General features: G+C 73.6%; 56 protein-coding genes (2 of these 56 cut by a window edge). 24 read left to right on the top strand and 32 right to left on the bottom strand.

Annotated elements, in window-relative coordinates; genetic code table 11:
• Nucleotides 1-277 carry the start of a patatin-like phospholipase family protein gene (locus O7611_RS23470; protein ID WP_194800530.1) on the bottom strand. It extends 557 nt beyond the left edge of the window, so 277 of the gene's 834 nt are visible here — the first part of the coding sequence; it begins with the start codon at nucleotides 275-277; the stop codon falls past the left edge of the window.
• A gap of 179 nt (nucleotides 278-456) precedes the next feature.
• Between O7611_RS23470 and O7611_RS23475 the strand changes: the two genes are divergently transcribed.
• Complete coding sequence (locus tag O7611_RS23475; RefSeq protein WP_269697597.1) at nucleotides 457-1914, top strand: serine/threonine-protein kinase; 1458 nt, start codon at nucleotides 457-459, stop codon at nucleotides 1912-1914.
• Between the two features lie 4 nt (nucleotides 1915-1918).
• On the opposite strand, the gene O7611_RS23480 is transcribed toward O7611_RS23475, so the two are convergent.
• The 9 genes from O7611_RS23480 to O7611_RS23520 form a co-directional block, all read right to left on the bottom strand.
• Nucleotides 1919-3031 (bottom strand): glycosyltransferase family 4 protein, encoded by a 1113-nt coding sequence (locus O7611_RS23480; protein WP_442929393.1) that lies wholly within the window; start codon nucleotides 3029-3031, stop codon nucleotides 1919-1921.
• Between the two features lie 82 nt (nucleotides 3032-3113).
• Entirely contained in the window at nucleotides 3114-3785 is a 672-nt protein-coding gene (locus O7611_RS23485; protein ID WP_194800527.1) for a BON domain-containing protein, read from the bottom strand.
• Between the two features lie 135 nt (nucleotides 3786-3920).
• Nucleotides 3921-5429, bottom strand: coding sequence for a S1C family serine protease (locus O7611_RS23490; RefSeq protein ID WP_269697598.1), 1509 nt, complete (start codon nucleotides 5427-5429; stop codon nucleotides 3921-3923).
• 62 nt (nucleotides 5430-5491) lie between these two features.
• Nucleotides 5492-7048: a sensor histidine kinase gene (locus tag O7611_RS23495; protein WP_194800525.1), complete on the bottom strand. Its 1557-nt coding sequence runs from the start codon at nucleotides 7046-7048 to the stop codon at nucleotides 5492-5494.
• On the bottom strand, nucleotides 7045-7746 hold the full coding sequence (locus tag O7611_RS23500) for a response regulator transcription factor (RefSeq protein WP_043328553.1): 702 nt from the start codon (nucleotides 7744-7746) through the stop codon (nucleotides 7045-7047). The genes O7611_RS23495 and O7611_RS23500 overlap by 4 nt, the downstream gene beginning before the upstream one ends.
• Nucleotides 7747-7810: 64 nt before the next feature.
• Nucleotides 7811-8431, bottom strand: a complete 621-nt coding sequence (locus O7611_RS23505) for a PadR family transcriptional regulator (protein ID WP_194800524.1) — start codon at nucleotides 8429-8431, stop codon at nucleotides 7811-7813.
• The gene (locus O7611_RS23510; RefSeq protein ID WP_269697599.1) at nucleotides 8428-9258 is read right to left on the bottom strand and encodes a DUF4097 family beta strand repeat-containing protein; all 831 of its coding nucleotides are present in this window, start codon (nucleotides 9256-9258) and stop codon (nucleotides 8428-8430) included. The genes O7611_RS23505 and O7611_RS23510 overlap by 4 nt, the downstream gene beginning before the upstream one ends.
• 131 nt (nucleotides 9259-9389) lie before the next feature.
• Nucleotides 9390-10265, bottom strand: coding sequence for a lysophospholipid acyltransferase family protein (locus O7611_RS23515; RefSeq protein ID WP_269697600.1), 876 nt, complete (start codon nucleotides 10263-10265; stop codon nucleotides 9390-9392).
• On the bottom strand, nucleotides 10262-11038 hold the full coding sequence (locus O7611_RS23520; protein WP_269697601.1) for a GNAT family N-acetyltransferase: 777 nt from the start codon (nucleotides 11036-11038) through the stop codon (nucleotides 10262-10264). The genes O7611_RS23515 and O7611_RS23520 overlap by 4 nt, the downstream gene beginning before the upstream one ends.
• A gap of 172 nt (nucleotides 11039-11210) precedes the next feature.
• Between O7611_RS23520 and O7611_RS23525 the strand changes: the two genes are divergently transcribed.
• The 5 genes from O7611_RS23525 (at nucleotide 11211) to O7611_RS23545 (ending at nucleotide 18018) form a co-directional block, all read left to right on the top strand.
• Entirely contained in the window at nucleotides 11211-11867 is a 657-nt protein-coding gene (locus tag O7611_RS23525) for a hypothetical protein (RefSeq protein WP_269698157.1), read from the top strand.
• Nucleotides 11868-12004: 137 nt separating this feature from the next.
• Nucleotides 12005-12946 carry an ABC transporter ATP-binding protein gene (locus O7611_RS23530; protein WP_370584921.1) on the top strand — a complete coding sequence of 314 codons (942 nt, stop codon included), beginning with the start codon at nucleotides 12005-12007 and terminating at the stop codon, nucleotides 12944-12946.
• The gene (locus O7611_RS23535; RefSeq protein ID WP_194800520.1) at nucleotides 12943-13770 is read left to right on the top strand and encodes an ABC transporter permease; all 828 of its coding nucleotides are present in this window, start codon (nucleotides 12943-12945) and stop codon (nucleotides 13768-13770) included. The genes O7611_RS23530 and O7611_RS23535 overlap by 4 nt, the downstream gene beginning before the upstream one ends.
• Nucleotides 13771-14028: 258 nt before the next feature.
• Complete coding sequence (locus O7611_RS23540) at nucleotides 14029-17772, top strand: multifunctional oxoglutarate decarboxylase/oxoglutarate dehydrogenase thiamine pyrophosphate-binding subunit/dihydrolipoyllysine-residue succinyltransferase subunit (RefSeq protein ID WP_194800519.1); 3744 nt, start codon at nucleotides 14029-14031, stop codon at nucleotides 17770-17772.
• 66 nt (nucleotides 17773-17838) lie between these two features.
• Nucleotides 17839-18018 carry a DUF6104 family protein gene (locus O7611_RS23545; protein ID WP_194800518.1) on the top strand — a complete coding sequence of 60 codons (180 nt, stop codon included), beginning with the start codon at nucleotides 17839-17841 and terminating at the stop codon, nucleotides 18016-18018.
• A 6-nt stretch (nucleotides 18019-18024) separates the two neighbouring features.
• On the opposite strand, the gene O7611_RS23550 is transcribed toward O7611_RS23545, so the two are convergent.
• Together O7611_RS23550 and O7611_RS23555 are read right to left on the bottom strand one after the other, a co-directional pair.
• Entirely contained in the window at nucleotides 18025-20262 is a 2238-nt protein-coding gene (locus O7611_RS23550) for a bifunctional polysaccharide deacetylase/glycosyltransferase family 2 protein (RefSeq protein ID WP_269697602.1), read from the bottom strand.
• Nucleotides 20255-20791, bottom strand: a complete 537-nt coding sequence (locus tag O7611_RS23555; RefSeq protein ID WP_269697603.1) for a hypothetical protein — start codon at nucleotides 20789-20791, stop codon at nucleotides 20255-20257. Before O7611_RS23555 ends, O7611_RS23550 begins: the two co-directional genes overlap by 8 nt.
• Nucleotides 20792-20893: 102 nt before the next feature.
• On the opposite strand from O7611_RS23555, the gene pta reads away from it, so the two are divergent.
• Entirely contained in the window at nucleotides 20894-22960 is a 2067-nt protein-coding gene (gene pta, locus O7611_RS23560) for a phosphate acetyltransferase (protein WP_194800515.1), read from the top strand.
• Nucleotides 22957-24069: an acetate/propionate family kinase gene (locus O7611_RS23565; RefSeq protein WP_269697604.1), complete on the top strand. Its 1113-nt coding sequence runs from the start codon at nucleotides 22957-22959 to the stop codon at nucleotides 24067-24069. Before pta ends, O7611_RS23565 begins: the two co-directional genes overlap by 4 nt.
• 54 nt (nucleotides 24070-24123) lie before the next feature.
• Here O7611_RS23565 and O7611_RS23570 read toward each other — a convergent pair whose 3' ends face one another.
• Nucleotides 24124-24297 carry a hypothetical protein gene (locus O7611_RS23570; protein WP_269697605.1) on the bottom strand — a complete coding sequence of 58 codons (174 nt, stop codon included), beginning with the start codon at nucleotides 24295-24297 and terminating at the stop codon, nucleotides 24124-24126.
• 181 nt (nucleotides 24298-24478) lie between these two features.
• Between O7611_RS23570 and O7611_RS23575 the strand changes: the two genes are divergently transcribed.
• The 3 genes from O7611_RS23575 (at nucleotide 24479) to O7611_RS23585 (ending at nucleotide 27152) form a co-directional block, all read left to right on the top strand.
• Nucleotides 24479-25477: an alpha/beta hydrolase family protein gene (locus O7611_RS23575; RefSeq protein ID WP_269697606.1), complete on the top strand. Its 999-nt coding sequence runs from the start codon at nucleotides 24479-24481 to the stop codon at nucleotides 25475-25477.
• Between the two features lie 135 nt (nucleotides 25478-25612).
• Nucleotides 25613-26146, top strand: coding sequence for a nucleotidyltransferase domain-containing protein (locus O7611_RS23580; RefSeq protein ID WP_194800511.1), 534 nt, complete (start codon nucleotides 25613-25615; stop codon nucleotides 26144-26146).
• 40 nt (nucleotides 26147-26186) lie between these two features.
• A complete protein-coding gene (locus tag O7611_RS23585; protein WP_194800510.1) occupies nucleotides 26187-27152 on the top strand; it encodes an alpha/beta hydrolase family protein in 966 nt (321 codons plus the stop codon).
• 4 nt (nucleotides 27153-27156) lie between these two features.
• On the opposite strand, the gene O7611_RS23590 is transcribed toward O7611_RS23585, so the two are convergent.
• The 3 genes from O7611_RS23590 to O7611_RS23600 all read right to left on the bottom strand — a co-directional run bounded on the left by O7611_RS23590 (nucleotide 27157) and on the right by O7611_RS23600 (nucleotide 29867).
• Nucleotides 27157-28119: a zinc-binding dehydrogenase gene (locus tag O7611_RS23590; protein WP_194800509.1), complete on the bottom strand. Its 963-nt coding sequence runs from the start codon at nucleotides 28117-28119 to the stop codon at nucleotides 27157-27159.
• 76 nt (nucleotides 28120-28195) lie between these two features.
• The gene (locus tag O7611_RS23595; protein ID WP_120573292.1) at nucleotides 28196-29371 is read right to left on the bottom strand and encodes an NAD(P)-dependent malic enzyme; all 1176 of its coding nucleotides are present in this window, start codon (nucleotides 29369-29371) and stop codon (nucleotides 28196-28198) included.
• 157 nt (nucleotides 29372-29528) lie between these two features.
• Entirely contained in the window at nucleotides 29529-29867 is a 339-nt protein-coding gene (locus O7611_RS23600; RefSeq protein WP_194800508.1) for a S24 family peptidase, read from the bottom strand.
• A gap of 78 nt (nucleotides 29868-29945) precedes the next feature.
• On the opposite strand from O7611_RS23600, the gene sodN reads away from it, so the two are divergent.
• The 3 genes from sodN to O7611_RS23615 are packed head-to-tail and all read left to right on the top strand — an operon-like array spanning nucleotide 29946 to nucleotide 31311.
• The gene (sodN, locus tag O7611_RS23605; RefSeq protein WP_013288353.1) at nucleotides 29946-30350 is read left to right on the top strand and encodes a superoxide dismutase, Ni; all 405 of its coding nucleotides are present in this window, start codon (nucleotides 29946-29948) and stop codon (nucleotides 30348-30350) included.
• Entirely contained in the window at nucleotides 30347-30871 is a 525-nt protein-coding gene (locus O7611_RS23610) for a GNAT family N-acetyltransferase (protein ID WP_194800507.1), read from the top strand. Before sodN ends, O7611_RS23610 begins: the two co-directional genes overlap by 4 nt.
• Nucleotides 30872-30903: 32 nt before the next feature.
• Nucleotides 30904-31311: an ATP-binding protein gene (locus O7611_RS23615; protein WP_013288355.1), complete on the top strand. Its 408-nt coding sequence runs from the start codon at nucleotides 30904-30906 to the stop codon at nucleotides 31309-31311.
• A 54-nt stretch (nucleotides 31312-31365) separates the two neighbouring features.
• Here O7611_RS23615 and O7611_RS23620 read toward each other — a convergent pair whose 3' ends face one another.
• Nucleotides 31366-31767, bottom strand: coding sequence for a hypothetical protein (locus tag O7611_RS23620; protein WP_269697607.1), 402 nt, complete (start codon nucleotides 31765-31767; stop codon nucleotides 31366-31368).
• A 43-nt stretch (nucleotides 31768-31810) separates the two neighbouring features.
• On the opposite strand from O7611_RS23620, the gene O7611_RS23625 reads away from it, so the two are divergent.
• On the top strand, nucleotides 31811-32761 hold the full coding sequence (locus O7611_RS23625; protein WP_194800505.1) for a diacylglycerol/lipid kinase family protein: 951 nt from the start codon (nucleotides 31811-31813) through the stop codon (nucleotides 32759-32761).
• Nucleotides 32762-33208: 447 nt separating this feature from the next.
• Nucleotides 33209-33466: a WhiB family transcriptional regulator gene (locus tag O7611_RS23630; RefSeq protein ID WP_013288358.1), complete on the top strand. Its 258-nt coding sequence runs from the start codon at nucleotides 33209-33211 to the stop codon at nucleotides 33464-33466.
• A gap of 63 nt (nucleotides 33467-33529) precedes the next feature.
• Here O7611_RS23630 and O7611_RS23635 read toward each other — a convergent pair whose 3' ends face one another.
• The 4 genes from O7611_RS23635 to O7611_RS23650 are packed head-to-tail and all read right to left on the bottom strand — an operon-like array spanning nucleotide 33530 to nucleotide 36871.
• On the bottom strand, nucleotides 33530-34279 hold the full coding sequence (locus O7611_RS23635) for a sirohydrochlorin chelatase (RefSeq protein ID WP_194800504.1): 750 nt from the start codon (nucleotides 34277-34279) through the stop codon (nucleotides 33530-33532).
• A complete protein-coding gene (locus O7611_RS23640) occupies nucleotides 34261-35010 on the bottom strand; it encodes a phosphoadenylyl-sulfate reductase (protein ID WP_194800503.1) in 750 nt (249 codons plus the stop codon). The genes O7611_RS23635 and O7611_RS23640 overlap by 19 nt, the downstream gene beginning before the upstream one ends.
• Nucleotides 35007-35165: a hypothetical protein gene (locus O7611_RS23645; protein WP_194800502.1), complete on the bottom strand. Its 159-nt coding sequence runs from the start codon at nucleotides 35163-35165 to the stop codon at nucleotides 35007-35009. Before O7611_RS23645 ends, O7611_RS23640 begins: the two co-directional genes overlap by 4 nt.
• A complete protein-coding gene (locus O7611_RS23650) occupies nucleotides 35162-36871 on the bottom strand; it encodes a nitrite/sulfite reductase (RefSeq protein ID WP_269697608.1) in 1710 nt (569 codons plus the stop codon). Before O7611_RS23650 ends, O7611_RS23645 begins: the two co-directional genes overlap by 4 nt.
• Nucleotides 36872-37382: 511 nt before the next feature.
• On the opposite strand from O7611_RS23650, the gene O7611_RS23655 reads away from it, so the two are divergent.
• The gene (locus tag O7611_RS23655) at nucleotides 37383-39254 is read left to right on the top strand and encodes a glycosyltransferase family 39 protein (protein WP_269697609.1); all 1872 of its coding nucleotides are present in this window, start codon (nucleotides 37383-37385) and stop codon (nucleotides 39252-39254) included.
• Here the strand turns inward: O7611_RS23655 and O7611_RS23660 are convergent.
• A complete protein-coding gene (locus O7611_RS23660; RefSeq protein WP_269697610.1) occupies nucleotides 39229-40806 on the bottom strand; it encodes a PAS domain-containing sensor histidine kinase in 1578 nt (525 codons plus the stop codon). The two genes, O7611_RS23655 and O7611_RS23660, sit on opposite strands and share 26 nt — an antisense overlap.
• A gap of 25 nt (nucleotides 40807-40831) precedes the next feature.
• Nucleotides 40832-41860 carry an SIS domain-containing protein gene (locus tag O7611_RS23665; protein ID WP_194800719.1) on the bottom strand — a complete coding sequence of 343 codons (1029 nt, stop codon included), beginning with the start codon at nucleotides 41858-41860 and terminating at the stop codon, nucleotides 40832-40834.
• A 187-nt stretch (nucleotides 41861-42047) separates the two neighbouring features.
• Here O7611_RS23665 and O7611_RS23670 point away from each other — a divergent pair, with 187 nt between their 5' ends.
• Nucleotides 42048-43649 carry a tetratricopeptide repeat protein gene (locus O7611_RS23670; RefSeq protein ID WP_269697611.1) on the top strand — a complete coding sequence of 534 codons (1602 nt, stop codon included), beginning with the start codon at nucleotides 42048-42050 and terminating at the stop codon, nucleotides 43647-43649.
• Between the two features lie 498 nt (nucleotides 43650-44147).
• On the opposite strand, the gene O7611_RS23675 is transcribed toward O7611_RS23670, so the two are convergent.
• On the bottom strand, nucleotides 44148-45737 hold the full coding sequence (locus O7611_RS23675) for an MDR family MFS transporter (RefSeq protein WP_194800498.1): 1590 nt from the start codon (nucleotides 45735-45737) through the stop codon (nucleotides 44148-44150).
• Nucleotides 45738-45856: 119 nt separating this feature from the next.
• Here O7611_RS23675 and O7611_RS23680 point away from each other — a divergent pair, with 119 nt between their 5' ends.
• On the top strand, nucleotides 45857-46441 hold the full coding sequence (locus O7611_RS23680) for a TetR/AcrR family transcriptional regulator (protein WP_194800497.1): 585 nt from the start codon (nucleotides 45857-45859) through the stop codon (nucleotides 46439-46441).
• A 6-nt stretch (nucleotides 46442-46447) separates the two neighbouring features.
• Here O7611_RS23680 and O7611_RS23685 read toward each other — a convergent pair whose 3' ends face one another.
• Entirely contained in the window at nucleotides 46448-46960 is a 513-nt protein-coding gene (locus O7611_RS23685; RefSeq protein ID WP_194800496.1) for a GNAT family N-acetyltransferase, read from the bottom strand.
• On the bottom strand, nucleotides 46957-47172 hold the full coding sequence (locus tag O7611_RS23690) for a biotin/lipoyl-binding carrier protein (RefSeq protein WP_135241895.1): 216 nt from the start codon (nucleotides 47170-47172) through the stop codon (nucleotides 46957-46959). The genes O7611_RS23685 and O7611_RS23690 overlap by 4 nt, the downstream gene beginning before the upstream one ends.
• 238 nt (nucleotides 47173-47410) lie before the next feature.
• Here O7611_RS23690 and O7611_RS32020 point away from each other — a divergent pair, with 238 nt between their 5' ends.
• Nucleotides 47411-47485, top strand: coding sequence for a 50S ribosomal protein bL37 (locus tag O7611_RS32020; protein WP_369752275.1), 75 nt, complete (start codon nucleotides 47411-47413; stop codon nucleotides 47483-47485).
• A gap of 81 nt (nucleotides 47486-47566) precedes the next feature.
• On the opposite strand, the gene rsrA is transcribed toward O7611_RS32020, so the two are convergent.
• The 5 genes from rsrA to O7611_RS23715 all read right to left on the bottom strand — a co-directional run bounded on the left by rsrA (nucleotide 47567) and on the right by O7611_RS23715 (nucleotide 50921).
• Nucleotides 47567-47854 carry a mycothiol system anti-sigma-R factor gene (gene rsrA / locus O7611_RS23695; RefSeq protein ID WP_135241896.1) on the bottom strand — a complete coding sequence of 96 codons (288 nt, stop codon included), beginning with the start codon at nucleotides 47852-47854 and terminating at the stop codon, nucleotides 47567-47569.
• A 2-nt stretch (nucleotides 47855-47856) separates the two neighbouring features.
• On the bottom strand, nucleotides 47857-48666 hold the full coding sequence (locus O7611_RS23700) for a sigma-70 family RNA polymerase sigma factor (RefSeq protein WP_194800495.1): 810 nt from the start codon (nucleotides 48664-48666) through the stop codon (nucleotides 47857-47859).
• Nucleotides 48667-48894: 228 nt separating this feature from the next.
• Nucleotides 48895-49506: an alpha/beta hydrolase family protein gene (locus tag O7611_RS23705; RefSeq protein WP_194800494.1), complete on the bottom strand. Its 612-nt coding sequence runs from the start codon at nucleotides 49504-49506 to the stop codon at nucleotides 48895-48897.
• Between the two features lie 100 nt (nucleotides 49507-49606).
• Nucleotides 49607-49999: a WhiB family transcriptional regulator gene (locus O7611_RS23710; protein WP_013288375.1), complete on the bottom strand. Its 393-nt coding sequence runs from the start codon at nucleotides 49997-49999 to the stop codon at nucleotides 49607-49609.
• Nucleotides 50000-50213: 214 nt separating this feature from the next.
• On the bottom strand, nucleotides 50214-50921 hold the full coding sequence (locus tag O7611_RS23715) for an SOS response-associated peptidase (RefSeq protein ID WP_194800493.1): 708 nt from the start codon (nucleotides 50919-50921) through the stop codon (nucleotides 50214-50216).
• A 102-nt stretch (nucleotides 50922-51023) separates the two neighbouring features.
• Here O7611_RS23715 and aroA point away from each other — a divergent pair, with 102 nt between their 5' ends.
• The 4 genes from aroA to O7611_RS23735 all read left to right on the top strand — a co-directional run bounded on the left by aroA (nucleotide 51024) and on the right by O7611_RS23735 (nucleotide 55328).
• Nucleotides 51024-52325: a 3-phosphoshikimate 1-carboxyvinyltransferase gene (gene aroA, locus O7611_RS23720; protein WP_194800492.1), complete on the top strand. Its 1302-nt coding sequence runs from the start codon at nucleotides 51024-51026 to the stop codon at nucleotides 52323-52325.
• Between the two features lie 162 nt (nucleotides 52326-52487).
• Nucleotides 52488-53423, top strand: coding sequence for a ribosome small subunit-dependent GTPase A (gene rsgA / locus O7611_RS23725; RefSeq protein ID WP_269697612.1), 936 nt, complete (start codon nucleotides 52488-52490; stop codon nucleotides 53421-53423).
• Nucleotides 53424-53483: 60 nt separating this feature from the next.
• The gene (hisN, locus tag O7611_RS23730) at nucleotides 53484-54302 is read left to right on the top strand and encodes a histidinol-phosphatase (RefSeq protein WP_194800491.1); all 819 of its coding nucleotides are present in this window, start codon (nucleotides 53484-53486) and stop codon (nucleotides 54300-54302) included.
• A gap of 60 nt (nucleotides 54303-54362) precedes the next feature.
• Nucleotides 54363-55328, top strand: coding sequence for a hypothetical protein (locus O7611_RS23735; protein WP_194800718.1), 966 nt, complete (start codon nucleotides 54363-54365; stop codon nucleotides 55326-55328).
• On the opposite strand, the gene O7611_RS23740 is transcribed toward O7611_RS23735, so the two are convergent.
• Nucleotides 55211-56388, bottom strand: partial view of a glycosyltransferase gene (locus O7611_RS23740; RefSeq protein WP_194800490.1) — the 3' portion only. Its footprint extends 91 nt past the window's final position; the window shows 1178 of its 1269 coding nt (coding positions 92-1269); its start codon lies beyond the right edge, outside the window — the gene reads right to left on this strand; it ends in the stop codon at nucleotides 55211-55213. The two genes, O7611_RS23735 and O7611_RS23740, sit on opposite strands and share 118 nt — an antisense overlap.

Raw genomic sequence — 56388 nt, forward strand, 5'->3', positions numbered from 1 at the left:
GCAGGTGGGTACGGGCCGCGAACCGGCGCAGCTGCCGGGCGACCGAGTCGCCGTACACCTCGCTGGCCTCGGGCGAGGCCCAGAGCCGGACCAGCCGGTCGGTGACCGCCTCGGTCGGGTCGGCGGCGACCAGGGCGCCGTTGACTGCGCCGATCGACGTACCCAGCACCATGTCGGGTCTGATCCGGGCGCGGAACAGGGCGCGCAGCATGCCCACCTCGACCGCGCCGAGCACTCCCCCGCCGCCGAGCACGAACGCCACCGGACCTGCTGCCATGCCGTTCATCCTGGCACGCGGCCCACACCCGGCCGCCCGGCCGCCCCGCCCGTGACCGGACCGTCACGCGGCACCGTCCGAGTTGTGACGCAGCGCGATCGTCAACCGGACGACTGTTGACAGGTCAGACACATTCCCGCAACCTGATAGCGCTCCCGAGCCCAGGCAGGTGCGAGCTGATGGCGACACTCCAGGCCGGCCGTCTGCTGGCCCGGCGGTACCGGCTCATCGACCGGATCGGTGCCGGTGGCATGTCGGTGATCTGGCGTGCCCGCGACGAGGTGCTCGACCGGATCGTGGCGGTCAAGGTGCTCGCTCCCTCCCTCGCCGCCGACGCCCGGTTCCGCGACATGGTGCGCGAGGAGGCCCGCTCCGCCGCCCAGCTCGACCACCCGCACGTCACCGCCGTGCACGACTACGGCGAGACGGTGGCCCCGGACGGCTCGATCACCTCTTTCGTGGTGATGGAGCTGCTCAGCGGCGAGGAGCTGGAACACCGGCTCACCGAGGGGCCGCTGCCCTGGCCGGAGGCGGTGGAGACGGGCGCGCAGGTGGCCGAGGCGCTGGCCGCGGCACACCGGCTCGGCATCGTGCACCGCGACGTGACCCCGGCCAACGTGATGATGACCGGCACCGGCGCGAAGGTGCTCGACTTCGGCATCGCCACCCGGATCGGCGCGCCGGACGACGACGAGGACGGCGGCACGTTCGGCACCCCGGCGTACGTGGCGCCGGAACGGCTCGACGGCGCGCCCGCCCAGCCGGCCACCGACGTCTACTCGCTGGGCGTGCTGCTGTTCGAGACGCTGACCGGGCACCCGCCGTACCCGGCGGAGACCTGGGAGCAACTGAGCGCGGCCCTCGCGGACTGTCCGGAGCCCACACTGGACGACGTACCGGGACTGCCCGGTCCGGTCGCTGACATCTGCCTGCGCTGCCTGGCCCGCGACCCGCGCCGGCGGCCCACCGCGCACCGGGTCGCCGCCGTGCTGCGCGACCAGTTGCTGCCCGCCGACCCACAGGCCGCCACCATGCTGGCGCCGACCATGACGCTGCCCGCGCTGACCTCGCGGCCGCCGGCCGGCCCGGAACCGGCCGGGCCGCCCGCCCCGGGCCCGGCCCCCGCCGCGCAGCCGGCGCCGAGCCGGCGCCGCACCCTCACGCTGGCCGCCGTCGGCGTCACTGTGGTCGCCGCCGCAGCGCTGCTGGCGCCCGCGCTGACGCCGGACCGGACCACCGGCCCGCGGGTGCTGCCGACCGCCGGGCCGGTGCAGCCGTCGCCCGCCGACCCGCCGGTGGCCGAGGAACCGGCCACCACGCCGCCGGCCGCGCCGACGTCAGTGCCGCCGAGCGAGGGCGCCCGCCCGCCGGCCGCCGGTCAGGCCGACGCCGCCGAACGGGTGGACGGGCTGATCGAGGCCGGGCTGACCGAGGGCCAGATCCGCGAGGACGTCGGGGTGGACCTGCGCAACCTGCTGCGCAACGCGGTCGCCGCGAACGGCGAGGGCGAGGTGACCGCCGCCGTGGACCGGCTCCGCGGCAAGATCGACGAGCGTCGCCGGGAGGGCAGCATCAGCCCCGGGTACGCGCGGCGACTCGACGCCGCGGCGGCGGAACTCGTGGCCGGGCGGACCTGACCGGTCAGCCGGCCACGGCGGGCGCGACCGTCCGGGCTGCCCGGGCGGGCGCCCGCGCGGCCAGGAAGCCCCGGTAGACCGTCTCGTAGTCGGCGGCCATCCGCTCCACCGAGAAGTTCTCCGCCACGTGCGCGACGCAGTCCGCCGGATCCAGGTCCGCCGCCGCCCGCAGCGCCGCCGGCAGCTCGCCGGGGTGCTCGCAGACGAAGCCGGTGATCCCGTCGCGGACCAGCTCCGGCACCGCGCCCCGGCCCAGCGCCACCACCGGCGTACCCGTCGCCATCGCCTCCACCATCACCATGCCGAACGGCTCCGCCCACTGGATCGGCATGATCAGGCAGCGGGCGTCCAGCAGCAGCCGCAGCGCGGTGGCACGGTCCGCGTTCACCACGAGCGTCACGTCGTCGCCGAGCAGCGGCCGGACCACCTGCTCCAGGTAGCGGTGCTCGGCCGGCTCGTTGCTCTTGCCCGCGAGCGTGAGCGGCAACCCGGCGGCCCGGCAGGCCGCGATCGCCACGTCCGGGCCCTTGTCCGGGCTGAACCGGGCCAGCCAGAGCACCGGGCCCGCGCCCGGGCTGCGCTTGCGCGGGATGTCCCGCAGCGGCATCGCGTTGTGCACGGTGCCCGCCCAGGGCAGCCCCGGGTTCGCGCGGCGCTGGGCGTGCGAGATCGCGACCAGGCCCACCCCCCGGTCGGTGTTGCCGAGCACGGTGCCGTACTCGCCGACCGGGTTGCCGTGCACGGTGGCCACTGTGGGCACGCGGCGGCGGCCGGCCACCATCGGGCCGATCGTGGTGTGGTCGTGGATCAGGTCGAAGCCGGCCGGGTCGACCAGGCGGTCCACGTGGGCCAGGTGCGCCAGTTCGGGCAGCGACTCGCCCATCCGCTCGTACTGGAGGTCGTCGCAGGTGGAGACGAAGTCGGCGGCGGTGCCGTGCTCGGTGCCGGCGCCGAACAGCGTGACGCGGTGCCCCCTGTCGACAAGCGCGTCGACGAGACCCGCCACCACGGTCTCCAGTCCGCCGTAGCCGGGCGGCGGCACCGACAGCCACGGCGGCACCACCATGGCAATCCGCAACGGCCCGGCCTGGGCGCGCTCCGGGGACTGCTGGTTCACGGCCACGAGTCCTCCCCGTCGGTCCCCGGCGTACCCCGCTGCGCGCGGGTTCCCGGCCCGGCCCGCGGTAAACGACGGGCGGTCAGCCGGACACCACGATCCCGACGTGCACCTCCCGTACGCCGGGCAGCGCCCAGGCGGCCCGTTCCGCGTCCTCGCGCTGCCACCAGGCGCTCACCACGCCGTCGAGCACCACCGTGTCGCCGTCGACCCGGGCGTCGATCCGCTCGGTCCCGGTACGCCGCAGCAGCAGGGCGCGCAGGTCGAGTCGCCTCTGCTCGTCACTCGGCGGCGTCGGGGGCCGCACCTCGACCAGGTTCGTCAGCCCGCGTACGCCGCGCAGCCGGCGCAGCTCCCGCTCGGCGGTACGGCGCTGGAAGCCGAACTCGACCTCGCCGCGCAGCATGATCCAGCCGTCGGCGACGGTCACGTCCAGCCGCTCGGCGGGCACGAAGCTGTCCCACTCCAGCGCCCGGCTCGCCGCGATCGCGATGTCGGCGTCGGTACGCGAATCCGTGGCGGGCAGGTCGACCGCCAGGTCGCTGGCGACCGCCCGGACCCCGCGTACCCGGTGGGCGCAGCGCTCGGCGGCCCACCGCCGGGCGTAGCTGTCCACCTGGCCGGTGAGCGTCACGACGCCCCGCGAGACCGTCACGCCGATCTCGGTGGCCCGGGTCTGCGCGTCCCAGTCCAGTTCGGCGAGGACGTCGCGCTGGATCTGCTGGTCGGTACGCACGGCGGACGTGGTCGTCATGCCCCGAGCCTGCCGCCGGTACGGGTGAGGCGCGCTCACCCGCACCGGGTGAGAAACGAGGAGGGGCGGCGGGTGACGGAGCCAACCCCCTTGGCTCCGTCACCCGCCGCCCGGGAGGGAGGCAGGTCCTCGGGACTATGACGTCTCGGCGAGCGTCACGGTTGCGCTCTCGCTGGATCCGTTTCGCTTGTACTGCACCTCGACCCGGTCGCCGACCTTGCCGGCCTGCACGGCGCCGACCAGGTCGTTCGAGTCGTTGATCACCTTGTCGCCGAACTTGGTGATCACGTCGCCGCGCTGGAGCCCGGCCTTCTCGGCGGGGCTGCCGGGCGTGACGGCGGCGACGAGCGCCCCGCCGTCCTCGGCGCCGTTCACGCTCACCCCGAGCGAGGGGTGGCTGATCTTCTCGCCACGCTGGAGCTTCTCGGCCACGTTCTTGGCCTTGTTGCTCGGGATGGCGAAGCCCACGCCGATGTTTCCGGTGCTGCCCTGCCCGGCGGTGGCGATGGCGGTGTTGATGCCGATCACCTCGCCGCGGGTGTTGACGAGCGCGCCGCCGGAGTTGCCCGGGTTGATCGGGGCGTCGGTCTGGAGCAGACCGGAGATCGAGCTCGCGCCCTGCTGCGGGTTCTGCTGGCCACCCTCGCCCGCCTGGATGGTGCGGTCGCGGGCGCTGAGGATGCCGGCGGTCACCGAGCCCTGCAGGCCGAGCGGGCTGCCCAGGGCGAGCACCTGGTCACCGACCTGCATGGCGTCGCTGTCGCCGAACTTGGCCGCCTTCAGGTTGCTCACGCCACTGGCCTGGACCACCGCGAGGTCGGTCTTCGGGTCGGTGCCGACGATCTTCGCGGAGGCGCTCTTGCCGTCGGCGAAGACCACCCGCACGGTGTCGCCACCGGCGCCCGCGACGACGTGGTTGTTCGTGAGCACGAACCCGTCGGCGCTGAGGATCACCCCGGAGCCCTCACCGCTGTTCGTCATGATCGTGACGATGCTGTCCTGGACGGACGCCGCGATCTTGGGTAGGTCGGCGCTGTTGATCACCGGGGCGGCGGAGTAGGTGCGGGTGGGGCCGTCCCCGTCGAGCGCGAGGGCCAGCGCGCCACCGGCCACGCCGGAGCCGAACATCAGGGCCAGCGCCAGCGCGCCCGCGCCGACGAACTTCCCGGCCCGGCTGGGGCGGGCCGGCTGCTGCGGGCCCCACTGCGGCATCTGCTGCCCGGGCTGGTACGACTGGTAGCCCTGCTGCGTCTGGTACGGCTGCGCCTGGTACGTCGGCACCGGCCCGCCGTGCTGGGTGGACGGGTAGCCGCCGGCGGTCTGCTGGTTCCAGCCGCCCTGCTGCTGCCCGTACCAGGGGTGCGGCTGCCCCGAGGCCGGGTACGGCGGCGCGGACGGTGTCGCCGGCTGCGGCGGGTACGGCCCGGCGGGCGCGGCGTCTCCGGCGCTGCCGGCCGGGTTCGTGTGCCCGGCGGGTGTGCCGGTTCCGGCGGCCGGGGAGTCGGCCGGAACCGACGCGGGGGCCGGGGTGCTGGAGGAGTCCGACGTCCCGCTCTCGACGCGGGGCAGCTCGGCGGTGTGGTGCGACGGCTCGGCGTCGGCGGGGGCCGGCGACCGCTGCGGATCGGTCTCGTGGTCGGTCATGTCACCAGCTTTCCCCGTAGCACTGTCACCAGCCTGGAATCCGCCTGGAAGTTTTCTGAATGTCACTCCCCGGACTCGGGCTCCTCGGGCAGCAGCGGCAGCTTCACCCGGAACGTCGCCCCGCCGCCCGGCGTCTCCGCCACCTCGACGCTGCCGTGGTGCGCGGCGACGAGCGCGGCCACGATGGCCAGGCCGAGGCCGGTGCTGATCGGCCCGCCGGCCCGGCGGGTACGGGCGGCGTCCACCCGGTAGAACCGCTCGAAGACCCGTTCGGCCTGCTCCGGGGTGAGGCCGGGACCGGTGTCCGCCACCTCCACCACGGCGAGGTTGCCCGCCTCGGCCCGTAGCCGCAGCGTCACCGAGGCGTCCGGCGGCGTGTGGGTGAGCGCGTTCGTCATCAGGTTGCCGATCACCTGGCGCAGGCGCGCGTCGTCGCCGAGAACCACCAGCGGCCCGGCGCCCGGTTCCCGCTCCAGCTCGATCCGCCGGTCCGGGGCGATCACCCGGGCCGCCTCCACCGCGTCGGACGCCAGCACCGGCAGCTCGACCGGGGCCAGCGCGATCGGCCGTTCCCGGTCCATCCGCGCCAGCAGCAGCAGATCCTCCACCAGCAGACCCATCCGGGACGCCTCGTCCTCGATGCGGCGCAGCAGGTCGGCGGTCTGCTCCGGCGCCCGCGCCGCACCCTGGCGGTACAGCTCGGCGAAGCCCCTGATGGTGGTCAGCGGCGTGCGCAGCTCGTGCGAGGCGTCGGCGATGAACTGCCGCATCCGCTCCTCGGACCGGCGGGCCCGTGCCTCCGACGCCTGCGCGTACGCGGCGGCGTCCCGCGCGCCCATCTCGGCGCTGCGCGCCGCCGCCTCGGAGGCGGCCCGCGCGGTGAACGCGGCCTCGATCTGCGCGAGCATGGCGTTGAGCGCCCGGGACAGGCGGCCCAGCTCGGAGGTCGGGCACGACCGCCCCTCCTCGGGGTCGGGCACCCGCCGGGTCAGGTCGCCGCCGGCGATGGCGGCCGCCGTACGCTCTATCTCCACCAGCGGCTTCAGGCTGGTACGGACGATCCCGGCGCCGACCGACGCCAGCGAGATCAGCACCGCACCCCCGACCAGGAGGTCTATCCACACCAGCCGCCCGACTGCGGAGTCGACGCCGGTGAGGTGCTGCCCGAGCGCGATGATCCGCCCGTCGGGCAGGGCGGTGTAGAGCATCCGCCACCGGCTGCGGCCGTCCTCGGAGCGCACGGTGAACGGCTTGCCCACCCGATCCTGGTAGCCCGCGTAGTCGACGGGGAACCGGGGCAGTTCCTCCTCGCGCAGGCCCTCGTAGCGCGTCGGCTCCTCCGGCAACTCGCCGGGCGCCATGACGGACGCCACGTAGTCCGACGGAATGGTGATCTTGATCGGGCCGCCGCCGGCCTTGTCGAGCGTGTTGGCCACCGTGTACGCGCCGCCACGGAGCTGGTCGTCCGCCTGCCCGATCAGATAGTTCCGCAGCAGGAACGCCGTCAGGCCGCTGATCACGACGAGCGCCACGGCCACGAGTGCGAGGACGGCGGCGACGAGCTTCAGCCGGAGCGGGACGCTGCGCAGCCTGCCCTTCGCGTCGTCGACGACGTTCACGCCGCCGGCTTGCGTAGCACGTAACCAACTCCCCGGAGCGTGTGGATCAGCCGGGGCTGGGTGTTGTCGACCTTGCGCCGCAGGTAGGAGATGTAGGACTCGACGATGTTGTCGTCACCGCGGAAGTCGTAGTTCCAGACGTGGTCGAGGATCTGCGCCTTGCTGAGCACCCGGTTGGCGTTGAGCATCAGGTAGCGCAGCAGCTTGAACTCGGTCGGCGACAGTTGCACGCGCTGGCCGGCCCGGTGCACCTCGTGGGTCTCCTCGTCCAGTTCCAGGTCGGCGAAGGTGAGGCGGGAGGGGGTCTGGTCGCCGGTCGCGGTACGCCGCAGCACGGCCCGGATCCGGGCGGTCAGCTCCTCCAGGCTGAACGGCTTGGTGACGTAGTCGTCGCCGCCCAGGGTGAGCCCACGGATCTTGTCGTCGGTGGCGTCCCGCGCGGTCAGGAAGACCACCGGGGTACGCGTACCGCCCTCGCGCAGCATCCGGATGACCTCGAAGCCGTCCAGGTCGGGCAGCATCACGTCGAGCACCACCAGATCGGGCCGGTGGTCCTTGGCGGCGTTCAGGGCGGCGCTGCCGCTGGTCGCGGTGGCCACGTCGAAGCCCGCGAAACGCAGGCTCGCGGAGAGCAGTTCGAGGATGTTGGGATCGTCCTCGACGACGAGAAGCCGTGCCTCGGTCTGGGTAGCCGCCATGTCACCCATCATCCGCGCTGCGGCTGCGGCCACGCTGGGCGCTCCCTGGAAACAACCTGTGAGATCAGCGGAGCAGCCGCCGGAGCCCTTCCAGCGCGCCGTCGAGCAGCCGGATCGCGGTACGGAGCTGGTTGTCGCTCAGCCGCCGGGCCCGGACGAGCGCACCGACCTCGACTGTGAACGCGGCCAGCCGCCTGTCGAAGTCGGCGAGCAGCGGCGAGTCGTCCGGACGGGCCGCGCCCTCGCCGGTCGCCGGACGGGCGGTGGCGGACGCCGCCCAGCCGCCCTGCCGGGTCTGCCGGGCCACCTCGCGCAGTTCCCGCTTCAGGTCGCGCACCGATCCGCGTACCTCGGTGCGGATCTCCCCGGCCAGCGCGGAGAGATCCTCGACGGCGGCGCCGATGTCGTTCTCCAGCGTCGACAGCTCGTCGGCGCGCTGGCGCAGTTCGGCGCGGCCCGCCTCGGTGATCTCGTAGACCTTGCGCCCGCCCGCGGCGGTGTGCGTGACCAGCCCCTCCGCCTCCAGCCGTTGCAGGCGCGGGTAGATGGTGCCGGCGCTCGGTGCGTACAGGCCGAGGAAGCGCTCCTCCAGCAGGCGGATCAGCTCGTAGCCGTGCTTCGGGCCGTCGTCGAGCAGCTTCAGCAGGTAGAGCCGGAGCCGGCCGTGGCTGAACACCGCGGTCACGGCACGTCCTCCACATGGTCGGCGGGCGCGACCGGGCGGGCGAGCAGCGCGATGCTGCCGGAGGTCGCGGAGGCCCAGAGCCTACCCGCACCGCCGCCGAGCACACCGTGGCTGTCCTTGATCGAGCCGAGCCCGCGTCCACCGCTGTCCACCTGGGGAAAGCCGCTGGTGATCTTGCCGGACGTGGTGTGCAGGTGCACTGTGAGGTCGCTGTCCTCGCGGACCCGGACGGTGATGCTGCCGGAGATGGCGCTGAGCCGGATCTCGCTGCCGCGCGGGTTGTCCAGGTCGCAGGTGATCGAGCCAGAGACGGCGTGGGCGCGGACCCGGTCGGGCGCGCTGTCGGCGAGGATCAGCTCACCGGAGACCGTCTCCAGGTCCAGGTCGCCGCCGATGCCGAGCGCCTCGACCGGCCCGGAGATGACCTTCGCGCTGGTGCGTCCCCGCAGCCCGCGCAGCGTGACCTGCCCGGAGGTCACGTCGACCCGGGTCTCCCGGCGCAGCCCGGAGGCGACGAGCGCGCCGCTGACCACCGACAGGGTGGCGAGCACGTCCGGCGGAACCGCTACCGACACCTCGGCCCGGATCCGGTTGCCGAACCAGGAGAAGATGCCGAACAGGCCGGGCTTGCGCTTGTGCCGGATCGTCAGCCGCCCGTCGCGGACCTCGACGAGGAGCGGCCGGCTGCTGACCCGGGTCACGTCCACCCGGGCCGGACCGTCGGCGCCGACCACGTTGAGCCGGCCGCTGATCAGTTCGGCGTCGAGCCGGGTGATCGGCTCGTCCACGGTGATCCGCTGCGGGCTCTCGACCGTCCAGTTGGCCATGACACGCTCCCCTCGTCGGCGTGCCGACCCACGGCACACCCGGTGTTGCGAGGAGCATAACGCGATACATCGCGACTGAACAAGACACTATCGCGACTGTGTCGCGTCCCTGACGGCCGCAGGTCAGGCTGTCAGGTCGAGCGGTGGCGCGAGCAGGGGTCGAGGGCCGGATGGACGGCGGCCTCGGCGATCCGGGCCAGCGACCTGCGGTCCGCGCCCTCGGCCGGGTGCAGCGCGGCGCTCACCGTCACCGACGCGGTCAGGTCCCGGGCGGCGAGCACCCGGCGTCCCGACGCCCAGAGCGTCTCCGCACCGAGGAAGGCGGGCAGGGTGCTCGGATCACCCGCGTACCGGTAGCCGATGCGCAGCGGCACCACCGGAGCGCCCGCCGCCACGGCGGCCTGGAACATCGCCGGGCGGAAGCCGCGGCTCGGGCGGCAGTCCGTCGCGGCGCCGCACCAGGTCGTACCCTCCGGGAACACCGCCACCGACCGCCCGGACCGCAGCGCGCCGGCCACCCGCGCGATGGTGGCCGGCAGGTCACGCGGCCGGGACCGGTCCACGAAGACGGTGCCCGCCGCGGCGGCCAGCGCGCCGACCAGCGGCCAGCTCCGGACCTCGCGCTTCGCCACCATCCGGACCGGCGACACGGCGAGCACCGCCAGGACGTCCAGCCAGGAGACGTGGTTGGCGACCAGCAGCGCACGCCCGCGCGGCACCCGGCCGCGGACCAGCAGCCGGACCCCGAGGGTACGCAGCGTCCACCGCGCCCAGCCCCGCAACGCGGCCCGGCCCCGGGCGGCGGACAGCAGCGGCAGCAGCACGGTCAGGCCCGCCCCGGCCAGCAGCATGCCGAGTACGCCGAGCAGCCGTCCCGCCCGGCGCAGCCGCGACACGTCCGGGGCGGCGAGCGGCGGAAGGCAGTCCGGCCCGCAGCCGGAGGTGGGCCGCCACAGGCCCTCCCCGGCACCCGGACCGGCCACCCACGGCTCGGCGGCGGCGGTCACGACCCGGCCTCGCCGAGGAAGTGCCGCAGGTAGCGCGGGTTCATCCGGTCCAGCGAGAACAACACGTAGAAGTCGGCGCAGCCGAAGTCCGCGTCGTACCCGGGCTCGCCGGCCACCCAGGCGCCCAGCCGCAGGTAGCCGCGCAGCAGCGGCGGCACGAGCGCCCGCCGTTGCGCCGGCTTGAGCGCGGCGAGGTCGGCGGCCGGCGCCTCGGCGAACCAGGGCCGGCGCGGGGTGACCCGCAGCAGCGGCGGGGCGAGGTGCCGGGCGGTGACCTCGGCCCACACCTGCGCGGCGGCGGTCCCGCCGTCGGCGACCGGCACCGAGGCGCAGCCGCCGAGCCAGCGGGCGCCGCGCAGGTGCAGGTAGCGGCAGATCCCGGCCCACATCAGGTTGATCACCGCGCCGGTGCGGTGATCGGGGTGGACGCAGGAGCGGCCCGCCTCGACCAGGTGGTCGCGGAGCGGGGCCAGCGGGCTCAGGTCGAACTCGGCGTCGGCGTACCGGCGGTCGGTGCGGCCGGGCGGCAGCAGCCGGTACGTGCCGACGACCTCGCCGGTGCCCTCGCGCAGCACCACCAAGTGGTCGCAGTACGCGTCGAACCCGTCGGTGTCGAGCCCGGTGGCGGCGGTCGGCAGGGTGGCGCCGAGTTCGCCGGCGAACACCTCGTGGCGCAGGCGTTGCGCGGCCGCGACCAGTGTCGGGTCGTCGGCGATCAGCAGGGTGTAACCGCTGGTCGTGAGCGGTGCGCCAGCGGCGTGCAGAACGGCCATGACTCCTGTGTAGGTGCCCCGGGTTGCCGCCGGACGGGATGAGGGGTGTCGATCCGGTGAACGCCGGTCGGCGGCGGCGTGCGAACCGGGACGGCCGGGACGGGACCGGCGTGTGCGAGGCTGCCGGGCGGACCGCCGCGACGGCGCCGGCGGAGGGAACCCGGAGGTGCACATGCTGGTCGAGGCCCGCTTCCAGGGGCCGGACGGCTCCGGCAACGGCGGCTGGAGCGCCGGCATCTTCGCCGCGCTGATCGACGACCGGGGGCCGGTGGAGGTCACCCTGCGCCGGCCGCCGCCGCTGGACACGCCGCTGACCGCCGCCGACGGCGAGGTACGCGACCCGGACGGTCACCTGATCGCCCAGGTGCGCCGGATCGAGCCGGTCGACGCGGTGGTGCCGCCGGTGGACCCGGCGACGGCGGAGCAGGCCGCGCGGGCGTACCCCGGTCTGGTCGACCACCCGTTCCCCCGCTGCTACGTCTGCGGCCCGGCGAACCCGGACGGGCTGCGGATCTTCCCCGGCCGGCTGCCGGACGGGCGGACCGCCGCGCCGTTCCGCGCGCCGGCCGAGGTGGTGCCCGCGACGGTGTGGGCGGCGCTGGACTGCCCGGGCGGCTGGGCGGTGCTCGCGCCCGGCCGGCCGTACGTGCTGGGGCGGATCGCCGCGCAGGTCACGGCGCTGCCACGGCCCGGCGACGAGTGCGTGGTGACCGGCGTCGCGGTCGGTTCCGAGGGACGCCGGGCCGAGGTGCACACCAGCCTGTACGGTGCGGACGGCGCGCTCCTCGGCCGTGCCCGGGCGACCTGGGTGGCGCTGCCGGCCCGGTGATCTCCTCCCTGAGGAGGACGGCGCGTACGCGTCCCGCCTGATTGACCCCCTTGCGCCGGGTTGGAAGGCTGTTGCCGGGTGCCCCCGCAACGGCGCCCCACCGGCGCGCGACGAGCCCGCCGGGGCAGGAGAGGAGAATGATGTCCGACGGGCAGCCACGCCCCAGTGCCGGGACCGGCCAGATCATCGTGTCCGGCCTGACCAAGCAATACAAGAACGTCCGCGCGGTGGACAACCTGTCGTTCACCGTCGAGCCGGGCCGGGTCACCGGCTTCCTCGGCCCGAACGGCGCCGGTAAGACGACCACGCTGCGCATGCTGCTCAACCTGGTGACGCCGAGCGCCGGCACGGCCACCATCGGTGGCAGCCGGTACGCCGACCTGCCCGACCCGCTGCGTACGGTCGGCGCGGTGCTGGAGGCGTCCAGCGCGCACAAGGGCCGCACCGGCATCAACCACCTGCGGGTGATCTGCGCTGCGGCGGGCCTGCCGAAGGAGCGCGCCGACGAGGCGCTGGCGCTGGTCGGGCTCACGCCCGCCGCCAAGCGCAAGTTCAAGGGCTACTCGCTCGGCATGAAGCAGCGGCTCGGCATCGCCGCAGCGATGCTCGGCAACCCGCAGGTGCTGATCCTGGACGAGCCGGCGAACGGCCTGGACCCGGAGGGCATCCGCTGGATGCGCGGCTTCCTCAAGGGGCTCGCCGCCGAGGGACGGACGGTGCTGGTCTCCAGCCACCTGCTCTCCGAGATGCAGCTGCTCGCCGACGACGTGGTGATCATCGCGGCCGGCAAGCTGGTCCGGCAGGGCCCGGTCGACCAGGTGATGGCGTCGATGACGCACGACGTGCGGGTGCGGGTGCGCACCCCGCAGGCCGACGAGCTGGTCGCGGCGCTGCGCGAGCAGTCGGCAACCGTCGACACCGACCCGCACGGCGCGCTGCTGGTGACCGGCGTGGACGCGCCGACCGTGGGCCGGGTCGCGCTGGCCGCCAAGGTGGAGCTGCACGAGCTGACCACCGAGCGCCCCGACCTCGAAGGGGTCTTCCTGGAGCTGACGGCCGGAAAGGCGGAGATCCGATGACGCTGGTCCGATCCGAACTGCTCAAGATCCGTACCACCAGCACCTGGTGGATCTTCGGGCTGATCAGCCTGGCGCTGTGGGCGCTCACGCTGTTCTTCAACTGGTTGCAGACCGAGGCGCTGGCCGGCGGGGACTTCGGCGAGGTACCGGCCGAGCAGTCCGACCAGTTGCAGGCCATCTCGGCCGCCGACAACCTGGCGGCCAACCTCTACACCAACGGCCAGTTCTTCGGCCTGCTCATCGTGCTGCTGCTCGGCATCGTGGTGGTGACCAGCGAGTTCTTCCACCAGACGGTGACCACCACGTTCCTCACCGCACCGCACCGCACCGCGGTGATGCTGGCCAAGCTGGCCGCGGCCGGCGTGCTGGCGCTGCTGTTCTGGCTCGTCACCACTGTGCTGAACCTGATCATCTCGCCGCTGATCCTCAACTCGGTGGACGTCGGCTCGCAGCTCGGCAGCGGGGCGATCTGGCGGGCGATCGCGCTCAACGGCCTGGCCTACCTGCTCTGGTCGGTGCTCGGCGTCGGGCTCGGCGTGCTGATCCGCAGCCAGATCGGCGCCACCGTGACCGGCATCCTGTTCTACCTGGGTGGCGCGATCGGTGCGGCGATCGTGCTGAGCCTGCTCGCCTCGCGGTACGGCGACTGGATCAACAAGCTCCAGCTGCTGGTCCCGTCCCTGGCCTCCGGGCTCATGGTGGGCGGCGACACCGACATCCCGGGCAACCCGCCGCAGTGGGCGGGCGCGCTGGTGCTGATCGGGTACGCGGTGGTGGCCGGCGCGATCGGCGTGGCCACGATCCGCAAGCGCGACATCTCCTGACCTCGCGGTCAGGCCGGGCCCCGGCCGGTGACACCCGTCACCGGCCGGGGCCTTCGCCGTCTAGCAGGAGTCGGCGGATCACGCAGCGTTTGCCGAACTTCTGGCATCTTCTGTGAAACGGACCACCAGCCGGAGGCGAGAATGCCTGCGCGCAGCGCACGGCGTAGCCTTGGCATCGGTTTACCCAGCGTCGGCAACCGGGGGTCACCGGGGGCCACCGTGACATTCACAACCGCGTGAAAGAGGCGATTAGCGGCCGTGTCGACCCAGCAGACTTCGCAGGAGAACCCACTGGCGGGTTTCGGCCCGAACGAGTGGATCGTCGAGGAGATGTACCAGCGTTACCTCGCCGACCCCTCGAGCGTCGATTCGGCCTGGCACGACTTCTTCGCCGACTACCGGCCGGCCCCGGGCGCCGCCACGCCGCGCCCGGACGGGCAGGCCAAGCCGGCCGCGAAACCGGAGCCGGCCGAGCAGCAGGAAGCAGTGGCCACGGTCAAGGAGCAGCCCGCCAAGGCGGAGCCGAAGGCCGCCCCCAAGGCCGCGGCCGCCCCGGCCAAGCCCGCCGCCAAGCCGGCGGCGAAGGCGCCTGAGCCGGCCAAGAAGTCCGCCCCGGCCAAGCCGGCCGCCAAGGCGCCGACCGCGAGCGCCGCGGGCACCACGCCGCTGCGCGGCGTCGCCGCCAAGATCGTGCAGAACATGGACGCGTCGCTGTCGGTCCCGACCGCCACGAGCGTGCGCGCCGTCCCGGCCAAGCTGCTCGTCGACAACCGCATCGTGATCAACAACCACCTGACCCGCGGTCGCGGTGGCAAGGTCAGCTTCACCCACCTGATCGGTTACGCGCTGGTCCGCGCGGTCGTCGAGCACCCGGAGATGAACAACTCCTTCGCCGAGGTCGACGGCAAGCCGGCGATGGTCCGCCCGGAGCACGTCAACCTGGGCATCGCGATCGACCTGGTCAAGCCGGACGGCTCGCGGAACCTGGTGGTGCCGTCCATCAAGGGCTGCGAGCAGATGGACTTCCGGCAGTTCTGGCAGGCGTACGAGGACGTGGTCCGGCGCGCCCGCCGCAACGAGCTGACCATGGAGGACTACTCCGGCACCACGATCTCGCTCACCAACCCGGGCGGCATCGGCACCGTGCACTCGATCCCGCGCCTGATGCAGGGGCAGAGCGCCATCATCGGCGTCGGTGCGATGGAATACCCGGCCCCCTACCAGGGCATGAGCGAGGCCACCCTGGCCGAGAACGCGGTCAGCAAGGTCATCACGCTGACCAGCACGTACGACCACCGGATCATCCAGGGCGCGCAGTCCGGCGAGTTCCTGAAGGTCATGCACGAGCTGCTGCTCGGCGAGCGCGGCTTCTACGACGACATCTTCACCTCGCTGCGGATCCCGTACGAGCCGGTGCGCTGGATGCGCGACGTGGCAGTCGACAGCGAAGGCCAGATCAACAAGACCGCGCGGGTGCACGAGCTGATCCACGCGTACCGGGTCCGCGGCCACCTGATGGCCGACACCGACCCGCTGGAGTTCAAGATCCGCAAGCACCCGGACCTGGACGTCCTCCAGCACGGGCTCACGCTGTGGGACCTCGACCGCGTCTTCCCGGTCAACGGCTTCGCCGGCCAGCAGCGGATGAAGCTGCGCTCGATCCTCGGCGTGCTGCGCGACTCGTACTGCCGCCGCGTCGGCATCGAGTACATGCACATCCAGGACCCGGAGGAGCGCCGCTGGATCCAGGAGCGGGTCGAGCGCAAGTACGAGAAGCCCAGCTCCGACGAGCAGAAGCACGTGCTGAACCGGCTCAACGCCGCCGAGGCGTTCGAGACGTTCCTGCAGACCAAGTACGTCGGCCAGAAGCGCTTCTCGCTGGAGGGTGGCGAGTCGCTGATCCCGCTGCTCGGTGAGGTGCTGGAGTGCTCCGCCGAGGCCGGGCTGGACGAGGTCGTCATCGGCATGGCCCACCGCGGCCGGCTCAACGTGCTGGCGAACATCGTCGGCAAGCCGTACGAGAAGATCTTCTCCGAGTTCGAGGGGCACCTCGACCCGCGGTCCACGCAGGGCTCGGGCGACGTGAAGTACCACCTCGGCCAGAACGGCAAGTTCACCACCCCGGACGGCGAGCACGCGGTCAAGGTGTCGGTGGTGGCGAACCCGTCGCACCTGGAGGCCGTGGACCCGGTGCTGGAGGGCATCGTCCGGGCCAAGCAGGACCGGATCGACCTCAAGCTGGAGGGCTACACGGTGCTGCCGCTGGCGGTGCACGGTGACGCCGCCTTCGCCGGCCAGGGCGTGGTCGCCGAGACGCTCAACCTCTCCCAGCTGCGCGGCTACCGCACCGGCGGCACCGTGCACGTGGTCGTCAACAACCAGGTCGGCTTCACCACCGCACCGGAGTACAGCCGGTCCAGCCTCTACAGCACCGACGTGGCCCGGATGATCCAGGCGCCGATCTTCCACGTGAACGGCGACGACCCGGAGGCAGTGGTCCGGGTGGCCCGGCTCGCGTTCGAGTACCGGCAGGCGTTCAACAAGGACGTCGTGATCGACATGGTCTGCTACCGCCGGCGCGGGCACAACGAGGGTGACGACCCGTCGATGTCCAACCCGGAGATGTACAAGATCATCGACTCGAAGCGGTCCGTCCGGAAGCTCTACACCGAGGAGCTGATCGGGCGCGGCGACATCACCGTGGAGGACGCGGAGGAGCTTCTGCGCGACTACCAGGGGCAGCTGGAGCGGGTCTTCAAGGCCACCCGGGACGCCGCGACCACGCCGCGTCAGCTCAGCCGCCCGGCGCGGGAGGAGGAGCCGGAGCCGCAGGTCGACACCGCCACCGACGCCTCGGTGGTCAAGGCGATCGGCGAGGCGCACGTCAACCTGCCGGAGGGCTTCACCCCGCACAAGCGGATCCAGCAGCTGCTGGAGCGGCGCCGCAAGATGTCCGTCGAGGGCGGCATCGACTGGGGCTTCGCCGAGATCATCGCGTTCGGCACGCTGCTGCACGACGGCGTCACCGTCCGGCTCGCCGGGCAGGACTCGCGCCGCGGCACGTTCGTCCAGCGGCACGCCTCGGTGGTCGACGCCAAGACCGGCGAGGACTACCTGCCGCTGATGTCGCTCACCGCCGACGGCGAGCGGTCGCGCTTCTTCGTCCACGACTCGCTGCTCTCCGAGTACGCGGCCATGGGCTTCGAGTACGGCTACTCGGTGGAGAACATCAACGCGCTGGTGGCCTGGGAGGCCCAGTTCGGTGACTTCGTCAACGGCGCCCAGTCGGTGATCGACGAGTTCATCTCGTCCGGCGAGGTGAAGTGGGGCCAGCGCTCGGCGGTGACGCTGCTGCTGCCGCACGGCCACGAGGGCCAGGGCCCGGACCACACGTCCGGCCGCCCGGAGCGGTTCCTGCAGCTCTGCGCCGAGGACAACATGCGGGTGGCCATCCCGACCACCCCGGCGAACTACTTCCACCTGCTGCGCCGCCAGGCCCTGTCGCCCAAGCGCAAGCCGCTGGTGGTGTTCACGCCGAAGTCGCTGCTGCGGCACAAGCTGTGCGTGTCGCCGGTGGAGGACTTCACCACCGGGACGTTCCAGCCCGTGCTGGCCGACACCGCGGCTCCGGCGCCGGAGCAGGTGAAGCGGGTGCTGCTCTGCTCGGGCAAGGTCTACTACGACCTGTTCCAGGCCCGGCAGGAGCGGGGCGTGACCGACACCGCGATCATCCGGATGGAGCAGCTCTACCCGCTGCCCGTCGAGGAGGTCCGGGCCGCGCTCGCGCAGTACCCGAACGCCGAGGACTTCGCCTGGGTCCAGGAGGAGCCGGCCAACCAGGGCGCCTGGTCGTTCGTCGCGCTCAACCTGCTGGAGCACCTGCCCGAGGTCCGGCTGCGCCGCATCTCCCGGCCGGCCGCCGCCGCGCCGGCGGTGGGCTCGGCGAAGATGCACGAGGTCGAGCAGAACGCGCTGATCGAGGCGGCTCTCCCCCGCCCGTGACACCACCGGCAGCGGCCCGTCCCGACCCGGGGCGGGCCGCTGCCGTACGACGACGAGAGGAAAACCGTGTACTTCACCGACCGTGGCATCGAGGAACTGGTCGAGCGCCGGGGTGACGAGCAGGTCAGCCTGGAGTGGCTGGGCGAGCGGCTGCGCGACTTCGTCGACCTGAACCCGGAGTTCGAGACCCCGATCGAGCGGTTCGCCACCTGGCTGGCCCGTCTCGACGACCCGGACGAGGACTGACGGGCGTCAGCCGGTCGCGCCCCGCCCGGCGACCCGGAGGTCTCCGGTGCGCCGCAGCTTCTGCCAGCCCAGCCGGCCGCCGGTCAGCGCGGTGCCGACCGCCTGGAGCAGCACCAGGTACATCACCTGCCGGTAGACGAACTGCTGCAACGGCAGCACCCAGAGCATGCCGAGCTTCTCCCGGTCCAGCCGGAAGGCCAGTACCGCGGTGAGGAACTGGAGCGCGAGCATCGCCAGCCAGGCCACCACCGTGTCGCTGCGGTCCAGGAAGATCAGCCCGTAGATCGCGAGCAGGTCGATCACCGGGGCGGCCAGCGGCAGCAGCACGCCGAACAGCGTCAGGAACGACAGGGACCGGCGGCCGAACCGGCCCGACGGGCCGCTCTCGATCACCGAGCGCCGGTGCTTCCACATCGCCTGCATGGTGCCGTAGCTCCACCGGTACCGCTGCTTCCACAACTGGCCGATGGTGGCCGGCGCCTCGGTCCAGGCGCGGGCGCTCTCCTCGTACACGATGTGCCAGCCGGCGCGGCCGATGGCGATGGTGACGTCGGTGTCCTCGGCCAGCGTGTCGTCGGTCAGACCGCCCACCTGCTCCAGCGCCTGGCGCCGGAACGCGCCGATCGCGCCGGGGACGGTGGGCATGCAGCGCAGCGTCTCGTAGAGGCGGCGGTCGAGGTTGAAGCCGATGACGTACTCGATGTGCTGCCACTTGGCGATCAGGCCGCGCCGGTTGCCGACCTTGACGTTGCCGGCGACCACGCCGACGCGGGGGTCGGCGAACGGCTGGACCAGCCGGCGGACCGAGTCCGGCTCGAAGATCGTGTCGCCGTCGACCATGACGATCAGGTCGTGCCGGGCCAGCGCGACGCCGGTGTTGAGCGCGCTCGGCTTGCCGCCGTTGGGCTTGCGGACGACCCGGACGTTCGGCAGGCGCAGCGCCGCGACGATGTCGGCGGTGCCGTCGGTCGAGCCGTCGTCGACCACCACCACCTCGATGCCGCCGGGGTGGTCACCCAGGGCGAGCGAGCGGACCGCCGCGGCGATGCCCTCCCGCTCGTTGTAAGCGGGCACGATCACCGAGACCGGTCCGGTGACCGGCGGACCCCACGACCAGTCGCGGCGACGGCGGCGGCGGGCGTGCCGTGGGGCCAGGACGAACAGCAGCAGGGTCCGGCCGATCGTGAGCACCCCGACGAGCACGAAGAAGGCGCCGAGCACCCCGAACATGCCGTCGGCGACGCGGACCGCGCCGACCAGGACGTGGCCCCGCAACCGCTCGTCGAGCGTGGCCTGCGTGTGCCCGCCCACCGGGCCCGAGACGCCCGCAGCCGCGAACGTCTGGTTGAGTCCCTCGCTCACAGTGGTGAAGCGGTATCCGCGCTCGAGCAACGCCGGGATGTAGCGGTCCAGCGCGGCCACGGTGCCGGACCGGTCGCCGCCCGCGTCGTGCCAGAGCGCGATCGTGCCGGCCGTCCCGTCCGGCGTGGCGCTGGCGACCATCTCGTCGACCGGGGGCAGCTCCCAGTCCCGGCTGTCGACGTCGTTGACGACGGTGAGGTAGCCCAGCTCGCCGGCCTGCCGCAGCATCGGCCAGTCCCGGTCCGTGTAGGCGTCGGCGCGGGACGAGTACGGGAAGCGCAGCAGCGACGTCCGGACACCTGTGGTGCTGGCGATGGCGAGCTGCGTCTGTGCGTACTCCAGTTCGCGCCGCCACTCCGGCAGCGCGGCGAGGTCGGGATGGGTGAACGTGTGCACGCCCAGCTCGTGCCCCTCGGCCACCAGCCGGCGGGTCACCTCCGGGTTTCTGACGACCTGCGAGCCGATCACGAAGAAGGTGCCCTTCACCTGGTACTTGTCCAGGACGCGCAGCACCTCCGGCGTCCACCGCGGGTCGGGCCCGTCGTCGAAGGTGAGCGCGACGGTGCGCGGCGGCAGGTGGTGCGACTGGGTGCGGCCCTCCGCGCCGACGTTGACGATCGGGCCACCCCCGATCACCGAGCTGGGCACCTCCCGCTGGCTGCCGGGCGTCACCCAGTTGTCGGGTACGAACGCGGCGTTCGTGTACGCCTCGACGACCAGCAGGCCGCCCAGGACGACCACGACCATGATGACCAGGGCCCAGCTCGGCCGGGGCAGGAGACGCCGGCCCCGGAACCGGCGCCGGCCGGCGATGCGGCGGGCGTCCAGGACGACGGTGGGCTGATCACCTGTCGAGGGGCGGCCGGGCCCCTCGTCACTCATCGGTGGGCGCGGCGGGCGCGACAGGCTCGGCGGGCGGGTCGACGACGGACGGCCGGTCGACAGCGGGCGGCGGTGGCACCTCGGCGGTGGGAGCGGTGGGCGGCGCGGTGAGGGTCGGCGCCTGGGTGGCCGGCGGCGCGGTGGGGGCGGGCCGGGTCGGCCGTTGGTACCGAGGGCTCGGCGGGACCGTGGCGTCAGGGGTGACGGAGGTGGCCGGCACCCGCACCGGAGCGGTTCGGACGTCGGTGGGCGCGTCCGGCGTGGGCCCGGTCACCGCGGGCGCGGGCGACGCCGGCGCGTCCGGCGACGGCAGCCGCTGCTCGCTGGTCGGCTCGACGAACGGGATGACGCTGTCCGGGGTGATCGGCCCACCGGCGAAGCTGGCTCCGACCATGACCGTGTAGATCACGCCGGCCGCGCCGGCGCAGTAGGCGAGACGGCGAAGCCGCCGACGTCGCCGCCCGCTCGGATCGACGAAGACGGGGGGCGATTCCGGTACGACGGGAATCAGTGCGGTCGGGCCATCCACGCGGCCAAGTGTAGATGCGAAAAATCCCCACCTTCTCCACCGGGCAGCCGGTGTGACCAGGCAGAACAGGTAACACTGACCTCGATCTTGTAGGTTGGTGCCGTGGCGCGCAGCGTATACCTGACCGGCGTTGGTTCGGGCGGGGGAAAATCAACTGTGGCACTCGGGCTGGCCGAGCTGTTGTCCCGGCAGGTGGAACGGATAGGCGCGTTCCGGCCGCTCGTCGCCGGTGACGGCACCGACCCGATCCTCGCCCTGCTCACCGAGCGGTACCGGATGGATCTGCCGGTCGACGAGCTGTACGGCGCGACGTACGCCGAGGCGAGCGCGCTCGTCGCGGACGGCCGCCGGGAGGAGCTGATCTCCCGGATCGTCACCCGCTACCGGGAGGTCGAGCGCCGCTGCCCGGCGATAGTGGTGGTCGGCAGCGACTTCGCCTACGGCGACGGCACCGGCCCCCGTGAGCTGGCCTTCAACGCCCGGCTGGCGACCGAGTTCGGCAGCGTCGTGGTACCCGTGGTGGACGGGTTCGGGCAGGAGCCCGACGCGATCGCGGCGGCGCTGCGCGGCGCGTACCACGATCTGGTCGACCTCGGCGCGACGGTGATCGCGGCGCTGGCCAACCGCGTGCCGGAGCCGATGACGCTGCCCGAGCTGCCGGTGCCCGCGTACGCGATCCCAGAGGTGCCGACCGTGTCGGCGCCGACGGTGGCCGAGGTGGCGGCGGCGCTGCGCGGCACGGTGCTCACCGGCGACGAGACCGCGCTCGACCGCGACGTGCTCGACTACGTGGTGGGCGCGGCGCACGTGCCGACGCTGCTGGACCACCTCACCGACGGGGCGCTGGTGATCACCCCGGGCGACCGCGCGGACCTGCTGGTGGCGGCCGGCGCCGCGCACGTCGCCGGGCAGGTGTCGCTGGCCGGGCTGGTGCTCACCCTCGGCGAACAGCCCGACCCGCGCGCCATGCGCCTGGTCGAGCGGATGAACACCGGGCTGCCCGTGCTGTCGGTGCCCAGCGACAGCTACGACACGGTCTCCGCGTCCAGCCGCATCGAGGGCCGCCCCAGCACCGCCAACCCGCGCAAGGTCGAGGCCGCGCTCGGCGCGTTCGAACGCTGCGTGGACACCGACGACCTGGCCCGTCGGCTGCGGGTCAGCCGGTCCGCACGGGTCACCCCGCTGATGTTCGAGAACGACCTGATCGACAGGGCCCGCGCCCGGCGCCGCCGGCTGGTGCTGCCCGAGGGCGCGGACGAGCGGATCCTGCGCGCGACCGAGGTGCTGCTGCGCCGGGGCGTCGCGGAAATCACCCTGCTCGGCCGCCCGGACGAGATCGCCCGGCGGACCCGGGAACTGGGCGTCGACCTCGGGGACGCCCAGGTCGTCGACCCGGTGACCAGCCCGTGGCGGGACGAGTTCGCCGATGCGTACGCGCAGTTGCGCGCCCACCGCGGCGTCACCGTGGAGCTGGCGCACGACATCGTGGCGCAGCCCAACTACTTCGGCACGATGATGGTGCAGACCGGTCACGCCGACGGCATGGTCTCCGGCGCCACCCACACCACAGCCGCCACCATCCGCCCGGCCTTCGAGATCATCCGGACCGTGCCGGGCGTCTCCGTCGCCTCCAGCGTCTTCTTCATGCTGCTCGCCGACCGGGTGCTGGTGTACGGGGACTGCGCCGTCAACCCCGACCCGGACGCCGACCAGCTCGCCGACATCGCCATCTCGTCGGCCGACACGGCGGCCCGGTTCGGCATCGAGCCGCGGGTGGCGATGCTGTCGTACTCCACCGGCAGCTCCGGCGCGGGCGCCGACGTGGAGAAGGTCGCGGCGGCCACCAAGCTGGTCCGGGAACGCCGGCCCGACCTGCTCGTCGAGGGCCCGATCCAGTACGACGCGGCGATCGACCCGCAGGTGGCGGCCACCAAGCTGCCGGACAGCCCGGTCGCGGGGCGGGCCACGGTGTTCATCTTCCCGGACCTGAACACCGGCAACAACACGTACAAGGCGGTGCAGCGGTCCGCCGGGGCGGTGGCGGTCGGGCCGGTCATGCAGGGCCTGCGGCGGCCGGTAAACGACCTGTCCCGCGGCGCCACCGTGCCCGACATCGTCAACACGGTGGCGATCACCGCCATCCAGGCCGCCGCGGAGGCGTCGGAATGAGCCGCATCCTGGTCCTCAACAGCGGATCCTCGTCGGTCAAGTACCGGCTGTACGACGGCGACGACGTCCTGGACAAGGGCACCGTCGAGCGGATCGGCGAACCCGGCGGCGGGCCGGCCGACCACGAGAGCGCGGTCCGGGAGATCATCGGCCGGCTCGACCTGACCGGGCTGTCCGGCGTCGGCCACCGGGTGGTGCACGGCGGGCGGAAGTTCAGCGCGCCGGTACGCATCGACGACGCGGTCGTCACCGCGATCGAGGACCTGGTGCCGCTGGCGCCGCTGCACAACCCGGCCAACCTGGCCGGCATCCGGGTCGCGCTGGAGGCGCTGCCGGACACCCCACAGGTGGCGGTCTTCGACACCGCGTTCCACCACACGCTGCCCGAGGCCGCCGCCACGTACGCGATCGACAAGGCCACCGCCGAGCGGTACGGCGTCCGCCGGTACGGCTTCCACGGCACCTCGCACGCGTACGTCTCGCGTCGTGTCGCCGACCTGCTCGACCGCCCGTACGACGAGCTGAACACGATCACCCTGCACCTGGGCAACGGGGCGAGCGCGTGCGCCGTCCAGGGTGGGCGCAGCGTGGCCACCTCGATGGGCATGTCCCCGCTGGAAGGCCTGGTGATGGGCACCCGCAGCGGCGACCTCGACCCGACAGTCATCTTCCACCTGCGCCGCGAGGGCGGCATGGTGGTGGACGACATCGACGACCTGCTCAACCACCGCAGCGGCCTGCTCGGGCTGACCGGCGCCAACGACATGCGGGAGGTGCTGGCCCGCCGCGACGCCGGTGACCCGGACGCGACGCTGGCGTTCGACGTCTACTGCCGCCGGATCACCGGTTACGTGGGGGCGTACTACGCGCTGCTCGGCCGGGTCGACGCGATCGCGTTCACCGCCGGGGTCGGCGAGCACGCCGCTCCGGTGCGGGCGGCGTCGCTGGCCGGGTTGGAGCGGCTGGGCGTCACGGTCGACCCGGCGCGCAACGACGGCCACGGCGACCGGGGCGTCTCCCCGGACGGCGCGGAGGTCGCGGTGCTCGTGGTCGGCACCGACGAGGAGCGGGAGATCGCCCGCGAGACCCGTGAGGTGCTGGGCGTCTGACCGCGTGCGTCCCGGCCTCTTCGCGCGGACCGGGCCGGCCGGGAGCAACCCCGGTCAGCCCAGGGCGATCCAGGCGATCAGGGCGACCACCACGACGGCGGCGACTGCCGCACCGGCGATCAGCGGCAGGCGCGACGGCGCCGACGCCGACGCGGCCGGCTCGGGAGAATCGACGAATGCGCGGAACTGCGCGGTGTTGCCACTCGGGTCGGTGTAGTTCTCAGCCATGCGGCTGACCCTAGCGAAGCCCACCGGACCGGTCCGCCCCGCCGGGCCGCCACCTGCGGATCCGGTCGGCGGGATCGGGCAAACCCGGCCACCCGGTGGAGGCGGTAGCCGCCCGGGTGGCGGCGCCGACCGGCCCGGACGGCGGGCGCGGACCGACCGCTCGGCTGCCTACCGTGCAGGTGTGAGGGGGCAGCGGCTGGTCGCCGCGCTGATGACGGCGCTGCTGGCCGGTTGCGGCCCGGCCGTGGCCACGTCCGACCCGGTCCCGGCAGGCGTCGGGCCCGCGCCGGAACGCTCGTACGCGGTGGGGATGCGGCAGTTCACGCTCGACCCGTTCGGCAGGCGCCAACTGCCGGTCACCGTCTGGTACCCGGCCACCCCGTCTTCGCCCGGGCCGCCCACGTCTGCTTCCGCCACTGCCTCCGGCTCCCCCCGGGCCGTACCGGCGAGTCCCGGTCCGGCGCGCGGACCGCGCGTCCGGCCGGGAGCGCCGTTCGCCGCCGGACGGTTCCCGGTGGTCCTCTACAGCCACGGGCTGCGCAGCCTGCCCGCGTTGCACGCGGCGCTGACCAGCCGCTGGGCCGCCGCCGGGTTCGTGGTGGTCGCGCCCACCTACCCGCGGACGAACCAGCGCGCCCGCGCGTTCACCCGGGAGGACGTCCGCAACCAGCCCGCCGACGCCTGGCGGCTGATCCGTCACCTGGTCCGGCTGGGCGCCCGCCCCGGCGATCCGCTCGGGGCGCACCTGGCGGTGGACCGGTTCGCCGCCGCCGGGCACTCGGCAGGCGGGCACACCACGCTCGGCATGTTCGCCTCCGGGCAGTCGTCCCCGCTGCGGGCCGGAATCGTGATCGCCGGTGGCCGCATGGTCGCCGGCCCCTCCCGGCCGCTCGCACCGATGCTGTTCGTGCACGGGAGCGCCGACCGGATCGTGCCGGAGTCGATCGGCCGGGCCGCGTACGCCCGCTGTCTCGGGCCGGCCGCCTTCCTGAGCCTCACCGGTCAGGGCCACGGCGAGTACCTGACACCGGGGCGGCCCGGCTTCCCCCAGGTGCTCGACACCACCACCGACTTCCTGCGCTGGACGCTCTACGCCGACCGCGCCGCCCTGCACCGCCTCCCCACCGACGCCACAGCGCCGGCCACCACCACCTTCACCACCCGAGCCCTCCCCACCTGACGCCCCGCACTCCCGCCTCCCGCCCTGTCGTCCCGTCGATCATGAAGTTGACGGCGTTCGCTGTCCGGTTTGTCGCCGCCAACTTCATGATCGACGCTTCCCCCCGGGGCGGAGTGGGGTGGGTAGGGTGCCGGGGTGGACAGGCTGGAGGGGCGGCAGCTGGGGGCGATCCGGGAAGTGATCGACGTCGCCGGCGGGTGCGGGGTGAACGTGTGGCTGCGCGGGGGGTGGGCGATGGACTTCCACCTCGGCGAGGTGACCCGGCCGCACGTCGACGTCGACTGGTACTGCCGGCGGCGCGACGCCGACACGCTGGCCGACCGGCTCGGCGCGCTCGGCTGGCGCCCCGATCCCCGGATGCCCGCCGCGACGCAGCTCGACCTGCTGCGCGACGACGTCGAGCTGAGCTTCGCGTACCTCGACCTGGACGCGGACGGCCGGGTGGTCGTCGGCGCCGGACCGTGGGCGGGCACGCGCCTGCCGGACGGCATGCTGGCCGGGCCGCCCGGCCGAATCGGCACGCTCACGGCGCCGATCATCAGCGTCGCGGCGCAGATCGAGTTCAAGGAGATGTTCCCGGTCTGGATGCCGGAGCGCCCCCGCCGGGCCAAGGACGCCGCCGACCTGGCCCGACTCCGGGCGTCAGCGGGTGGTCACCCGGCGCGCTGACCGGGCCTGGCCGCCTCGATCGCGAGGCACAATCGAGTTCATGCGCCGTCGTCCCGTCGCCCTGCTCACCGCCGCCGTCCTCGGCGCCGCCCTCGCCGGCTGCTCGCAGCAGCCCACCGCCCCGGCCGGGCGGCCCGCCCCCGACATCCCACCGACCAGTGCCACACCGGCGCCGCGCGTACCCGCCGGCAAGGCTCCCACGGAGAGCTTCGCTGTCGGCGTACGCCAGGTGAAGCTGAACCGCGACGGCGACCGGCCGTTGCCGGTGACGCTCTGGTACCCGGCGGCCGGCGCGGCCGGTGGCGCGGTCGAGCGGTCCGCCCCGGCGGCGGACGGGCGGTTCCCGGTGGTGCTGTTCAGCCACGGGCTCACTGCCCGGCCGGAGGACTACCAGGCGCTGCTGACCCGCTGGGCGGCGGCCGGTTTCGTGGTCGCCGCGCCGCGTTTCCCGCACACCTCCCGGGGCACCGACGGCAACCCGCTGGACGTGCTCAACCAGCCGGCCGACGTGTCGTACGTGCTGACCCGGGTGCTCGCGCTGGGCGAGAAGGCCGGCGATCCGCTGCGCGGCCGGCTGGACCCGGAGCGGGTGGCCGCGACCGGGCACAGCGCCGGTGGCGTGACCACGATCGGGCTGTTCACCGCGGGCCGGGACGAGCGGCTGGACGCGGGCATCGTCTTCGCCGGCACCGCGCTCGGTGTGGGCACCGCGTTCGCCGGCGCCGCCGCGCCGCAGCTGTTCGTGCACGGCGAGGCCGACGAGGTGGTGTCGTACGCCGCGGGCAAGGCCGTCTTCGACGCGGTGCCGTGGCCGAAGGCGATGCTCAGCCTGCCCAAGGGCGACCACGGCCGGGCGCTGCTCGGCGACGGCAAGGCGCTGGGCGTGGTCGCCGACACCACAGTCGAGTTCCTCCGCTGGACGCTCTACGGCGACCCGGCGGCGAAGAAGCGCCTCCCGGCCGACGCCGCCCGGGGCGGCCTGGCCACCCTGGACGACCGGCTCTGAGACGTCAGGCGGTGTGGTCGACGACCACCTTGCCGAAGACGTCACCGGAGTGCAGCCGGGCGAACGCCTCGGAGATCTCGCTGAACGGCACCACCCGGTCGACCACCGGGCGCACCTCGTGCTCGGCGCAGAACGCGAGCAGCTCGGTCAGCTCGTCCGGGGTGCCCATCGAGGTGCCGAGGATCTCCAGCTGCATGGCGAAGACCCGCCGCAGGTTGACCTTGGGCTCGTGCCCGGCGGTGGCGCCGGAGACCACGATCCGGGCCAGCGGGGCGGCCGACTTCAGCGAGTGGTCGAAGGTGGCCGCGCCGACCGTCTCGATCACCACGTCGACCCGTTCCGGCAGCCGCGCGCCGGGTTCCAGCGCGGTCGCGCCCAGCTCGGCGATCCGCTCCCGCTTGCCGGCGTCGCGGCTGGTCGCGTACACCCGCTTGCCGAGCGCGACGCCGAGCGCGACGGCCGCGGTGGCCACGCCACCGCCGGCGCCCTGGACCAGCACCGACTCGCCGTCGGCGACCCGGCCCTTGGTGGTCAGCATCCGCCACGCGGTGAGCCAGGCCGTGGGCAGGCACGCCGCGTCGGTCGCCGACAGGCCGTCGGGCAGCGGCAGCAGGTTCATCCGGGGTACGGCGACACGCTCGGCGAACGTGCCCTGGTAGTGCTCGGAGAGGATGGAAACCCCGCGCGGGTCCCCGGGGGTGGGCACGACCGGGTAGATGACCACCTCGTTGCCGTCCGGGTCGGTGCCGACCGCGTCGCAGCCGAGGATCATCGGGAGCCGGCCGGCGGTCAGCCCCACGCCGCGCAGCGACCACAGGTCGTGGTGGTTGAGCGAGCTGGCCCGGACCTGCACGGTGACCCAGTCGTCCTGCGGGTGGGTCGGCTCGGGACGGTCGCCGACGGCGAGCGCGGCGAGCGGGTTGTCGGCGTCGAAGGCCGAGGCATAGGCAGCACGCATGATCGGCACGGTAACAAGCTGAGCAGCAGTTAAGAAGGGGCCCTTCCTCTACCGGAGGCGTCAGGAAGGGCCCCTTCCCTACATCTCAGCGGCGGGCGACGCCGTCGCGGCGGGCGGCCTCGGCGACCGCCTCGGCCACGGCCGGTGCGACGCGCGGGTCCAGCGGCGAGGGCACGATCGCGTCGGCGGTCAGCGACTCGGCCACCACCCCGGCGATGGCGTCGGCGGCGGCCACCTTCATCGAGTCGGTGATCCGGGTGGCCCCGGCGTCCAGCGCGCCCCGGAACACACCCGGGAACGCGAGCACGTTGTTGATCTGGTTCGGGTAGTCGCTGCGCCCGGTGGCGACCACCGCGACGTGCCGGGCGGCCACCTCGGGGTGCACCTCCGGGGTGGGGTTGGCGAGCGCGAACACGATGCCGCCGGGGGCCATGCCGGCCACCGCCGCCTCCGGGATCTGGCCGCCCGAGACGCCCACGAGCACGTCCGCGTCGCGCAGCGCCTCGGTGATGTCGCCCTGCCGGCCCTCGGCGTTGGTGATCTCGGCCAGCTCGGCCTTGGTGCCCGTCAGCTCGCGGTGCCGGCCGATGATGCCGCGCGAGTCGCACACCACCACCCGGTCCGGGTCGACGCCGCCGGCGATCAGCATCTTGGTGACCGCCACCCCGGCCGCGCCCGCGCCGCTGACCGCCACCCGCAGGTCGCCGAGCTTGCGGTTGAGCAGCGTCGCGGCGTTGCGCAGCGCGGCGAGCACCACGATCGCGGTGCCGTGCTGGTCGTCGTGGAAGACCGGGATGTCCAGCGCCTCGTCGAGCCGGCGCTCCACCTCGAAGCAGCGCGGGGCGCTGATGTCCTCCAGGTTGATCCCGCCGAACGAGGGCGCGAGCGCCTTGACCGTCGCGACGATCTCGTCCACGTCCTGGGTGTCCAGGCAGACCGGCACCGCGTCCACGCCGGCGAACTGCTTGAACAGCACCGCCTTGCCCTCCATCACGGGCAGCGCGGCGCGCGGGCCGATGTTGCCCAGACCGAGTACGGCGGAACCGTCGGTGACCACGGCGACGGTGTGCGACACCCAGGTGTAGGTGTCGGCGAGCGCGGGGTCGGCGGCGATCGCCTCACACACCCGGGCGACACCCGGGGTGTACGCGAGGGAGAGGTCCTCGCGGCTGGTCAGCGGCACGGTGGAGGCGACTGCCATCTTGCCGCCGACGTGCAGGCGGAAGACGGGATCGGCGGGGTCCGGGGTGGACGAAGACATGGTGACTCCAGGATCTGTCGAGCAGACGGACCGGCCGGCGTGGTCAGCGGTGGTCAGCGACCGGCGGCGCGGCGGTGCGGGGGTCACCCGGGCACTTTTCGAGCATAGTCACGCTTCGGCACCCAGTATGTGAGCGGGGTCATATCCGCTCCGGTCGTTACCTGCTCCTGACCCGTCCCGGACGCGGCCACCAGCGGGCCACCACCCGGCCCCGGACGTCGGCCACCCCGTACGCGCGGGAGTCGTCGGTGACGAACTCGTTGTCGCCGCGCAACCACCATCCGCCGTCGCGCGGTTCCACCGCCCGCTTGACGACGAGCAGATCGGGACGGCTGCGGAACACCGCGACGACCACGTCGCCGGGGCGTACCGGCCGGCCTTTCGTGCGGACCAGCACCGCGTCGCCGTGACGCAGCGTCGGGGCCATGGACGGGCCGGTCACCAGCACCGGCACCAGCGGGCCGCGCAGGGCCGGAGGTTCACCGGTGGGCGCCATGTCACCTCCCAGCCCCCGAGGGCGTCTCCAGGAGTAATGTCGTCTTGGATCATCGCAAACAACCCATGGAGGACCCTGATGCGCCTTCCCCGCATCCTCACGCCCCGGGTGACGGCCAGCGCTCACTGCGACCTGCCCTGCGGCGTATACGACCCGGCCCAGGCCCGGATCGAGGCCGAGTCGGTCAAAATGATCTGCGAGAAGTACCAGGCCAACACCGACCCGGAGTTCCGCACCCGCGCCATCCTGATCAAGGAGCAGCGGGCCGAGCTGGTCAAGCACCACCTGTGGGTGCTCTGGACCGACTACTTCAAGGCGCCGCACTTCGAGAAGTACCCGCACCTGCACCAGCTGTTCAACGAGGCCACCAAGCTGGCCGGCGCGGCCGGCGCCAAGGGCGGCACCGACCCGGCCAAGGCCGACGAGCTGCTGGCGAAGATCGACGAGATCTCGAAGATCTTCTGGGAGACCAAGCAGGCGTGACGTCGCCCGACGGCACTCCGACGATCCGGCCGGTACGTCCCGAGGACGTACCGGCCGTCGTCGCCATGGTGCACGAACTCGCCGAGTACGAGCGCGCGCCCGAGCAGTGCCACCTCACCACGGCACAGCTCGACGCGGCCCTGTTCGGCCCGTCCCCGGCGCTGTACGGCCACGTCGCCGTCGACGCGTCGGACCAGCCGGTCGGCTTCGCGCTCTGGTTCCTCAACTTCTCCACCTGGGCCGGCGTGCACGGCATCTACCTGGAGGACCTCTACGTCCGCCCGGCCGCCCGGGGCACCGGCGCGGGCCGGATGCTGCTCGCCACGCTCGCCGCGATCTGCGTCGAGCGCGGATACCAGCGCCTGGAGTGGTGGATGATCCACTGGAACCCGGCGGCCCGCTTCTACGCCGCGATCGGCGCCACGCCGATGGACGAGTGGACGCCGTACCGCCTGGCCGGGCCGGCGTTGCACGAGCTCGCCACGCACGCGAAGGCCGCGCCCACGCGCCCCGCCCGCTGACCGGGTAGAGTCCCGCACCGGGGGGAGGAGCCGTGACTCAACTGACCGGGCACCCGACGACCGATGACGACGTCGTCCACCTCACCGTGCCCGCCGACGGCGGTTACCTCGGCGTGCTCCGCACCGCCACGGCCGGCCTCGCGGCCCGGCTCCAGTTCGCCCTCGACGAGATCGAGGATCTGCGCATCGCCGTCGACGAGGCGTGCGCCATGCTGCTCGCCATCGCCACCCGCGACGCCGAGCTGGAGTGCCGGTTCGCGGTCACCGACGACGCCCTCACCGTCGAGGTGACGGTGCCCACGGTCCGGGGCGCCACGCTGCCGTCCGAGTCGTCGTTCGCCTGGAAGGTGCTGACCGCGCTGACCACCGGGGCGAACGCCCACGCGTCCGGCGGCCGGGCCACCATCTCGCTGCTGACCCGCCGCGCCGGCGGCTTCTGACCAACCAGCGGCCGGCGACACTCAGGCCGGGCGGCGCCCAGGCCCGGCGGGCTCTCAGCCGGCCGGCTCGCCGAAACCCAGCGCGCGGTTGGTCGGCCCGCTCACCAGCAGCCCGACCATGCCGATCCCGAGCGCGATCAGCGGCACTCCGAGCCAGCCCATGCCGCCCTCGACCATGAACCAGCCGACCGGCAGCAGCATGAGCTGAAGCACGATGGCCGGCGCGCGGGCACCGGCCCGGCGGCGGGACAGCGCGCCGCCGAGCGCCCAGAGCGCCACCGCGCCGCCGACGGCGAAGACGGTCACCAGCAGTGCCGAGGTCAGATCCGTCGTGTCGGCGGTGAGGTCGGACCAGATGAGCCACACCGCGATCAGCCCCAGCGCCACCGCCTGGGCACGTAGCAGGAGCACCGCGGCGCGCAGCGTGCCGGGGAGCGGGTCGGAGTCGATCGTCACGGGCGCCACGATACCGGTGGGTAGTCGCGGTACAGTGCCGCCCATGCGGGCCGTCCTGGTGGTCAATCCGAAGGCCACCACCACCAGCGAGCGCAGCCGGGACGTGCTGGTCCGGGCGTTGCGCAGTGAAGTCGACCTGTCGGTGCGCTACACCCGCCGACGGGGCCACGCCACGGACCTGGCCCGGGAGGCCGCCCAGGAGGGCGTGGACCTGGTCGTCACGCTCGGCGGTGACGGCACCGTCAACGAGGTGGTGAACGGCCTGATGGCGGCGGAGCCGCCGACGTTCCGTACCGGACAGACCTCGGCCGAGCGGCTGCCCGCGCTGGCCACCGTGCCGGGCGGTTCGACGAACGTGTTCGCCCGCGCGCTCGGGTTGCCCCGGGAGTGGCCGGACGGCACCAGCATGATCCTGGAGGGGCTGCGACTGGGCCGGTCCCGCACGATCGGGCTGGGCCGTGCGGACGACCGCTACTTCACGTTCTGCGCCGGCTTCGGGCTGGACGCGGCGGTGATCCGCCGGGTCGAGCAGGCCCGCAAGAAGGGGCGCGTCTCCACCCCGGCGCTCTACTTCCGTTCCACAGCGAGTCAGTACTTCGTCGGCTCGGACCGCCGCCACCCGTCGATCACGCTGGAGCGCCCGGGTGAGGCGCCCGAGGCGGAGCTGGCGACCGCGATCATCCAGAACACCGCGCCGTGGACGTACCTGGGCGATCGCGAGATCAACCCCAACCCGGAGGCGTCGTTCGATCTCGGGCTCGACGTGCTCGCGTTGCGGCGGCTGCGGGTCGCCAGCACCGCCCGTACGGCGGCGCAGTTCTTCTCGAAGCGACCGGATCCGCACGGCAAGCAGGTGCTGCGGCTGCACGACGTGGCCGAGTTCACGCTGGTCTCGGAGCGCCCGTTGCCGTTCCAGCTGGACGGGGACTACCTCGGCGAGCGGGAGAAAGTCCGATTCACATCCGTACCGGCCGCACTGAGAGTAATCTGCTAGGTCTCGGGTATCCCAGTCGGTTGACGCGGACCCCCCGCCGCGCGGGCGCGGTGGCCGCCACGCCGAGGAAGGGTGCCGGAAATGTCAGCAACGTCACGCAGACCGTACTACATTGATTATCGACTGTGGCACGCCGGGTAACCAGGGCTCTGGCAAACCCGGACAAATGGGTGGTGAGCCCGCTCACTGTTCGGAGTTTTTCCGAGCGTCACCCTTGACATCGCTGTAGTTCGTGAAAGTATTCACAAGCGAACTCGTGTTGCCGGGACATTGCCTGGATATGCTCGTTCGGTTGAGCTGTTCCAGCAGGTCCGGGCACCCCACAGCCTGCTCACGCTGCGCCGAATTGATGGATGCTGACCGTCACCATTCGGCAATGCGGACGCAAATAGAAATAGCAACGAAGCGTTATCTGGCCACCCACTAAGAATGAGGAGTGTTGCCGCCATGGACTGGCGCCACGATTCGGTCTGCCGCGACGAGGACCCGGAGCTGTTCTTCCCGATCGGGACGTCCGGCCCGGCCCTCCTTCAGGTGGAGCAGGCGAAGGCCGTCTGCCGGCGCTGCCCCGTGACCGACCAGTGCCTGCAGTGGGCGCTGGAGTCCGGTCAGGACGCCGGCGTCTGGGGTGGGATGAGCGAAGAGGAGCGTCGCGCGGTGAAGCGCCGCGGCGGCCTCCGGGTGCTGCGCGCTCACTCCGCCTGACCCGTACACGCTGATCGCCCCGGCCGGGATTCCGGCCGGGGCGTTCTGCTGTCCCGGACCGGGTCAGCCCGCCACCGCCGCCACCCGCCGCCGGACCAGGTCGGCCAACTCCGGCAGGTCGGTCAGGGGATCCGCCACGGCGACCGCGCCCGCCGACCGGGCCGACGCGCGTACCCCGTCGTGGAACCGGCCCGGGGCCAGGAAGTAGGCGGCCACCGCGACCCGGCGGGCACCCGCCGCGCGCAGTCGCGTCACCGCGCCGCCGACCTCCGGGGGCGCCGCCGAGGCGTACGAGACGCGGCAGGGCACTCCGAGGCCGGCGCCGAACGCCGCGGCGACCCGGCCCACCGAGGCCCGCGCCGCCGGATCCCGGGTACCGGCCGCCGCCAGCACCACCGCGTCCAGCCCGTCCGGCCCGTCACCGGTCGCCTCCGCCAGACGGCGGCGCAGCCCGTCCAGCAGCCCGCCGTCCACCCCGCCGCCGGTCGGCCCCAGCACGTCGGTCACCCGTACCTCGATGTCCGCGCCCGCCGCCGCGACCGCCGCCGGGATGTCCACCTTCCGGTGGTACGCGGCGGTCAGCAGTAGCGGAACCAGGACCGCCCGGGAATGACCGGCGTCGGCCAGCCCGCGCAGTACCTCGGCCGGCCCGGGATCGGTGTGGTCGAGCCAGCTCGGCAGCACCGGACGCCCGGGGCAGGTGTCCGCCACGGCCCGGGCCAGCGCCCGGGTCGCCTCCGCCGCACGCGGGTCACGGCTGCCGTGGGCCACCAGCACCACCGGTGGCCCGGCGCTCAGGTGTGCAGGCCGCACTCGGTCTTCTCGAACATCGCCCAGCGGCCGGACCGGGGGTCCTCCCCCGCCTTCGTCCGCCGGGTGCACGGCCAGCAGCCGATCGAGCCGTAGCCGCGGGCGAACAACTCGTTGACCGGGATGTCGTACCGGGCCACATAGGCGTCCACCTCCCGCTGCGTCCACGCCGCGATCGGGTTCACCTTGACCTTGCCGCGCCGCGCGTCGAAGCCCACCACCGGCGTGTTCGCCCGGGTCGGCGACTCGTCCCGGCGCAGCCCGGCGGCCCAGGCGTCGTACCCGGACAGCGCCCGCTCCAGCGGCTCCACCTTGCGCAGCTGGCAGCAGTCGTCCGGGGACCTGTTGAACAGGCGCGGACCGTACTGGCCGTCCTGCTGCCCCACGGTCATCCGTGGCCGGATCGACCGCACCCGCACCGGCATCCGCCGGGCCACCTCGTCGCGGACCCTCAGCGTCTCCGGGAAGTGCAGCCCGGTGTCCAGGAACACCACGTCGACGCCGGGCGCGACCCGGGAGACCAGGTGCGCCAGCACGCCGTCGGCCATCGAGCTGGTCACGCAGAACCGCTCGCCGAACGTCTCCACCGCCCACCGGGCGATCTCGATCGCCGGCGCGTCGGCCAGCTCCCGGCCGGCCTCCTCGGCCAGCGCCCGTAGCTCCTCCGGGTCGCGGCGGGCCGGCTCGGCCGCGCCGATCAGCCCGAGGCCGGCGGCGGAGACCAGGCCGCTCACCGGGTCACCGCCCGGCCCAGCAGGCCGGTGAACTTCACCGCGAAGACCCGCGCGCAGGCGTGGCACTCCCAGGCGCCGTGCCCGGCCTCGTGCGGCCGCAGGTCCTCCTCCCCGCAGTACGGGCAGTAGAGAGGCGCAGATCTGGCGTCGCTCATCGGAGCTCCTCCTCGTCGGCTCTGATCACCCAGTTGGCGAACGTCTCACCCTCGGTCCGGCCGGCCAGGTAGCGGCGGGCGAGCCGTTCCACGTACTCCGGAAGTTCCTCGGCGGTGGTCTTCAGACCGCGCAGCTTGCGGCCGAAGCCGGCGGTCTGCCCCTGCGCCATGCCCAGGCCGCCGCCGAGGTGCACCTGGAAGCCCTCGACCTGCCGGCCGTCCGGACCCACCACGAGCTGGCCCTTGAGCCCGATGTCGGCGACCTGGGTGCGGGCGCAGGCGTTCGGGCACCCGTTGAGGTGGATGGAGATGTCCGCGTCGAAGTCGCGCAGCCGCTCCTCCAGACGCGCGACCAGCTCCTCGCCGCGCCGCTTGGTCTCGACGATCGCGAGCTTGCAGAACTCGATGCCGGTGCAGGCCATCGTGCCGCGCCGCCAGGCCGACGGCCGGGCCTCCAGCCCGATCCCGCGCAGCGCCGTGACCAGCTCCTCGGTTCGCTCCGGCGCCACGTCCAGCACGAGCAGCTTCTGGTACGGGGTGAGCCGCACCCGGTCGCTGCCGTGCGCCTCGACCACGTCGGCGAGCTGCGCCAACTGGGTGCCGGAGACCCGGCCCACCACCGGGGCCGCACCCACGTAGTTCGCGCCGTCACTCTGCCGGTGCACACCGATGTGGTCGACCGGCTTCGCCGGCAGGTCCGCGGCCGGACCGTCGAGCAGCGTGCGGCCCAGGTACTCCTTCTCCAGCACCTCCCGGAAGCGCTCCACGCCCCAGTCGGCGACCAGGAACTTCAGCCTCGCCCGGTTGCGCAGCCGACGGTAGCCGTAGTCGCGGAAGATGCCGACCACACCGGCCCACACGTCCGGCACCTCGTTCAGTGGCACCCAGACGCCGAGCCGCTTGGCCAGCATCGGGTTGGTGGACAGCCCGCCACCCACCCAGACGTCGAAGCCGGGCCCGTGCTCCGGGTGCTCCACGCCGAGGAACGAGATGTCGTTCGCCTCGTACGGGGTGTCGACCAGCCAGGAGATCGATGTCTTGAACTTGCGGGGCAGGTTGGAGAACGCCTTGTCGCCGACGTACCGGCGGACGATCTCGTCGATCGCCGGGGTCGGGTCGAGCACCTCGTCGCGGGCCACTCCGGCGACCGGGCTGCCGAGCACGATCCGGGGGCAGTCGCCGCACGCCTCGGTGGTCTGCAGGCCGACCGCCTCCAGCCGGCGCCAGATCTCCGGCATGTCCTCCACCCGGATCCAGTGGTACTGGATGTTCTGCCGGTCGGTGATGTCGGCGGTGTCCCGGGCGAACTCCCGGGAGATGTCCGCGATCACGCGGAGCTGGGCCAGGTTGAGCTGGCCGCCGTCCACCCGGACCCGGAGCATGAAGAACTCGTCCTCCAGCTCGTGCGGCTCCAGCACTGCGGTACGCCCGCCGTCGATGCCGGCCTTGCGCTGGGTGTAGAGGCCCCACCAGCGGAACCGGCCACGCAGGTCCTGCGGGTCGATCGAGGCGAAACCGCGGTGGGCATAGATGTTCTCGATCCGGTCCCGCACGTTCAGCGGGTCGTCGTCCTTCTTGATCCGCTCGTTGGGGTTGAGCGGCTCACGGTGTCCGAGCGCCCACTGCCCCTCGCCGCGTGGACGGCGGGGCGCACGGGCGGCAGGCGCCGGGGTGTCGGGACGGGTCGGGGTGCTGCTGACCGCCATCGCGGCGTCCTCCATGGTCTGCTGCGGTGCCTGGAGCGCGGACGCGGCGGCCGGCCCTGAAGAGGGCCGTGGACGGCGATGTCGATGACGGCCGGCGCGAGTACGCGCCCGAGACGGAAAGGTCGGGCGTCGTCAGTGGGCCGGACAGATCGCGCTGCGCACGCGGCCGTAATCGACGTGGCGACGAGCCACGAAGCGGCGGACGACAGCGGCGGTCATGTGCCTCATGCTGCCACACCACGCCCCGCACGACCACAGCTCCGCACTGTGATCCCACATCACGGGCCCACCACCCCCACATCGACCCCTGCCCCTGCCCCTGCCTCGCCCTCCCGCCCCGCCCACCACACTGTTGATCATGAAGTTGGCGGGGACAAAAGGGACGGTGAGTGCCGCCAACTTCATGATCGACGGGGCAGGGGTGCGCCCGGGGCGAGGGCGGGGTGGGCCGGGTGGGTGGGAATCGGTGGAGCGGGCGGGCGGGAAGGGCTGAGCGTGTGAGGCTGCGGGGGTGAGGAGGTTCGCGCCCGCGTCCGTCCACGGCCGGCCGGGTCCGGTGGTGTGGGTGGTGCCCGGACTGCTCACGCTCGTGGTGACGCTGGCGGGCATCGGGCACGCCCAGCCGTGGCGGGACGAGCTGGCCACCTGGAGCGCCGCCTCCCGCCCGCTCCCCGACCTGGCCCGGATGACCCGCACGATCGACGCCGCCACCGGCCCTTACTACCTCCTCATGCACGGCTGGACGGCGCTGGCCGGTACGTCGCCGACGGCGCTGCGACTGCCCTCCGCGCTCGCGATGGCAGTGGCTGCCGCGCTCACCGCCCGCCTCGGCGCGATGCTCGTCGGCCGTCGCGCCGGGCTGCTGGCCGGACTGCTGTTCGCGGTCCTGCCGGTCACCTCGCGGTACGGCCAGGAGGCCCGCCCGTACGCCCTCGCGACGCTGCTCGCCGTGCTGGCCACGCTGCTGCTGGTCGAGGCGTTGCGCCGGCCGGGGCGGTGGCGCTGGGCGGGGTACGCCGCAGCGGTCGCCGCACTCGGCCTGCTTCACCTGATCGCGCTCACCCTGCTCGCGGCGCACGCCGTGGTGGTGCTGCTGACCGCCGCACATGGCCCCGCAGCGGTCGTCGATCCGCCCGGCCAGTCCCGAGCCGAGATGCCCGACGCGAGCCGGCCACGCGGCAGACACCCACGGCGTTCCACCCGGCCACGAGATCGAGCGCCGGTGGAACGCCACGGGTGTCACGATGCCCCGCAGACACCCACGGCGTTCCACCCAGCCACGAGATCGAATGCCGGTGGAACGCCACGGGTGTCACCGCATCCCGGGAGCAGGGAGCACGGCACGGACGCGCCGGAAGCGGAACCGCAAGACGTGACCGGCGAGGCTCGGGAGGCGTCGGCGCCCGGCCGACGGGTGCTGGTCGGGTGGCTGCTGGCGCTGGTGCCGGTCGTCGTGCTCGTCACCCCGCTGGCGCTGGTCGCCCGGGGGCAGCGCGGTCGACAGCTCGACTGGGTGGACCCGGCGCGGCTGCCCGACCTGGCGGCACTACCGGGCGCGCTGGCGCAGAGCGGCGTCGTCGGCGGGTTCGTGCTCGCGCTCGCGGCGCTCGGTGCGGCCCGGCTGGGTCGCCGGGCGCTGCTGCCGGTCGCCGCCGTAATGCTGCCGGTGCTGCTGGTCTTCGCCGCCGGAACGACGGTGCCGCTGTGGGTGACCCGCTACCTCGTCTTCACCGTGCCGTTCGCCTGCGTACTTGCCGGCGCCGCGCTGGCTGCCGCGCGGGTCACTCCCGCACCGGCCCGAGCGCCGGGAACAGCAACGTCCGCCGGACCAGAGCGCACGGCGACACCCGCCGCAGCAGGCCGCACTGCCGCGCCCGCGGAAGCAGAGCAAGAACCGACGTCGCCGCGCGGACGGGTCGCGGCGGGAATCGCGGTGGTGGTCCTGGCCGGGCTGCTCGGGCTGCCCGATCAGGCGGCCCTGCGCCGTACCCACGAGTGGCCGCGCAGCGCACCGGTCGACTATGCGGGCGCGGCCGGGATCATCGGCACCGAGCAGCAGCCCGGCGACGCGATCGTCTACTCGCCCCGGGACGGGTGGCTGTTCCCGGATCTCGGCATGGCGTACCACCTGGGGCCGAGGCTGCCGCGCGACGTGCTCGTGGTCCGCGACCAGCGTGAGGACGCGAGCCTCTGGGCCGTGGAGTGCGACGACCCGGCGCGGTGCCTGGCCGGGGTGGACCGGGTGTGGCTGGTGGTCACCGGCCGCCGCGCCGACCCACTGGCGGCGGTGCCGGGATCGAAGGGCGACGCGCTGCGCGCGGGCTACACGGTGCGGCGGGTGTGGCCGCGCCCGGGGATCACGGTGGCCCTGCTCGTCCGGTGAGGCGGTCGGTGGTGCCGCGGGCCAGCGGTACGACGATGGCCGCCTCGGTGCCGCCCTCGGCGCCGTTGCGCAGGTCGATGGTGCCGCGCAGCTCGCCGGTGACCAGCGCCCGGACGATCTGGAGGCCCAGGTTGCCACCGCGTTCGGCATCGAACTGCTCGGGCAGTCCCCGGCCGTTGTCGGTGACTGTGACGTGCAACTGCTTGCGGGCCCGGTGCGCGGTCACCACCACCTCGGGCCGGGACGCGGAAACCGCCCCCTCCACCGGAGAAGGGGCAGCGGTCTCCTCGTCGGCCGGCGGGAAGCCGTGTTCCACGGCGTTGAGCAGCAGTTCGTTGAGCACCATCACCAGCGAGGTGGCGATCTCGGCGGGCAGGATGCCGAACGTGCCGCGGCGGCGCATGCCCACGCTCACCTCGGTGGCGGCGACCTCGGTGGCGGCGCTGGCGACCCGGTCCACGATGCCGTCGAACTCGACCGCCTCGTCGCTGGACAGGGAGAGCGTCTCGTGGACGAGCGCGATCGAGGCGACCCGGCGTACCGATTCTTCGAGCGCCACCCGCGCCTCGGGCATGGCGACCCGCCGGGCCTGGAGGCGCAGCAGCGCGGCGACGGTCTGGAGGTTGTTCTTCACCCGGTGGTGGATCTCCCGGATGGTGGCGTCCTTGGTGATCAGGGCGCGGTCGCGGCGGCGTACCTCGGTGATGTCGCGGACCAGCACCAGCGCGCCGATCGGCACTCCGGCGGGCATCAGCGGCAGCGCCCGGGTGAGCATGGTGGCGCCGCGGGCGTCGATCTCCCGGCGTGGTGGCGCCTCGCCGCGCAGCGCGGCGAGCACGGCGTTGCCCGCGTCGGTGCCTTCGAGGGGGTCGCCGGCGAGCCGCCGGTGCAGCTTGGCCAGATCCTCGCCGACGAGGTGGGAGGCGTAGCCGAGGCGGCGGTACGCGGACTGCGCGTTCGGGCTGGCGTAGGTGACCTTGCCGTTGGCGTCGAGCCGCACCAGGCCGTCGCCGACCCGGGGTGCCGACGTGGTCTCGCCGGGGTGCCGGGGCGGCGGGAACGTGCCGTCGGCGATCATCTGGGCGAGGTCGTCGGCGGTGGTCAGGTAGTTCAGTTCGAGCTGGCTCGGGGTGCGCGCGGTGGACAGGTTGGTGTCCCGGCCCACCACGGCGATCACCTCGCCGGCTTCACCGTCGCCGGTGCGCAGCCGGACCGGGATCGCCTCGTGGCGGGCCGGGACGTCGCCGTACCAGACCGGGTCGCCCTCGCGCCAGATCCGTCCCTGCCGGTGGGCCACCTCCAGGTGGGCCACCTCGGCCCCGCCTACGATGCGCCCGACCTGGTCGTCCAGGTAGGCGGTCGGTGCGGTGGTGGGACGGACCTGGGCCACGCAGAGGAACGTGCCGTCACCGTCCACCGGCACCCAGAGCAGCAGGTCGGCGAAGGACAGGTCGGACAGCAGCTGCCAGTCGCCGGCGATCCGGTGCAGGTGGTCGATGTCGGCCGGGCGGAGCGCGGTGTGCTCCTCGGCGAGGTCACGGAGGGTGGACACGCCACACAGCGTGCCACGCCGGACCTCACATCGTCGCCGTGACCTTCTTCAAGCCGCGCGGCGCGTCCGGGTCCTCACCCCGGGCCAGGGCCAGGGCCAGCGCGAGCCGTTGCAGCGGCAGGATGTCGAGCAGCGGCGCGTACCGCTCGTCGACCTCGGGCACCGCCATCCGGGTCTCGCCGACCTCGGCGGAGCCGACCACGACCACGTCGGCGCGACGTTCGCCGAGGCGGGGCAGCACCTCACGCATCGACGTGCCGCCGGGACCGGAGCCGACCACGGCGAGCACCGGGACGTCCGGGTCGGTCATGGCGAGCGGGCCGTGCAGCAGGTCGGCACCGGAGAAGGCGAGCGCCGGGAGGTACGAGGTCTCCATCAGCTTCAGCGCCGCCTCCCGGGCGGTCGGGTACGCGTACCCCCGGCCGGTGGTGACGAGCTGGGCGGCGAACCGGTAGCGCGGGGCGAGCCGGGCCGGGGTGTCGTCGGCGAGCGTCTGCGCGGCCAGCTCGGGCAGGCGGCTCAGGGCGGCGTGCTCCTCGGCGGGCAGCACGCCGTCGCCGGCGCGTACGCCCTCGATGAGCATGAGCAGCGCGAGCAGCTCGGCGGTGTAGGTCTTGGTGGCGGCGACCGCGCGTTCGTGGCCGGCGGCGATGTCCACGCTCAGCTCGGCGGTCTCCACCAGCGGCGAGCCGGGGTTGTTGGTGACCGCGAGGGTGAGCGCGCCGGAGGCACGGGCCACCCGCAGCACCTCGGCCAGGTCGGGCGAGCCGCCGCTCTGGCTGACGCCGACGACGAGCGCGTCGGAGAGGTCGGGCCGGGCGCCGAAGACGGTGATCGCGCTCGGGGAGGCCAGCCCGGCGGGCAGGCCGAGGCGGATCTCGGTCAGGTAGGCCGCGTAGAGCGCGGCGTGGTCGGAGGTGCCCCGGGCGGTGAAGACGACGTGCCGGGGGCGCCGTTGCGCGACGACGGCCGCCACCTCGGCGATGGCCGCCGCGTGCTCGGTGGAGAGCAGACGCTCGTAACCGGCCGGCTGCTCGTCGATGTCGGCGGCCATTCCGGCCCCTGCTCGCGTCACTCCAGAACCTCCTTCTGCGCGTTTCCCGCGCGTTCGATGCTCAGTCTTGCACGTTTGAGCAGCCTCAATCAACGCAACGAGCAGGAGTGCGCAGTGGATCACTAATTGACGGAAGATCCCCTAGGCTTGCCCGGCTGACGACCGACCCGACCGGCGAGAGGACGACGTGCCCGAGGACGACGCCGCGCTCTCCGCGGAGGAGGAACTCGCACTGGCCCGGCTGGCGCTGGGCGAGGGGGACCTGCGGCACGCCGCCGACCACGTGGCCGCCGCGCTGGTCCGCTCCCCCACGCTGCCCGAGGCGCACGAGACGCTCGCCCGGCTGAACGCGGCCAGCGGCGGCGACCTGGACCTCTTCCCGCTCGGTCAGCAGGCGTTCGTCGGCGCCGTGGTGGCCCGCGCGCACCTGCTCGCCGCCGCCGGCCGCCCCGCCGAAGGGCTCGACCTGCTGGCCGCCGCCACCGGTTACGCGCCCACCGCGCCCTGGGCCGCCGTGCCCTGGGTGACCGCCGCCGACCTGCCGGAACGCCTCGACCCCGAGCGCACCGCCCGGATCCTCATGCAGGTCTGCGCGGCGGCGCCGGACCCGGCGCCGCGCCGGCTGCGCGAGCCGCTCGCGCCGTACCTCACGCTGGCCCGCAACGCGATCACCGTCCATCCGGCCCATCCGCTGCTGCTGGGCGCGGCGTCCGCGCTGGCCCGGCGCCTCGGCGAGGTCACCCTCGCCGTCACCTGGGCCACCCGGGGGGTACGCGCACAGCCCACCAAACTCGGCGAGGTGTGGCTCGGGTACGCGTACCGCAGCGCCGGCCGGACCGCCGAGGCGCTCGCCGCACTGGAGCGCGCTGTCGCGCTCGACCCCGACGACCTCGCCGTCTACGCGGACATCGCCGGCACGCTGGCCGACAACGGCCGCCTCGACGCGGCACTGGGCTGGATCGACCGGGCACTGGCGAAGGACCCCGCGTTCGACTGCGCGGTGCACACCGCGCACCGGCTGCGCTACCTGCGCGACGGCGACGTGGACCACCTGGTGGCGCTCGCCGACTTCGTCCGCGACCACCCGGACGACACGCACGAGCACGGTGACCTCGCCGAGTGCTGCCGGGGGCGCCCCTGGCTCGGGCAGGTGACCCCGGCGGGTGACGACACCCCGCCCCCCGACGGTCCCGCTCCCTCGGCGGCGGCGGTACGGCGGCTCCAGCAGCTCGCGCACCCGGCGTGGGCGCATCCGCCGGCCGCGTACGACGCCGCGGTCGGGCTGGCCACACTGGACCTCGCCGACCTGCTCGCTCTGCTGGCACACCCGCCGGAGGCGCCGCCCACAGCGCTGGGCCGGGTGCTCGGCGGGCAGGATCCGGCACTGTGGACACGCTGCGCGCAGGTCTGGGCCTGCCTCGGCCTGCTGCACCACCGCACCGACGAGCCGTGGGAGCTGTCGACCCGGCGTCGGGTGCTGGGGGAACTGGCCGCCGGCGATCCCGGACCGGCCGCCGAGGCGGCACTGTTCGCCCTGGTCACCGCCGCCTGGGTGCACCCGGACACGCGCGCCGACGTGGCCGCGCTGGTGGCCGGGCGGATCGTCGAGGTGGCCGCCGGGCCGATCCGGCGTACCCCGGTGGCGGTGTCGCTGGCGTACCTGGCGCGGGCCACCCCGGCCCTCGACCCGGCGGCACGCGCCACCGCCGGGCGGCTGATCGCCGACGCCGAGGGAGGTCCGCTGCGGCGTCTCTGGCGACGCCTCACCGCCCTGTTCCGCAGAGGCTGAGCGCCGGGGCCCATTTCCTGCCCGATCCCCGGCCCCCACCACCCAGCCGAGCGCCGCCACTTCGCCGAAGTGGCGCGATCAACTCACCCCCGCCCCAGCCACTTCCCCGACCTGGCGGCAGCGATCGGCAAGCACGACCCACCCCGCCCCGCGCACCGGTTCCCGGGGTCGGGCCTTGGTGCACCAGGCACCCGTAGGCCGCCACCTCGCCGAAGTGGCGCCATCAACTCGCCTTCGACCCAGCCACCTCCCCGAACTGGCGGCCGCCCCGCGCCGACCACGGGCCCAGGGCCAGCGCGCACCGGCCCCCAGGACCGGGGTGCCCCGCCAGCTCGGGGAAGTGGCGCGATCTACTCGCCCCGGACCCCGCCACCTCCCCGAACTGGCGGGCAGCGGGGCGGAAGCACCGGGCACCGGGGCACCGGGGCGCCTCACTGGAGTGGGTACGCGGCGGCCCCGCGTCCCCCTGGGGTGGGGTGGCGGGGCCGCGACGGTGGGTCAGGCGACGGGGGCCTTGCCGAGCGCGGCCTCGGCCTCGTCCTCCGGGGTGGTGCCAGCCGGCGGTACGTCGTTCGTCGCGCGCAGCGGCACCTCCTTGATGAACCAGGCGAGCACCGGTACGGCCACCGTGAAGACGACGGCCCAGAAGAAGACGTGCGAGATGGCGTCGGAGAGGCCGCCGAGCACCGCCTCCCGCATCGGGCCGGTGAGCTTCTTGAGCGCCTCCAGGTCCATCGCGCCGCCCTCGCCGCCGGAGCCCGCGAACGCGGCACCGGCGGCCGAGTCGGCCAGGCGGTTGGCGAAGATCGCGCCGAAGAGGGAGACGCCGAACGAGCCGCCGATGGACCGGAAGAAGGTGGCCGCGCCGCTGGCCGCGCCGAGGTCCTTCTGTTCCACGCTGTTCTGCGCGATCAGCATCGAGGTCTGCATGAGGAAGCCCATGCCGACGCCGAGCACGACCATGTAGAGGGAGGACTGCGCCTTGCCGGTGTCCACGTCCAGCAGGCTGAGCAGCCCCATCCCGGCGACCATCACCACGCCGCCGACGATCGGGAAGGCGCGGTAGCGGCCGGTCTTGGTGATGGTCCGGCCGACCACGAGCGACACCACGAGCATGCCGAACATCAGCGGGAGCAGCAGCAGGCCGCTGTTCGTGGCCGACGCCCCCTGCACGGTCTGCTGGTAGAGCGGCAGGAAGTTCATCGCGCCGAACATGGCGAAGCCGAGCAGGAACCCGATCACCGAGATCAGCGCGAAGTTGCGGTTGGCGAACAGACTCAGCGGCAGGATCGGCTCCGGCACGCGCCGCTCCACCACCGCGAACGCGGCGAGGGCGAGCGCCGCCAGCACGGCGAGGCCGAGGATCTGCGGCGAGATCCAGTCGTACTCGTTGCCGCCCCACGTGGTCACCAGCACGATCGCGGTGATGCCGACGGACAGCAGCGCCGCGCCCAACCAGTCGATCTTGTGCTCGGTGCGGTACTTCGGCAGGTGCATGGTGGTGGCGAGGACCAGCAGCGCTGCGCCGCCCAGCGGCAGGTTGACGTAGAACGCCCAGCGCCAGGAGAGGTTGTCGGTGATGAAACCGCCGACCAGCGGGCCGGCGACCATCGCGATGGCCATGATGCCGGCGATCATGCCCTGGTAGCGGCCCCGCTCGCGGGGCGGGACCAGGTCACCGATGATCGCCATGACGCCGACCATCAGGCCGCCCGCGCCGAGGCCCTGGACGGCCCGGAACGCGATCAGCTCGGTCATGCCGGTGTCGGCGCCGCCGAAGACGCCGGAGCCGGACATGCCGCAGAGCGCGGAGCCGACCAGGAACACCACCACAGCGGTGAGGAAGACCGTCTTGCGGCCGTAGAGGTCGCCGAGCTTTCCCCAGATCGGGGTCGAGACGGTGGTGCCCAGCACGTACGCGGTGACCACCCAGGTGAAGTGGTCGGCGCCGCCGAACTCGAAGACGATCCGCGGCAACGCGGTGCTGACGATCATGTTGTCGAGCATCGCGAGCATCATCGCGATCATCAGACCGAACAGGACGACCCGGACATTGGGTCTCGTGGTCACCTGGGCTGGTTGACTCATCGGTAGGCTCCCCCGCAGATCGGATGATCGACTTACTTGCCGCCCGGCTAGTTTGCTTACCAGCCGGACGGTAAGCTGGTGGCGGGCGCACGTCAAGCGGATTGGAAGGATGTCGGCCGGTGAGGGAGACCACAGGTGGCACGCGGGAGCGGATCCAGGCCGTCGCCTTGGAACTCTTCACCGAACAGGGCTACGAGAAGACGTCGCTGCGGGAGATCGCCGAGCGGCTCGGCGTGACCAAGGCGGCGCTCTACTACCACTTCAAGAGCAAGGACGAGATCGTCACCAGCCTGGTCGACGACCGGCTGCGCCGGATGGACGAGCTGATCGCCTGGGCCGCCGACCAGCCGCCCACCCTGGCGACCCGGCGCGCCCTGATCGGCCGGTACGCCGACAGCATGTTCGCCGGCGACCTGCCCCAGGTGATGCGCTTCTTCGAGCAGAACCAGACGGTGCTCAAGAGCCTGGTCGCCGGCCAGCAGATGCGGGACCGGATGATGCGGCTGGCGCACGAGCTGTGCCGGGGCGACGACTCACCCGCCGCCCAGCTCCGCGCCGCGCTCACGCTGTTCGCGGTGCACAGCAGCTGGTTCGCGGTACGCGCGCCGGGCATCACCGACGACGAGCGCAAGCGGATCGCGCTCCAGGTGGCCGACGAGCTGCTCGCCAAGATCGGCGAGACCGGCGAGACCGGCCAGGGCTGAGCCGGTTCAGCCCGCCGCGGTCAGGTCCAGACGCAGGCCGCGCAGGTCGATGCCGGGCAGCGGCGTCCAGTCCTTCTCCGGGTACCTGACGAAGCCGAGCCGCTCGTAGAGGCGGTGTGCGCTCACCGCCATCCCGGCGCGGACACAGATCACCACGGCGGTGCAGCCCAGCTCCGTGGCGCGCGCCACGCACGCCGCCGCGAGCGCGGCGCCCGCGCCCCGGCCCTGCGCCGCCGGATCCACAGCGAGCATCCGGAACTCGGCCTCGCCCGGGCCGGCCAGTTCGGCGTACGGGGTGCCGGGCAGCACGAACGTCACCGCGCCGAGCACCTGGCCGGTGGCGTCGTCGACGGCCACCAGCACCTCGCCGGTCTCGGCGCGGCCGGCCACGTCGGCGAGCACCGGCGCGTACCCGCTCTCGTCCTTGAGCTGGCCGTCCGCCTCGTACGCGGCGACGGTCAGCCGCGCCACGACGGGGAAGTCCGCCGGCTCGGCCCGGCGCACCCGCAGGCCGGTCAACCGATCTCCGCGATCAGGTCGCCGTCCTGCACCACGTCACCCTCGTTGACGGCGAGCTTCTGCACCACGCCGTCGGACTCGGCGACCACCGGGATCTCCATCTTCATCGACTCCAGGATGACGAGGGTGTCGCCCTCGGACACCGTGTCGCCGGCCGCCACGACGACCTTCCAGACGTTCGCCACCATCTCGGCGCGGATCTCCTCGGCCATCTCGCGGCCCTCCCTCTCCCCGACAGCTCCCCGACAATCCTGCGAACGGTATCCAATCATGACGCCGGTCACGCCGGGCCGCGCACCACCGGGCCGCGATCCGCCCCGCCGCGCCCCGGCGGGCGGTGACGGCACTAGCATCGTGCGGGTCGGCCACCGGCGAGCCCGGAGGGCCACACCGCGACCTCCGCCGCGCTCCGCCGCGGACGGAACCGTGACCAGCACAAGGAGGCAGAGCATGGCGAAGAAGGCCCGCAAGAAGAAGGCCCGTAAGAAGAGCAGCGCCAACCACGGCAAGCGCCCCAACTCCTGATCATCCGATCAGGCGGCGCAGTCGCCGGACAGCGCGACGGCCCGGGTCCGTGATCGGACCCGGGCCGTCTCGCGTCGTCCGTCAGTCGGCCAGTTCGCGGGACTCGGTGGTCTCGAAGACCACCAGCTCGGTCAGCCGCAGGCGCAGCCGCTCCCGCAGCTTCTCCGGGGCCGCCTCGTTGCCGCAGCACCGGGCGACGAGCGCCTTGACCTCCTGCTCGATGCCGTACTCGCGCAGGCACGGCCCGCACTCGTCCAGGTGGTGCCGGATCAGCACCCGGCGCTCCTCGGCGCACTCCAGGTCGAGGTAGAGGTAGACCTCGGCGAGGACCTCGTGGCAGTCCGTCTCGTGCGGTTGTCCACAGCTCACGGTCACACCTCCCGGCCGGCGGCGGCGGTCGAACCCTTCTTCGACGAGGCGGCGCTGAAACCCCGCTCCGCCGCGTACTGCTCCAGCAGCTTCCGCAGATTACGTCGGCCACGGTGCAGACGGGACATCACGGTGCCGATCGGCGTGCCCATGATGTCGGCGACCTCCTTGTAGGAGAAGCCCTCGACGTCGGTCAGGTAGACGGCCAGGCGGAACTCCTCCGGCAACTGCTGGAGGGCCTCCTTGACGTCGCTGTCCGGCAGCCGGTCGAGCGCCTCCGTCTCGGCCGAGCGCAGGCCGCTGGACGTGTGCGACTCGGCTTCGGCGAGCTGCCAGTCGGTGATCTCCTCGGTCGGCGCCTGGATGGGCTGGCGCTGCCGCTTGCGGTAGGTGTTGATGTAGGTGTTGGTCAGGATCCGGTAGAGCCAGGCCTTCAGGTTCGTGCCCTGCTCGAACTGGTGGAAGGCGGCGTACGCCTTCAGGTACGTCTCCTGAACCAGGTCCTCCGCGTCCGCCGGGTTGCGGGTCATCCGCAGCCCGGCAGCGTAGAGCTGATCGACGAAGGGCATCGCGTCCCGCTCGAAGCGGGCCCTGCGCTCGTCCGTCTTCTCGGTGGTCAACCGCACATCCCCTCGCGTCGGATGCTTTCCCGCCGAGGATACGCGTACCCACTTACCGGCAGATTCACTTCCGGACTGTGTGCCGGTGCTCACGACCGACGCCGCCGCGGGCCACTCCGGCGCGTCGAGCAGCCGCCGGAGCTGGCGCTCGTCCCGTTCGTCCCGTTCCCGGCTCCGTGTCTCGATCGGCACCGGTCACCCCCCTCGCGATGGCTCTGTCGTCGTCCAAGGGAAGTAACGCGAGTTGTGGGGCGTGGCATTCCTCCGGTCCCACCCGATCCTGGTCCCGGCCTCGGCCGCGACCGACGCTGGGACCAGGAAGGGCCTGGGAGGGTGGCCCCGGCGCGCCCGAACCGGGCGGCCGGCACCAACCGGTGCAACGACCCGCCGTGGCGGACGGTCACGGCGCGCGCCGCCCGGTCAGGACGACCACCCGTGTACGCGCAGCCAGTCCCGCACCACGGCGGCCGTACCGGCCGGATCGCGGCGCAGGTCGTGGCGCTCCCCCGGCCGGACCACCACCTCGATCCCGGGGCCGGGCTCGGGCACGCCGAACGGGTCCCGGTCGCCGTTGACGACGAGCGTGGGCAGCCCGGTGAGCAGTTCCCCGGCCCGGGAGCGCTCCGGCCGGCCCGGCGGGTGCAGCGGGAACGCCAGCGCCACCACGCCGGCCGCCCCGACGGCGGCGGCGGTACGGCAGGCCACCCGGGCGCCGCTGGACCGGCCGCCGACCACCCAGTGGCGCACCAGCGGGGCACGGCGGCGCAGGTCGGCCAGCACCGCCGTCCACGCCTCGTCGAGGTGCCCGGCGGGGGCGGGCGCGCGTCGCCCGGCGACCCGGTACGGCTGGGTCACAAGGGCCACCCCGGCCCCGGCGGCGAGCACCGCGTCCCGCACCGCGGTCAGGTCGGGCGCGTCCACGTCGCCGCCGGCGCCGTGCCCGAGCACCAGCACAGTGGTGGCGTCGGCGGGTGTGTCGAAGCGGAGCCGGGCGGATCCGCGTGGGGTGTCGATCTCGTCGTCGTGCCGCACCGGCCCATTCTGCGCGGACCGGCGCGCCCGCCGGTGGTCCGGCGCGGAAACGCCGACGTCGCCCGCGGCCTGCCGGAGCGGGCCACGGGCGACGTCGGGATCAGCTCAGCGGAACCAGCGTGAGCAGGCGGTCGCGCACCGGCGGACCGGCGTCGTCGAGTGCGTCCGGATCCGGCTGCACCTCGCTGCGCCAGGCCACCAGCATGGCGCGCCGCTCACGCGGCGTGGTGCCGCCCCAGACGCCGTGGCAGTCGCCCACCTCGAGCGCCCAGGCCAGGCAGGAGCCCTGGACGTCGCAGGTGCGGCAGAGCGCCACCGCCGCGTCGGCCGGTTCGTTCGGTGCCGGAAAGAACGTCTCCGGATCGACGTTCTGACAGGTGCCCCTGGTGCGCCACGCGTCGTCCTGGCGTCGTTCGCTCAGCGCCCGCAGCAGTCGCGGATCGCGCCGTGCGGCGGCTACCTCGTGCGGACGCGGCATACGTGCCCGTGTCAATACACCCACCTCCCCCGTGGGAACCGGCGTAGATCTCTCCACAAGATCGATGGGTGTCATCCGCCCCGTGCGAACAGACGCCCATCACCGGCGCTGTGTTCTATCGCATTCGAATACGTAAGGACAAGGGTCTTCAATGAAACTGACTGAACGTCCGGGCGACTTTTCCGGCCCAACCCCGGCAAACGGGGCGCGCAAATGTGGCGGAGCGTGATCAGAACAGTGTCGGTCCGGCGGCCGTCCCGACGCCCGCCGGAGCCACCGCGGCGACCAGCTCCGGACCGTCGTTGCGGACGTCGCCGACGGCCCGGGACACGGGCCGGATCTCCAGCCCGGCGAGCAGGCCGGCGTCCGGCGGCGCGAGCAGTTCCGCCGGCTCCTCGGCCGGGCCGAGCCACTCCGCCCAGCGCTCCGGCGACAGCAGCAGCGGCATCCGGTCGTGCACCTCGGCCAGCTCGCCGACCGCAGCGGTGGTGAGCACGCTGAACGTGAGCCGGGCCGCACCGGCCGACTCCCAGACCGACCAGATGCCGGCGAAGGCCAGGATCGAGCCGTCCCGCGGGGTCATGAAGTAGGGCTGGCGCCCGCCGTCGGCGAGGCGGACCCACTCGTACCACCCGTCGGCGGGGACCAGGCAGCGACGGCGGGCGAAGGACGGCGCGTACGCCCGGCTGGTGGCGACCGTCTCGGCCCGCGCGTTGATCATGCGGGCGGCCCCGGCGGCGCTGCGCGACCACTGCGGGAGCAGGCCCCAGCGGCCGAGGGAGAGCAGCCGGTGCCCCTCCGGGGCGAGCCGGACCAGCGGCACCGGGTCGGTCGGCGCGACGTTGTAGTCCGGCGTCACCCCGCCGGTCTCGTCGGCCGACTCGAACAGCGCGCTCAGGTCGGCGGCGCTCCGGGTCGTGGCGTACCTCCCGCACATGGCGCCCACGCTAGCCGCATCCGGACGTTCCGGCTGTCCCGCCCAACGGGAGCAGCGGCGCCGGACGGTTCCACCAGGCCGTGAGCTTGGCAGAATGTAACGGTGAGCAATCCGACCGCGACGCGTCCGCCGCAGCAGTGGACCGCGCCGACCGCGAGCGACCCGGTCGCCGCGACGCTGCGCCTGCCCGGCTCCAAGTCGATGACCGCCCGGGCCCTGGTGCTCGCCGCGCTCGCCGGCGGGCCGTCGACACTCGCCCGGCCGCTGCGCGCCCGGGACACCGAACTGATGGCCGGTGGCCTGCGCGCACTCGGCGCCCACATGTCGATCTCGGACGACGACCGCTGGCTGGTCCGCCCCTACCCGCTGGCCGGCCCGGCGCACGTCGACGTCGGCCTGGCCGGCACCGTGATGCGCTTCCTGCCCCCGGTGGCCGGGCTGGCCGCCGGGCGGGTCACGTTCGACGGCGACCCGCACGCCCGGACCCGGCCGCTCGGGCCGCTGATCGGCGCGCTGCGCACGCTCGGCGTCCGCATCGACGCGCCACCGGCCGGCAGCCTGCCGCTCGTCGTCCTCGGTGCGGGCCGGGTTACCGGCGGCGACGTGGTGATCGACGCCTCCGCGTCCAGCCAGCTCGTCTCCGGGCTGCTGCTCGCCGCGCCCCGCTTCGACAGGGGCGTCGTGGTCCGGCACGAGGGGCCGCCGGTGCCGTCCGCGCCGCACGTGCGGATGACGGTGCAGATGCTGCGCGCGGCCGGCGCCGCCGTGGACGACACCACGCCCGACGTGTGGACGGTCGAGCCGGGCCCGCTGTCCGGGCGCGGCTGGGAGATCGAGCCGGACCTGTCCGGCGCGGCGCCGTTCTTCGCCGCCGCCCTGGTCACCGGCGGCGAGGTGACGCTGCAGGGCTGGCCGCGCAGCAGCCTCCAGCCGGTCGAGCGGCTCCGGGAGCTGCTGCACCGGATGGGCGGCGAGGTGAGCCTCGGCACCGACGGCCTGACCGTGCGGGGCACCGGCACGGTGCGCGGGATCGACGCCGACCTCTCCGACGTCGGCGAGCTGACCCCGGTGCTGGCCGCGCTCACGCTGCTCGCCGACGGTCCGTCCCGGCTCACCGGCATCGGCCACATCCGGGGCCACGAGACCGACCGGGTCACCGCGCTCGCGAAGGAGTTCACCGCGCTCGGCGCGGACATCACCGAGACCCGCGACGGGCTGGACATCCGGCCCCGACCGCTGCGCGGCGGGACGTTCCGCACGTACGCCGACCACCGGATGGCGCACGCGGCGGCGGTGGCCGGGCTGGCCGTCCCCGGCATCGAGGTCGACGACGTGGCGTGCACCTCCAAGACCATGCCGGAGTTCCCGGCACTATGGTCGGGGATGGTGACCGGCAAGAACTGACAGCGGGGGGACGTCCTGGCGACGAAGCGGCGCGAGTACGACGAGGACGACGTCCGGGTCCGGCCGGGCCGGTCGTCGCGCCCGCGAACGCGCACCCGGCCCCGGCACGCCGACGCCGTCGACGGGTTCGTCATCGCCGTCGACCGGGGCCGCTACACCTGCGTGCTCCCCGGAGCCGGGCCGGACGCGCCGCTCGTGACCGCCATGCGCGCCCGTGAGCTGGGACGCAAGTCGGTTGTGGTGGGCGACCGGGTGGGTCTGGTCGGGGACACCTCCGGTGCGCCGGGCGCGCTGGCCCGGATCGTGCGCATCGCCGAGCGGACCTCGGTGCTGCGGCGTACCGCCGACGACGACGAGACCACCGCCGAGGGGCGGCTGGAACGGGTGGTGGTCGCCAACGCCGACCAGCTGGTGATCGTCAGCGCGCTCGCCGACCCGCCGCCGCGTACCGGGTTCATCGACCGCTGCCTGGTGGCCGCGTACGACGCCGACATCGAGCCGCTGCTCTGCCTCACCAAGGCCGACCTGGCCGGCCCGGAGGCGGTGCTCGGCTACTACACCGAGCTGGAACTGCCGTACGTGCTGATCCGCCCGGACTCCGACCTGGCCGCGCTGCGGGCGCTGCTCGCCGGCCGGGTCTCGGTGATGGTGGGTCACTCCGGCGTGGGCAAGTCGACGCTCGTCAACCGCCTCGTCCCGGACGCCGAGCGGGCGGTGGGCACGGTCAGCGCGATCGGCCGGGGCCGGCACACCTCGACCAGCGCGGTGGCGTTGCGGCTGCCCGCCGAGCCCGGCGCCGACGGCGACACCGGCTGGATCGTCGACACCCCGGGGGTACGCAGCTTCGGGCTGGCCCACGTGTCCGCCGAGAGCCTGCTGCACGGCTTCCCGGATCTGGTCGAGGCGACGGTGGACTGCCCGGCCAACTGCCCGCACACCGCCGACGAGGCGGACTGCGCGCTCGACGCCTGGGTGGCCGCCGGGAAGGCGGACGCGCGCCGGCTCGCCTCGTACCGCCGGTTGCTGGCCTCCCGCAGCGGCGAGGGCGACCCGCGCGAGCCGGAGCGCAACCCCGGCGATCCGCTCGCCGGGTCCTGACCGGCGCGCCGGCGGCGACCCGCCGTCGCCGGCCGGGCCGCCGCCACTAGCGTGTCCGTCATGACCGGGTACGCCGACGACCTCGCCCTCGCCCACCTGCTCGCCGACGCCGCGGACGCCGTCTCCTCGGCCCGGTTCCGCGCGCTCGACCTGCGCGTCGAGTCCAAGCCGGACCTGACCCCGGTCTCCGACGCGGACACCGCCGTGGAGCGGGAGATCCGCGCGCTGCTGGCCGCCCACCGTCCCGGTGACGGCCTGCTCGGTGAGGAGTACGGCGAGCAGCCGCCGGCCGGTCCCGACGGGCGGCGCTGGGTGATCGACCCGATCGACGGCACGAAGAACTTCGTCCGGGGCGTACCGGTCTGGGCCACGCTGATCGCGCTGCTGGAGCACGACCGGCCGGTGCTCGGCCTGGTCTCCGCCCCGGCGCTGGGCCGCCGCTGGTGGGGCGCGCTCGGTGCGGGCGCGTTCGCCGGCACCGGCCCGGCGGACGGCACGCCGATCCGGGTCTCCGGCGTGACGGCGCTCGGTGACGCGAGCTTCTGCTACTCGTCGCTGACCGGGTGGGAGCAGGCCGGGCGGCTGGACGCGGTGCTCCAGCTCATGCGCGACACCTGGCGCAGCCGCGCGTACGGCGACTTCTACGGCTACATGCTGCTGGCCGAGGGTGCACTGGACGTGATGGTGGAGCCGGAGCTGTCGCTGTGGGACATCGCCGCGCTGGTCCCGATCGTCACCGAGGCGGGCGGAGTCGTCACGGATCTGGCCGGGCGGCCCGCGCCGGCCGGCGCCGACTCCGCCGACATCAGCGCCGTGGCCAGCAACGGCGCGCTGCACGACGACATCCTGGCCCGGCTCGGCCGTCCAGCCGAGCGCTGACCCCGGGGGAGCCTCTATCCTCGCCAGGTGGTTTCCTCCGGTTGGTGCTTCCTGGCGGCGATGATCATCGCGTACGGCTTCGCCAACCTCCTCCAGTCGGTCGCGGCCGCGCGGACCACCGTGCACCACACGTTCGACCCCGGGCTGCTGCTGCGCCTGGCCGGGCACCGGACGTACCTGATCGGCCTGACCTGCCAGGTCGTCGGCTTCGTGCTGGCCTTCCTGGCCCGCCGTGACCTGCCGTTGTTCCTGGTCCAGGCCAGCGTGGCGGCCGGGCTCGGGGTGACCGCCGTCCTCGGCGTGCTGGTGCTCAAGTGGCGGCTGCCGGCGGCCGAGGTGGTGCTGCTGGTGCTGCTGTTCGCCGGCATCACCGCGCTCGTGCTCTCCGCCCAGCCGGCGCCGTCACGGCAGCTCGGCACCGCCGGGCTGGTCGGCCTGGCGGTGGCGGTGCTGGCGATCGCCGCCTCCGGCTTCTTCGCCGCCCGGCTGCACGGCGCGCTCGGGTCGGTGGTGCTCGGCTCGCTGGCCGGGATGGCGTTCTCCGCCGCGGCGGTCGCGGCCCGCCCGCTCGCCTCGGCCGGATCGGTGGAGGCATTCGTCCGCGACCCGCTGCTCTACCTGCTGATCGTCCACTCGCTGATCGGCCAGCTGCTGCTCGGGCTGGCCATGCAGCGCGGTTCGACCACGGCGGCGGTCGCGGCGATGGACGCCGCCGGCGCGGTACCCGCCGCGATCGTCGGTCTGCTGCTGCTCAACGACAAGATCTGGCCCGGCCGGGAGTGGCTGGCCGGACTCGGCTTCCTGGTGACGCTCGCGGCGGTGGTCGGCCTGACCCGGTATGCCGAACCGCAGCACCACCACGCCGGCGCCCGCCAGAAGGCGATGGTGGGCGCCGCGATGGTGCCGGTTCAGGCGGCCTCGACCGGCCCGCGTTCGGAGACGACCACCTCGACCGGCGGCGTCGCCTCGACCGGCGTCGGCTCGATCGGCGTGGCCGGGCGGCGCCGTCCGATCACCCGCTCGTAGAGGCGCTCCAGCGCGGCGGCGGTCCGTTCCCAGGTGTAGCTGCACCGGACCCGGTCCACCGCGGCGTGCCCGTACGCGAACCGTCCGGCGTTGTCGGACAGCAGTCGGCGCAGCGTGACCCCGAGCGTGCGGACGTCACCCGGCGGCACCAGCTTGCCGGTCACCTCGTCCACCACCGCGTCGGCGATGCCGCCCATGGCGTAGCCGACCACCGGCACGCCGCAGGCCATCGCCTCCAGCGACACCCGCCCGGCCGACGCGTAGTGCGGGGTGCAGGCCACCACGTCGGCGGAGCGGTACCAGGTGGCCATCTGGTCGTGCGGCACCGCGCCGACCAGCTTCACCTGCTCCGCCACGCCCGCCCGCTCGGCCAGCTCGCGCAGCCGGCGTGCCTCGGCGTGCCCGTCCAGCCGCTCGGGCGGCGGACCGCCGGCGATCACCAGTTCCGCGTCACCGACCAGCCGCATCGCCCGGATCAGGTCGTCCTGGCCGTGTCCGGGCGCGAGCCCGCCGACGGAGAGGATCCGGGCCCGCTGGTCGCGGGGCGCCGCCTCGCCGTCCGGGTGGAACTGGCCGGTGTCCACGCCGGTCGGCACCATCGCCACCGACGTACGTTGCAGGCCCATCCGGGTCAGCTCGTCGACCTCGTCGTTGCACTGGGCCACCGCCACGTCCACGGCCCGGGTCAGCGCCCGCTCCAGCGGGATGCGCTCCCCCGGCCCGGTGTACTCGCGGCCGAGATGCCGCAGCTGCTCCACGCCGAGCGAGTGGAACGTCTGCACCACCGGGATGTCCGTGGCACGGACCGCGTGCGCGGCGGCCAGCCCGCCGACCCAGTAGTGCCCGTGCACCACGTCGGGGGTCCAGTCCCCGGCCCACTGCCCGGCCAGCCAGCGGCCGTACTCGGCGACGAACGGGACCAGCTCGGCGGTGGAGAGCATGTCGGGCGGCCCGACCGGGACACGTTCCACCCGGTAGCCGTCGAGTTCGGTCAGGGCGGGCTGGGCGGACGCGGCACGGCGCTCGTAGACGCGGACGTCATGGCCCCGGGCGGCGAGCT

Origin of the sequence: Micromonospora sp. WMMC273 (assembly GCF_027460285.1) — a bacterium.
Classification (GTDB): domain Bacteria; phylum Actinomycetota; class Actinomycetes; order Mycobacteriales; family Micromonosporaceae; genus Micromonospora; species Micromonospora aurantiaca.

Bases quoted from the DNA above. Each gene is read 5' to 3' on its own strand.
- O7611_RS23500 (WP_043328553.1), bottom strand. From the start codon at position 7,746: ATGGCGGCTACCCAGACCGAGGCACGGCTTCTCGTCGTCGAGGACGAT.
- O7611_RS23625 (WP_194800505.1), top strand. From the start codon at position 31,811: ATGCGGGCCGTCCTGGTGGTCAATCCGAAGGCCACCACCACCAGCGAG.
- O7611_RS23525 (WP_269698157.1), top strand. From the start codon at position 11,211: ATGCTGGTCGAGGCCCGCTTCCAGGGGCCGGACGGCTCCGGCAACGGC.
- O7611_RS23520 (WP_269697601.1), bottom strand. From the start codon at position 11,038: ATGGCCGTTCTGCACGCCGCTGGCGCACCGCTCACGACCAGCGGTTAC.
- O7611_RS23690 (WP_135241895.1), bottom strand. From the start codon at position 47,172: ATGGCCGAGGAGATCCGCGCCGAGATGGTGGCGAACGTCTGGAAGGTC.
- O7611_RS23645 (WP_194800502.1), bottom strand. From the start codon at position 35,165: ATGAGCGACGCCAGATCTGCGCCTCTCTACTGCCCGTACTGCGGGGAG.
- O7611_RS23595 (WP_120573292.1), bottom strand. From the start codon at position 29,371: ATGTCTTCGTCCACCCCGGACCCCGCCGATCCCGTCTTCCGCCTGCAC.
- O7611_RS23490 (WP_269697598.1), bottom strand. From the start codon at position 5,429: ATGACCGACCACGAGACCGATCCGCAGCGGTCGCCGGCCCCCGCCGAC.
- O7611_RS23650 (WP_269697608.1), bottom strand. From the start codon at position 36,871: ATGGCGGTCAGCAGCACCCCGACCCGTCCCGACACCCCGGCGCCTGCC.
- O7611_RS23535 (WP_194800520.1), top strand. From the start codon at position 12,943: ATGACGCTGGTCCGATCCGAACTGCTCAAGATCCGTACCACCAGCACC.
- O7611_RS23510 (WP_269697599.1), bottom strand. From the start codon at position 9,258: ATGGCCAACTGGACGGTCGAGAGCCCGCAGCGGATCACCGTGGACGAG.
- O7611_RS23715 (WP_194800493.1), bottom strand. From the start codon at position 50,921: ATGTGCGGGAGGTACGCCACGACCCGGAGCGCCGCCGACCTGAGCGCG.
- sodN (WP_013288353.1), top strand. From the start codon at position 29,946: ATGCGCCTTCCCCGCATCCTCACGCCCCGGGTGACGGCCAGCGCTCAC.
- O7611_RS23475 (WP_269697597.1), top strand. From the start codon at position 457: ATGGCGACACTCCAGGCCGGCCGTCTGCTGGCCCGGCGGTACCGGCTC.
- O7611_RS23565 (WP_269697604.1), top strand. From the start codon at position 22,957: ATGAGCCGCATCCTGGTCCTCAACAGCGGATCCTCGTCGGTCAAGTAC.
- O7611_RS23585 (WP_194800510.1), top strand. From the start codon at position 26,187: ATGCGCCGTCGTCCCGTCGCCCTGCTCACCGCCGCCGTCCTCGGCGCC.
- O7611_RS23665 (WP_194800719.1), bottom strand. From the start codon at position 41,860: ATGGCCGCCGACATCGACGAGCAGCCGGCCGGTTACGAGCGTCTGCTC.
- O7611_RS23735 (WP_194800718.1), top strand. From the start codon at position 54,363: ATGATCATCGCGTACGGCTTCGCCAACCTCCTCCAGTCGGTCGCGGCC.
- O7611_RS23550 (WP_269697602.1), bottom strand. From the start codon at position 20,262: ATGAGTGACGAGGGGCCCGGCCGCCCCTCGACAGGTGATCAGCCCACC.
- O7611_RS23570 (WP_269697605.1), bottom strand. From the start codon at position 24,297: ATGGCTGAGAACTACACCGACCCGAGTGGCAACACCGCGCAGTTCCGC.
- O7611_RS23485 (WP_194800527.1), bottom strand. From the start codon at position 3,785: ATGACGACCACGTCCGCCGTGCGTACCGACCAGCAGATCCAGCGCGAC.
- O7611_RS23530 (WP_370584921.1), top strand. From the start codon at position 12,005: ATGATGTCCGACGGGCAGCCACGCCCCAGTGCCGGGACCGGCCAGATC.
- O7611_RS23675 (WP_194800498.1), bottom strand. From the start codon at position 45,737: ATGAGTCAACCAGCCCAGGTGACCACGAGACCCAATGTCCGGGTCGTC.
- O7611_RS23600 (WP_194800508.1), bottom strand. From the start codon at position 29,867: ATGGCGCCCACCGGTGAACCTCCGGCCCTGCGCGGCCCGCTGGTGCCG.
- hisN (WP_194800491.1), top strand. From the start codon at position 53,484: ATGACCGGGTACGCCGACGACCTCGCCCTCGCCCACCTGCTCGCCGAC.
- O7611_RS23630 (WP_013288358.1), top strand. From the start codon at position 33,209: ATGGACTGGCGCCACGATTCGGTCTGCCGCGACGAGGACCCGGAGCTG.